57 protein-coding genes, 1 tRNA gene and 2 pseudogenes (2 of these 60 cut by a window edge) are annotated in these 55,455 nt (G+C 72.1%); 39 read left to right on the top strand and 21 right to left on the bottom strand.

Annotated features, from left to right (window positions below):
- Positions 1-622 carry the 5' portion of a LysR family transcriptional regulator gene (locus FIV43_RS14725; RefSeq protein WP_141014741.1) on the bottom strand. It extends 296 nt beyond the left edge of the window, so the window shows 622 of its 918 coding nt (coding positions 1-622); the start codon lies at positions 620-622; its stop codon lies beyond the left edge, outside the window.
- Between the two features lie 126 nt (positions 623-748).
- Between FIV43_RS14725 and FIV43_RS21075 the strand changes: the two genes are divergently transcribed.
- The 7 genes from FIV43_RS21075 (at position 749) to FIV43_RS14690 (ending at position 5,955) form a co-directional block, all read left to right on the top strand.
- A complete protein-coding gene (locus FIV43_RS21075; protein WP_181407507.1) occupies positions 749-925 on the top strand; it encodes a hypothetical protein in 177 nt (58 codons plus the stop codon).
- A 135-nt stretch (positions 926-1,060) separates the two neighbouring features.
- Positions 1,061-1,133, top strand: a tRNA-Thr gene (locus FIV43_RS14720).
- A 343-nt stretch (positions 1,134-1,476) separates the two neighbouring features.
- Positions 1,477-2,259, top strand: a complete 783-nt coding sequence (locus FIV43_RS14715; RefSeq protein ID WP_141014740.1) for a helix-turn-helix domain-containing protein — start codon at positions 1,477-1,479, stop codon at positions 2,257-2,259.
- Positions 2,260-2,296: 37 nt separating this feature from the next.
- Positions 2,297-3,007: a hypothetical protein gene (locus FIV43_RS14710; protein WP_141014739.1), complete on the top strand. Its 711-nt coding sequence runs from the start codon at positions 2,297-2,299 to the stop codon at positions 3,005-3,007.
- 375 nt (positions 3,008-3,382) lie between these two features.
- Positions 3,383-3,709 (top strand): hypothetical protein, encoded by a 327-nt coding sequence (locus tag FIV43_RS14705; RefSeq protein ID WP_141014738.1) that lies wholly within the window; start codon positions 3,383-3,385, stop codon positions 3,707-3,709.
- A 10-nt stretch (positions 3,710-3,719) separates the two neighbouring features.
- On the top strand, positions 3,720-4,154 hold the full coding sequence (locus tag FIV43_RS14700; RefSeq protein ID WP_141014737.1) for a hypothetical protein: 435 nt from the start codon (positions 3,720-3,722) through the stop codon (positions 4,152-4,154).
- Positions 4,155-5,397: 1,243 nt separating this feature from the next.
- Positions 5,398-5,955, top strand: a complete 558-nt coding sequence (locus FIV43_RS14690) for a hypothetical protein (RefSeq protein ID WP_141014735.1) — start codon at positions 5,398-5,400, stop codon at positions 5,953-5,955.
- Between the two features lie 156 nt (positions 5,956-6,111).
- Here FIV43_RS14690 and FIV43_RS14685 read toward each other — a convergent pair whose 3' ends face one another.
- Entirely contained in the window at positions 6,112-6,630 is a 519-nt protein-coding gene (locus FIV43_RS14685) for a TetR/AcrR family transcriptional regulator (protein WP_141014734.1), read from the bottom strand.
- Positions 6,631-6,662: 32 nt separating this feature from the next.
- On the opposite strand from FIV43_RS14685, the gene FIV43_RS21070 reads away from it, so the two are divergent.
- Complete coding sequence (locus tag FIV43_RS21070; RefSeq protein ID WP_181407506.1) at positions 6,663-7,580, top strand: hypothetical protein; 918 nt, start codon at positions 6,663-6,665, stop codon at positions 7,578-7,580.
- Positions 7,581-7,605: 25 nt separating this feature from the next.
- Here the strand turns inward: FIV43_RS21070 and FIV43_RS14675 are convergent, their stop codons facing one another.
- From FIV43_RS14675 to FIV43_RS14665, 3 genes are read right to left on the bottom strand one after another with little or no spacing between them, the layout of a single operon-like run.
- Positions 7,606-7,929, bottom strand: a complete 324-nt coding sequence (locus FIV43_RS14675) for a DMT family transporter (protein ID WP_141014733.1) — start codon at positions 7,927-7,929, stop codon at positions 7,606-7,608.
- Positions 7,926-8,264, bottom strand: a complete 339-nt coding sequence (locus tag FIV43_RS14670; protein WP_141014732.1) for a DMT family transporter — start codon at positions 8,262-8,264, stop codon at positions 7,926-7,928. The genes FIV43_RS14675 and FIV43_RS14670 overlap by 4 nt, the downstream gene beginning before the upstream one ends.
- Positions 8,261-9,055 (bottom strand): IclR family transcriptional regulator, encoded by a 795-nt coding sequence (locus FIV43_RS14665; protein ID WP_196780823.1) that lies wholly within the window; start codon positions 9,053-9,055, stop codon positions 8,261-8,263. The genes FIV43_RS14670 and FIV43_RS14665 overlap by 4 nt, the downstream gene beginning before the upstream one ends.
- A gap of 102 nt (positions 9,056-9,157) precedes the next feature.
- On the opposite strand from FIV43_RS14665, the gene FIV43_RS14660 reads away from it, so the two are divergent.
- The 3 genes from FIV43_RS14660 to FIV43_RS14650 all read left to right on the top strand — a co-directional run bounded on the left by FIV43_RS14660 (position 9,158) and on the right by FIV43_RS14650 (position 11,129).
- Positions 9,158-9,940 (top strand): CoA transferase subunit A, encoded by a 783-nt coding sequence (locus FIV43_RS14660; RefSeq protein ID WP_141014731.1) that lies wholly within the window; start codon positions 9,158-9,160, stop codon positions 9,938-9,940.
- Position 9,941: 1 nt separating this feature from the next.
- Entirely contained in the window at positions 9,942-10,583 is a 642-nt protein-coding gene (locus FIV43_RS14655; protein WP_141014730.1) for a 3-oxoacid CoA-transferase subunit B, read from the top strand.
- Positions 10,584-10,724: 141 nt separating this feature from the next.
- Positions 10,725-11,129, top strand: a complete 405-nt coding sequence (locus FIV43_RS14650) for a nuclear transport factor 2 family protein (RefSeq protein ID WP_141014729.1) — start codon at positions 10,725-10,727, stop codon at positions 11,127-11,129.
- Positions 11,130-11,173: 44 nt separating this feature from the next.
- On the opposite strand, the gene FIV43_RS14645 is transcribed toward FIV43_RS14650, so the two are convergent.
- Positions 11,174-12,052, bottom strand: coding sequence for an aldo/keto reductase (locus tag FIV43_RS14645; protein WP_141014728.1), 879 nt, complete (start codon positions 12,050-12,052; stop codon positions 11,174-11,176).
- Positions 12,053-12,099: 47 nt separating this feature from the next.
- Complete coding sequence (locus tag FIV43_RS14640; protein WP_231123414.1) at positions 12,100-13,071, bottom strand: zinc-binding dehydrogenase; 972 nt, start codon at positions 13,069-13,071, stop codon at positions 12,100-12,102.
- Between the two features lie 187 nt (positions 13,072-13,258).
- On the opposite strand from FIV43_RS14640, the gene FIV43_RS14635 reads away from it, so the two are divergent.
- Genes FIV43_RS14635 through FIV43_RS14625 form a run of 3 tightly spaced genes read left to right on the top strand, consistent with a single transcriptional unit; the run spans position 13,259 to position 15,701 of the window.
- On the top strand, positions 13,259-14,158 hold the full coding sequence (locus FIV43_RS14635; protein WP_141014727.1) for a helix-turn-helix transcriptional regulator: 900 nt from the start codon (positions 13,259-13,261) through the stop codon (positions 14,156-14,158).
- On the top strand, positions 14,155-15,159 hold the full coding sequence (locus tag FIV43_RS14630; protein WP_141014726.1) for an aldo/keto reductase: 1,005 nt from the start codon (positions 14,155-14,157) through the stop codon (positions 15,157-15,159). Before FIV43_RS14635 ends, FIV43_RS14630 begins: the two co-directional genes overlap by 4 nt.
- A 59-nt stretch (positions 15,160-15,218) precedes the next feature.
- Complete coding sequence (locus FIV43_RS14625) at positions 15,219-15,701, top strand: nuclear transport factor 2 family protein (RefSeq protein WP_141014725.1); 483 nt, start codon at positions 15,219-15,221, stop codon at positions 15,699-15,701.
- Here FIV43_RS14625 and FIV43_RS14620 read toward each other — a convergent pair.
- Positions 15,658-17,172, bottom strand: coding sequence for an MFS transporter (locus FIV43_RS14620; RefSeq protein ID WP_141014724.1), 1,515 nt, complete (start codon positions 17,170-17,172; stop codon positions 15,658-15,660). The two genes, FIV43_RS14625 and FIV43_RS14620, sit on opposite strands and share 44 nt — an antisense overlap.
- A gap of 119 nt (positions 17,173-17,291) precedes the next feature.
- Here FIV43_RS14620 and FIV43_RS14615 point away from each other — a divergent pair, with 119 nt between their 5' ends.
- From FIV43_RS14615 to FIV43_RS14605, 3 genes are read left to right on the top strand one after another with little or no spacing between them, the layout of a single operon-like run.
- Positions 17,292-18,764 (top strand): HNH endonuclease signature motif containing protein, encoded by a 1,473-nt coding sequence (locus FIV43_RS14615; protein WP_141014723.1) that lies wholly within the window; start codon positions 17,292-17,294, stop codon positions 18,762-18,764.
- A gap of 29 nt (positions 18,765-18,793) precedes the next feature.
- Positions 18,794-19,435 (top strand): ABC transporter ATP-binding protein, encoded by a 642-nt coding sequence (locus FIV43_RS14610; RefSeq protein WP_141014722.1) that lies wholly within the window; start codon positions 18,794-18,796, stop codon positions 19,433-19,435.
- Positions 19,425-20,921 (top strand): DUF6297 family protein, encoded by a 1,497-nt coding sequence (locus tag FIV43_RS14605; RefSeq protein ID WP_141014721.1) that lies wholly within the window; start codon positions 19,425-19,427, stop codon positions 20,919-20,921. Before FIV43_RS14610 ends, FIV43_RS14605 begins: the two co-directional genes overlap by 11 nt.
- On the opposite strand, the gene FIV43_RS14600 is transcribed toward FIV43_RS14605, so the two are convergent.
- Positions 20,909-21,757, bottom strand: coding sequence for an IclR family transcriptional regulator (locus tag FIV43_RS14600; protein ID WP_231123413.1), 849 nt, complete (start codon positions 21,755-21,757; stop codon positions 20,909-20,911). The two genes, FIV43_RS14605 and FIV43_RS14600, sit on opposite strands and share 13 nt — an antisense overlap.
- A 91-nt stretch (positions 21,758-21,848) precedes the next feature.
- On the opposite strand from FIV43_RS14600, the gene FIV43_RS14595 reads away from it, so the two are divergent.
- The 3 genes from FIV43_RS14595 to FIV43_RS14585 all read left to right on the top strand — a co-directional run bounded on the left by FIV43_RS14595 (position 21,849) and on the right by FIV43_RS14585 (position 25,110).
- Positions 21,849-22,826, top strand: coding sequence for an acetaldehyde dehydrogenase (acetylating) (locus FIV43_RS14595; protein ID WP_141014720.1), 978 nt, complete (start codon positions 21,849-21,851; stop codon positions 22,824-22,826).
- Positions 22,823-23,848, top strand: coding sequence for a 4-hydroxy-2-oxovalerate aldolase (gene dmpG / locus FIV43_RS14590; RefSeq protein ID WP_141014719.1), 1,026 nt, complete (start codon positions 22,823-22,825; stop codon positions 23,846-23,848). The genes FIV43_RS14595 and dmpG overlap by 4 nt, the downstream gene beginning before the upstream one ends.
- Positions 23,849-24,018: 170 nt before the next feature.
- Positions 24,019-25,110, top strand: a complete 1,092-nt coding sequence (locus FIV43_RS14585) for a S8 family serine peptidase (protein ID WP_231123412.1) — start codon at positions 24,019-24,021, stop codon at positions 25,108-25,110.
- A gap of 9 nt (positions 25,111-25,119) precedes the next feature.
- Here the strand turns inward: FIV43_RS14585 and FIV43_RS14580 are convergent, their stop codons facing one another.
- Both FIV43_RS14580 and FIV43_RS14575 read right to left on the bottom strand, forming a co-directional pair.
- Positions 25,120-26,022, bottom strand: coding sequence for a universal stress protein (locus FIV43_RS14580; RefSeq protein WP_141014718.1), 903 nt, complete (start codon positions 26,020-26,022; stop codon positions 25,120-25,122).
- A 121-nt stretch (positions 26,023-26,143) separates the two neighbouring features.
- Positions 26,144-27,040, bottom strand: a complete 897-nt coding sequence (locus FIV43_RS14575) for a LysR family transcriptional regulator (RefSeq protein ID WP_141014717.1) — start codon at positions 27,038-27,040, stop codon at positions 26,144-26,146.
- Positions 27,041-27,112: 72 nt separating this feature from the next.
- Here FIV43_RS14575 and FIV43_RS14570 point away from each other — a divergent pair, with 72 nt between their 5' ends.
- The 3 genes from FIV43_RS14570 to FIV43_RS14560 all read left to right on the top strand — a co-directional run bounded on the left by FIV43_RS14570 (position 27,113) and on the right by FIV43_RS14560 (position 29,818).
- Positions 27,113-28,324 carry a thiolase family protein gene (locus FIV43_RS14570; protein ID WP_141014716.1) on the top strand — a complete coding sequence of 404 codons (1,212 nt, stop codon included), beginning with the start codon at positions 27,113-27,115 and terminating at the stop codon, positions 28,322-28,324.
- 67 nt (positions 28,325-28,391) lie between these two features.
- Entirely contained in the window at positions 28,392-29,087 is a 696-nt protein-coding gene (locus tag FIV43_RS14565) for a 3-oxoacid CoA-transferase subunit A (RefSeq protein ID WP_141014715.1), read from the top strand.
- Positions 29,087-29,818: a CoA-transferase gene (locus FIV43_RS14560; protein ID WP_141014714.1), complete on the top strand. Its 732-nt coding sequence runs from the start codon at positions 29,087-29,089 to the stop codon at positions 29,816-29,818. Before FIV43_RS14565 ends, FIV43_RS14560 begins: the two co-directional genes overlap by 1 nt.
- Before the next feature lie 44 nt (positions 29,819-29,862).
- On the opposite strand, the gene FIV43_RS14555 is transcribed toward FIV43_RS14560, so the two are convergent.
- A complete protein-coding gene (locus FIV43_RS14555) occupies positions 29,863-30,918 on the bottom strand; it encodes an aromatic acid exporter family protein (RefSeq protein WP_141014713.1) in 1,056 nt (351 codons plus the stop codon).
- A gap of 112 nt (positions 30,919-31,030) precedes the next feature.
- Here FIV43_RS14555 and FIV43_RS14550 point away from each other — a divergent pair, with 112 nt between their 5' ends.
- Positions 31,031-32,176, top strand: a complete 1,146-nt coding sequence (locus FIV43_RS14550; RefSeq protein WP_231123411.1) for a glycosyltransferase — start codon at positions 31,031-31,033, stop codon at positions 32,174-32,176.
- A 13-nt stretch (positions 32,177-32,189) separates the two neighbouring features.
- Here the strand turns inward: FIV43_RS14550 and FIV43_RS14545 are convergent, their stop codons facing one another.
- Together FIV43_RS14545 and FIV43_RS14540 are read right to left on the bottom strand one after the other, a co-directional pair.
- Complete coding sequence (locus FIV43_RS14545) at positions 32,190-32,384, bottom strand: CDGSH iron-sulfur domain-containing protein (RefSeq protein ID WP_141014712.1); 195 nt, start codon at positions 32,382-32,384, stop codon at positions 32,190-32,192.
- The gene (locus FIV43_RS14540; RefSeq protein ID WP_141014711.1) at positions 32,381-33,385 is read right to left on the bottom strand and encodes an iron-containing redox enzyme family protein; all 1,005 of its coding nucleotides are present in this window, start codon (positions 33,383-33,385) and stop codon (positions 32,381-32,383) included. Before FIV43_RS14540 ends, FIV43_RS14545 begins: the two co-directional genes overlap by 4 nt.
- A gap of 103 nt (positions 33,386-33,488) precedes the next feature.
- Between FIV43_RS14540 and FIV43_RS14535 the strand changes: the two genes are divergently transcribed.
- Both FIV43_RS14535 and FIV43_RS14530 read left to right on the top strand, forming a co-directional pair.
- Positions 33,489-34,184: a methyltransferase gene (locus tag FIV43_RS14535; RefSeq protein ID WP_196780822.1), complete on the top strand. Its 696-nt coding sequence runs from the start codon at positions 33,489-33,491 to the stop codon at positions 34,182-34,184.
- A 103-nt stretch (positions 34,185-34,287) separates the two neighbouring features.
- The gene (locus FIV43_RS14530) at positions 34,288-35,091 is read left to right on the top strand and encodes a sigma-70 family RNA polymerase sigma factor (protein WP_141014709.1); all 804 of its coding nucleotides are present in this window, start codon (positions 34,288-34,290) and stop codon (positions 35,089-35,091) included.
- Positions 35,092-35,111: 20 nt separating this feature from the next.
- Here FIV43_RS14530 and FIV43_RS22615 read toward each other — a convergent pair whose 3' ends face one another.
- From FIV43_RS22615 to FIV43_RS14520, 3 genes are all read right to left on the bottom strand, one after another.
- A complete protein-coding gene (locus FIV43_RS22615; protein WP_141014708.1) occupies positions 35,112-35,756 on the bottom strand; it encodes a helix-turn-helix transcriptional regulator in 645 nt (214 codons plus the stop codon).
- Positions 35,757-35,820: 64 nt separating this feature from the next.
- Positions 35,821-36,015, bottom strand: a complete 195-nt coding sequence (locus tag FIV43_RS22610) for a response regulator transcription factor (RefSeq protein ID WP_231123410.1) — start codon at positions 36,013-36,015, stop codon at positions 35,821-35,823.
- Positions 36,016-36,035: 20 nt separating this feature from the next.
- The gene (locus FIV43_RS14520; RefSeq protein WP_231123409.1) at positions 36,036-36,467 is read right to left on the bottom strand and encodes a response regulator; all 432 of its coding nucleotides are present in this window, start codon (positions 36,465-36,467) and stop codon (positions 36,036-36,038) included.
- A 121-nt stretch (positions 36,468-36,588) separates the two neighbouring features.
- Between FIV43_RS14520 and FIV43_RS14515 the strand changes: the two genes are divergently transcribed.
- The 3 genes from FIV43_RS14515 to FIV43_RS14505 are packed head-to-tail and all read left to right on the top strand — an operon-like array spanning position 36,589 to position 40,544.
- Positions 36,589-38,646 (top strand): MDR family MFS transporter, encoded by a 2,058-nt coding sequence (locus FIV43_RS14515; protein ID WP_141014707.1) that lies wholly within the window; start codon positions 36,589-36,591, stop codon positions 38,644-38,646.
- A 39-nt stretch (positions 38,647-38,685) separates the two neighbouring features.
- Entirely contained in the window at positions 38,686-39,762 is a 1,077-nt protein-coding gene (locus tag FIV43_RS14510; RefSeq protein ID WP_141014706.1) for an LLM class F420-dependent oxidoreductase, read from the top strand.
- Positions 39,759-40,544, top strand: a complete 786-nt coding sequence (locus tag FIV43_RS14505) for an SDR family NAD(P)-dependent oxidoreductase (RefSeq protein ID WP_141014705.1) — start codon at positions 39,759-39,761, stop codon at positions 40,542-40,544. Before FIV43_RS14510 ends, FIV43_RS14505 begins: the two co-directional genes overlap by 4 nt.
- A 29-nt stretch (positions 40,545-40,573) precedes the next feature.
- On the opposite strand, the gene FIV43_RS14500 is transcribed toward FIV43_RS14505, so the two are convergent.
- Complete coding sequence (locus tag FIV43_RS14500; RefSeq protein ID WP_196780821.1) at positions 40,574-41,302, bottom strand: LLM class flavin-dependent oxidoreductase; 729 nt, start codon at positions 41,300-41,302, stop codon at positions 40,574-40,576.
- 165 nt (positions 41,303-41,467) lie between these two features.
- Here FIV43_RS14500 and FIV43_RS14495 point away from each other — a divergent pair, with 165 nt between their 5' ends.
- Both FIV43_RS14495 and FIV43_RS14490 read left to right on the top strand, forming a co-directional pair.
- The gene (locus FIV43_RS14495; protein ID WP_141014704.1) at positions 41,468-42,286 is read left to right on the top strand and encodes a hypothetical protein; all 819 of its coding nucleotides are present in this window, start codon (positions 41,468-41,470) and stop codon (positions 42,284-42,286) included.
- Positions 42,259-43,143: an SDR family NAD(P)-dependent oxidoreductase gene (locus tag FIV43_RS14490; protein ID WP_196780820.1), complete on the top strand. Its 885-nt coding sequence runs from the start codon at positions 42,259-42,261 to the stop codon at positions 43,141-43,143. The genes FIV43_RS14495 and FIV43_RS14490 overlap by 28 nt, the downstream gene beginning before the upstream one ends.
- A gap of 152 nt (positions 43,144-43,295) precedes the next feature.
- Here FIV43_RS14490 and FIV43_RS14485 read toward each other — a convergent pair whose 3' ends face one another.
- A complete protein-coding gene (locus FIV43_RS14485; RefSeq protein WP_141014703.1) occupies positions 43,296-43,823 on the bottom strand; it encodes a nuclear transport factor 2 family protein in 528 nt (175 codons plus the stop codon).
- Positions 43,824-43,980: 157 nt separating this feature from the next.
- On the opposite strand from FIV43_RS14485, the pseudogene FIV43_RS14480 reads away from it, so the two are divergent.
- The 6 genes and pseudogenes from FIV43_RS14480 (at position 43,981) to FIV43_RS14455 (ending at position 50,532) form a co-directional block, all read left to right on the top strand.
- A pseudogene (locus FIV43_RS14480) lies at positions 43,981-45,491 on the top strand (CoA-acylating methylmalonate-semialdehyde dehydrogenase).
- 9 nt (positions 45,492-45,500) lie between these two features.
- A complete protein-coding gene (locus tag FIV43_RS14475; RefSeq protein ID WP_141014702.1) occupies positions 45,501-46,643 on the top strand; it encodes an acyl-CoA dehydrogenase family protein in 1,143 nt (380 codons plus the stop codon).
- On the top strand, positions 46,640-47,743 hold the full coding sequence (locus FIV43_RS14470) for an enoyl-CoA hydratase/isomerase family protein (RefSeq protein ID WP_141014701.1): 1,104 nt from the start codon (positions 46,640-46,642) through the stop codon (positions 47,741-47,743). Before FIV43_RS14475 ends, FIV43_RS14470 begins: the two co-directional genes overlap by 4 nt.
- 3 nt (positions 47,744-47,746) lie before the next feature.
- Positions 47,747-48,627 (top strand): annotated as a pseudogene (gene mmsB, locus FIV43_RS14465) (3-hydroxyisobutyrate dehydrogenase).
- Positions 48,624-49,406 (top strand): enoyl-CoA hydratase, encoded by a 783-nt coding sequence (locus FIV43_RS14460; protein WP_141014700.1) that lies wholly within the window; start codon positions 48,624-48,626, stop codon positions 49,404-49,406. The pseudogene mmsB and the gene FIV43_RS14460 overlap by 4 nt, the downstream one beginning before the upstream one ends.
- Positions 49,407-49,530: 124 nt before the next feature.
- Positions 49,531-50,532 (top strand): IS481 family transposase, encoded by a 1,002-nt coding sequence (locus FIV43_RS14455; RefSeq protein ID WP_141014699.1) that lies wholly within the window; start codon positions 49,531-49,533, stop codon positions 50,530-50,532.
- A gap of 66 nt (positions 50,533-50,598) precedes the next feature.
- On the opposite strand, the gene FIV43_RS14450 is transcribed toward FIV43_RS14455, so the two are convergent.
- Positions 50,599-50,853, bottom strand: coding sequence for a GlsB/YeaQ/YmgE family stress response membrane protein (locus tag FIV43_RS14450; protein WP_141014698.1), 255 nt, complete (start codon positions 50,851-50,853; stop codon positions 50,599-50,601).
- Between the two features lie 133 nt (positions 50,854-50,986).
- A complete protein-coding gene (locus tag FIV43_RS14445) occupies positions 50,987-51,517 on the bottom strand; it encodes a MarR family winged helix-turn-helix transcriptional regulator (protein WP_141014697.1) in 531 nt (176 codons plus the stop codon).
- A gap of 27 nt (positions 51,518-51,544) precedes the next feature.
- Between FIV43_RS14445 and FIV43_RS14440 the strand changes: the two genes are divergently transcribed.
- Both FIV43_RS14440 and FIV43_RS14435 read left to right on the top strand, forming a co-directional pair.
- On the top strand, positions 51,545-54,184 hold the full coding sequence (locus tag FIV43_RS14440; protein ID WP_141014696.1) for a LuxR C-terminal-related transcriptional regulator: 2,640 nt from the start codon (positions 51,545-51,547) through the stop codon (positions 54,182-54,184).
- Between the two features lie 243 nt (positions 54,185-54,427).
- Positions 54,428-55,455 carry the beginning of a DUF5979 domain-containing protein gene (locus tag FIV43_RS14435; protein WP_141014695.1) on the top strand. The gene runs 6,064 nt beyond the window's last position, so 1,028 of the gene's 7,092 nt are visible here — the first part of the coding sequence; its start codon is at positions 54,428-54,430; the stop codon falls past the right edge of the window.

The raw sequence follows: 55,455 nt of genomic DNA, 5'->3' as shown, positions 1-55,455 counted from the left end.
GCACGATCCGGGTGGAGTCCGACTCGCGCCAGGTGGTCTCGGCCATCACCAGCGACGCCTGGGCGAGGCGGTGGGCGGTGATCGGGCCGGACAGGCGTTCGGGGTCGGAGGAGATGTAGACCAGCTCGTCGCGGGCGACCGGGGTGATGGTCATGCCCTCGCTGGAGAGGTTCGCGACGGCGATCATCGCCGCCTCCAGCCGGCCCCGGCGAAGGTCCTCCTGGACGTCGAGCGAGTTCTGCCCGACGAGCTCGACACGGACCCCCGGATGGCGTTCGAGGACGTCGGCGATCAGCGCGGCGCCGGCGTACAGGCGGGCGGTGCCGAACATGCCGAACCGGATGGTGCCGGTCTCCAGGGAGCGGGTGCTGGCCACGGCACGTTCGGTCTCCGCGACGGCCGCGAGCACCTTCTCCGCGTGGGGGCGCAGGGCGTCGGCCACCGTGGTCGGTACGACGCCGCGCCCGACCCGACGAAACAGCTGGACGTCCAGCGACCGCTCGAGGCTCCGGATCTGCTCGGAGACGCTGGGCTGCGCGTAGCCGAGGGCGTCGGCGGCGCGGGTCAGCGAGCCCTGCTCGTAGGTCGCCAGGAAGCAGGTGAGCTGGTGCAGCGACAACATCGGAGACCCCCGTCACATCCATAGGTGATCCCTAGGGATTCGTCTGGAAAGAGAGCCTACCCCTGGTAGTTGAAACCTCAGACAATGGAGGCGTCAGCATTGTCGGCCCCGTGAAGGAGGCAACCCATGTTCATCCACTCCTGCTCCTCGTGCGAGAAGCGCCAGCTCATCTTCCCGAGCCAGATCGAGGGGGTTGCCGGCTCCGACAGCACGCTGTCGTTCAGCTTCACCTGCTGGTGCGGCGCCCCGCAGACCCACCTCACCGGACGCGCCGACGTCCCCGAGGTCGCCGTCGCGGGCTGACCCGCCACTCGGCGCCGTCGACGTGGGGTTCCGGACCCTGTTCCCTGTCCCGGGCCCCACGTCATCGGTCGATTCGGACAACGAAGTGAGGCGCCGGTATGCTGCGCGAGGTCGTGCCGGCCCCGCCGGCACCCCGCCGCCTTAGCTCAGTCGGTAGAGCGATTCACTCGTAATGAATAGGTCGTCGGTTCGATTCCGACAGGCGGCTCCGAAAAAACAGCCTCTCACCTGCGCAGACGCGGAGTGAGGGGCTGTTTCGTCCTCCGTGTCAGCGGACCGATCTTGGTGCTGATCTCGGTGCATCGTCGTTCGACGAAGCGCGCTGCGGCACCGCAAAGGGCCGGACCCCGGGTGCGAGATCCGACCCTTCACGTGATGCCGCGCGAGCAGGTGAGGGGCTGCCCGCGCGGCCGTCTATCGGCTCAGCGCATCGCCTTCGCCCAGATCACGACGCGCTTCGACCACACCCACCTGGATTGCAGGAAACCTAGACACCCATCTAGGATTACGGAAAACCTGTTCAGTTATCTAGGAAAGCGAGAAACCAGGCGATGGTGGACGAGTACATCAGCGTGTCCGAAGCCGCCGACCTCCTCGGCGTCAACCGACAGCGGATCCATCAGCGCATCCTCGAAGGCTCCTTGCCCGCACGGAGGGTCGGCACGCAGTGGACCCTGCCTCTCTCCTCCGTACGGCGCCTCCAGCATCACGGCGCCCCAGGCCGCCCCCTGTCGCCCAAGTCGGCCTGGGACATGATCCTGGTCGCCGCCGGTGTCGACGAGGCCCGTGCCCTCCCACCATCGGCCAGATCTCGGGCACGCAGCCGCCTGGCCAGCCTGCTCAACGCACCGTCCGACACAAACGGAGACCTCGACGCCGGTGCGGCGCGTCTTCGCCACGCCCTGCACAACCGGGCCGAACGCGTCCTTTTCGCCGCATCGCCCCGCGACCTCGCGGACCTCGCCGACGATGACCGCGTCCTCCTCTCCGGTGTCTCGAACCCGGCTGCGAACATCTCCGCCGCCGACGTCGTCGAGGGCTACGTCGTCGCCGAGGACGTCGAAGCCCTCATCGACGACTACCTACTCTCCAGTGTCCCGAGCCCGGCTTCCGGCGGGGGCGCCAACGTCATCTTCCACGTCGTCCGGCCCGGCCCACATCGGCCCGAACCGGCGCTCCTCGAACGGCTGGTCTCCTCGGCGCTCCCGCTCGCAGCCGACCTGGCCGAGCACGACGGGGTCCGCGAGAAGAACGAGGCCCTGCACCGAGTGTCGGAACTCGGCGACCGCGTGCGGTTCCGTACGTTCGCCCGCGTGGAGAGCGACCGTGGCTGACCGACCCGACTCGAACGCACCGATCGCGCTACCTGCGATGACCGAGGCGCAACGCCAGGCGTGGCACGCGCTGATGGATCTCTACGAGCGCCTGGACACGAACTGGACCCTCATCGGCGGACAACTGGTTCACCTGCACTGCGCCGACCGCGGCGTCGCCCCGACGCGACCGACCGACGACATCGACACCGTGGTGAACATCCGGGCATCCGGTTCCGTGCTCGAAACGTTCACCGGCGCGCTGCGCGACATGGGCTTCACCGCGGACACCAGCGCCGACGGGGTTCAGCACCGGTGGCGCCGAGACCTGGCGCAGATCGACGTCCTCATCCCCGAAGGCGTCGGCGAGCGCGCCGCGGCTGCCGCTACCGGAATCGGCGGCGCCCCGACCGTTCAGGCGCCCGGCACGACGCAGGCACTGAACCGGACCGAACCGGTCACGGTGGTCGCAGAAGGCCGCACCGGCACCGTGCTGCGCCCGAACCTCGTCGGCGCACTCGTCGGCAAAGCGGCCGCTCGAACCGAGATCGCCTCCGACCGTGCCAGCACGCGGCACTGCACCGACTTCGTCGTCCTGGCCTCCCTCATCTCGGCCCGCGACTTCCGCGAGACCGAGATCGGCCCCAAGGACCGCAAGCGGCTGCGCAAGATGCTCACCTACTGCCGCAAGGACACCGCAGCGATGTCCGTCGACGGCGCCAGCGATGCTCTGGACCGACTGGAGCGCGCCGCCGGACTGAACGGTTGACCCGCGGGCGGCGGGAAACGAGCCAGCGTCCGGTCTCCCGCCCGTAGGCTGCGTCGCCATGCCCTACCAACACCTCCTGGTCGCTTCCCCGAAGGGGTATTCGGTCCACTTGGCGACCGCCCGCAGCCACACCGCCCTGTGCGGGGTTCCGGCCGACCGTCTCGAACTCCAGGTGCCGTTCGCGCTCAACGGCTGCCTCCGTTGCGCGCGGCACGCGATCCGAGAGGGCACAGATCGCGTGGTCGACGTCGATGGCGCCGTCGTCGACTTGGGGTCCTTCCGTCCGGCGTCGCACTACTGAAGCCTGAGCGACCCGTGGGGGAGTCCCATGTCGGTGCCGCGCACATGCAGGCCATGGGCAGGGACGAGGACGCGGTGACACTGGTCAGGACCGTGGTCGTGGCCTCCGCCATCGAGCCGGGCGACCGGATGCACCGCAACGGCAAGACCCGCTACGTGCTCAACGCCGTCCCTCGGCCCGGCCTGATCCTGTGGCGCACCCAAACCGTCGGCGCACGCTCCCCCAGCGTCGTCGCCTACGCCCCCGACGACCTCGTGATCGTGTGGCGCAAGCCAGCCGCCCCGGACCGGCAAGGACTGAGTGCCGTGACCCCACGGAACCGTGTCGCCGACACGAACCCTGCCGCGCGACACGTCCCGCCGGGATCCAAACGGACCACACGCACCCGCGACGGGCGTTAGGTTGCCGATCGTGGACTTCGAGAAGACCTCTGTTCCCGTCGGCGGGTACCTCGTCCCGGACGCTGCTGCCCGCGTCACCAGTCCGCCCGAGTTCTACGACCGTGTCCTGAACGAGAACCCACAGATCACCATCCACACCGTGCAGGCCGCCGCCGAAGCGATCGCCGGGCCGATCTGCACCCGGCACCGCATCGCCGGTGTCCGCTGGGACGAGGCCAAGGACAAGTTCGTCTTCTCCGCGCGCAGCGACGCGAAGGTCATCAAGGACCGCTGGGCCGGTGGTCTCCGGGCGGCCCTCAAGCGGCGCGAGAGCGATGTCCCCGAAGGCGTTGACCGACTGGCGGCTGTCGAGGCTGCGGTGAGGCTGGCGCACCGGCACGGCCATGACCGCGCCACCGTGCTCGAAGCCGTCGAACGAGGCCTGCGCACGACTCGGCCCCGGTGAGCGCCGGGCAGGACGCCACACACCTGGATGCCATGCCCGGCGATCTCCGCGGCGATTGGCCTCCCACACCCAGTGGTGACGCCGACTATGCCGATCGCGGGACGAGCCACAAGGGCCGTTGATCTAGTGGACGCCAGCCGCCGTGGGTGCCCGATCCACCTGCGGCGGCTCCCCTTCGCCCGCGGTGTCACCCCACAGCGCCGCGGGCGAAGGGCCAGGCGCGGCCTACATCGCCGGTCGCGAAAGTCGCCGTCCAGGATGCTGCGCCAGGTGCGGCTGGGCGCCGACGGCCCCCTCTATGCCGCGGGCGTTTGAACCGGCGGCGCAGGCATCTACGAAGAGCCTGCCTCCCGCCAGGCTGAGAGTGCGCCCTGTCCGCGAACAACGCGGCGGCGTTTGGCGACGGAGTACTTCGCCGTGGTCTGCGCGGACGAGTGCCCGAGCATCTCCTGCGCGACCTCGACCCCATGTGCCTCGGAGACCACGGTCGCGACTGTTGAGCGGAAGAGGGCGGGTGGAGGCCGACGACGTCCAGGGCGTGGCGTTCCACCGCGGTGCGCAGCATCCGCCGCACATTTCCTGGCCAAAGCCAGCCGCCTCGCCTGTTCGCGAAGATCGGGTCGGTCAAGCGCCGATACGGCGTCTGGTTCCGATGTGCGAGCAGAACGGCCACCGCTTGCGCAGAGAGTTCGACGTCACGGCCGGGCATCAGATCCGGACTCGCCTCGGCGAGAGCTTCGCCGAGCAGGCGTGCAGGGTCGACAATGTGAGCAGCGGTCATCGTGATGACTCCATTCGAGAGTGCTGTGAGAGGTTCACTCGAAGGATCACGCGATGGCCGCGTCTTCGTCCCGACGTACACGCCGGTGACGATCACGGCGACCGCGCTACACTACTATCGGGGACTGAACTCACGTTGCCTCTGGCCTGCTGGCATTCCCGGCAACAGCCGGTTCCCAGTCACACACCAGTGCAGCCGATCGCTCGCACCGATTCTCTCGGCCACCTGTGGCCCTGGCATCCGAAAGTGGCGTGCCGTCGGGAGTGGTCGCAGAGGCTGGTGAGGCCCCGCTGCATTTTCGCGTTTCATCCCCAACGGAACGAAGTAGTCAAGGCGGGTGGCACTACGATCGATCCTCAGCGACTCTCCAATGACTCATGGACGTGTGCAGCGAGCACACAGCAAGTGCTGATGGATGTGGACTGACTGGATGGGTAAGCCGAACTACTGCTGGGTGGCCTGGTGATCTCGACCGACCGTGGAACACCGAACGCGAGGATGCGTGCCGCACCGTGGTTCATCGGGGGACTGGCGGTTGGGGTGGCATACGTCCTCATCATGGGAATCTCGACCGTCCAGATCGCGGCAGCGCGGGGTGGGGTCGTGGTCGATCTTCGCAATGAGGTCGTCGAAGTCGGTTCCCCGAGCACACCGATACTCCAATGGTTCGTATCTGCCGTTCTCGGTGTGCTCACCTTCTACGCGATCGTCCTCCATCCGCGCAGGCGCGACGTCGTCGTGCGGGTGGCGGCTGCCGGCGGCTTCGTGGTCGCCGCGCTCGCGCTGAGCGCTTGGTCCCTGGCGATCGATGATGATGCCGCCTCTGAGGCGGTCAGCGCCGGTACCGCACTGGGGTGGAAGGGATGGATTCAGGAGGGCGGCACCAACGCCGCCGTGCACCTGATGATCGGCCTCGCGATTCTCGCGATCATGCGTGCGCTCGCCGACAGAAGCGAAGCCGTGAAGGCAGACCCCTGGGATTCGACCGAGCCCGGTTCTGCTCGCACGGGCCCGGCCTGATCATCGCGATCTGGGCTCTACGCCCGGTTCGACAGCGGTGTCGCAATCGCCGCTACCTCGCCGCGATGCCCGCCCGGCTGGGACAGCCGGGCGGGCAGGTGCCTGTGCCGGCACCGCTCAGCGCCGCACCCATGCCGGTCGCGGAACGGGCGCACCTCAGTCGTGACGTCCGGCCGACGGGGACACGGCGTCGTCGTCGGCGCCGACGAGCAGCGCGACCGCGGCGAGCGTGGCGCCCAGGTCCTGCGGGCCGAGTACCGCGGTGCGGACGATGTAGCCCTGGCAGAGGACGAGCATGGCTCGCGCGACCGCACCGGCGGTGGTCGGGTCGCCGCCGGTGGCGGTGAGCCAGCGCTCGGCGGATGACGCGAAGGCGCCCTCGATCGCGGCCATGCGGCGTTCGACGACGGCGCGGATGCCGGGGTCGGAGGCGGCCTCGCCCCAGATCTGCAGCGCGGCCCCGAAGGGCAGCCCGTCCTGCTCGACGCCGGAGAGCCACCAGCGCACGATCTCCAGCGGTGCGCGCGGCTCGGCTTCCTCGGAGCCGGCGGAGAGGAGGTCGGCCCGTTCGCCGATCACCCGGGAGGCGACCAGCTCGATGAGCTGTTCCTTGGTGTCGAAGTGCGAGTACAGCGAACCGGCGGAGAGGCCGGACTCCTCGATGACGTCGGCCATCGTCAGCGCACGCAGACCACGCCGGGCTGATCGTGGCCCTGGTCGCGCTGGCCTTCCTGTGGCCGGTGGCCACCTCCGAGGCCAGCGACCTCCCCGTCGGGGTGGTGGGCGGCGAGCTGCCCGACGCCGCCGAGCTCCCGATCGACGCGACGACGTACGACTCCCGGGCCGACGCCGTGGATGCGATCGAGGAGCGCGAGGTGTACGGCGCCCTCGTCCTCGGCGCCGACGGTCCCGAGGCCCTGGTCGCGGGTGCCGACGGCGCCGCCACGGTGTCGATCGTCGAGGGCATCGGCGCCCAGATCGCCTCCGCCCAGTGCGCGGAGCTGACCACGACCGACGTGGTGCCGCTGTCCGCCGACGACCCGACCGGCGCCGGCCTCGGCGCGATGGGGTTCCCGCTCGTCCTCGGCGGCATCGTCGGCGGTGTGGTCATCTCGCTGCTCGTCGCCGGGGTCGCGCGGCGGATGCTCGCGCTCGCGGTCTACGGCGTGGTGGGTGGCCTCCTGGTCGCCGTGGTGACCGGACCGGTGCTGGGGATCCTCGGCGGCAGCTTCTGGCACGAGGCCCTGGTGATCGGAGCCGGCATGCTCGGCACCGCCTCGACGGTGGTCGGGCTGAACGCGTTGCTGGGTGCGCCCGGCATCGGGATCGGCGCCGTGATCACCATGCTGGTCGCCAACCCGCTCTCGGGAGCCACGCAGCCCTACCAGCTCATCACCGGACCGTGGGGCGAGATCGGCCAGTACTTCGTGCCCGGTGCGGCCGCCAGCCTGGTGCGCGAGGTCAACTACTTCCCGGACGCCTCGACACTGCACGAGTGGGTCGTGCTGCTCGCTTGGATCCTGGGCGGCGTGCTGCTCTCCCTGGTCGGCCACTTCCGCAGCTCCACGCCGGTGCACCTGCCCGCCAGCGAGCTCGAGCAGCCGCCCGGCGCGCACCAGGCCTGATCTCGCCGGGGCGCGCCCTCGCGCGTCAGGCGTGGGCGCCGAGCTCGATCAGCAGCACGCCTGAGGCGATCAGGGCGATCCCGCCGCCCATCATCGGGGTCAGCGGCTCGCCGAACACGAGCCGGGACGCCACCGCGGTCAGTGCCACCCCGGTGGCGGTCCAGATCCCGTAGGCCACGCCCAACGGGAGGCCCGCGGCCAGGCTGAGCGAGAGCAGGGTCATCGAGGCCAGGTAGCCGGCGCCGGTCACCACGTACCAGGCACGCCGGCCGGTGACGGCAGCGCGCAGCGCGAGCGTGGCGCTGACCTCGGTGAGGATCGCGGCGGCCAGGAACAGGTAGCCGTTCACAGCACCTCCTGCGGGCCGTGCCGGGAACCGGCCTCGACCATGACCACGCCGACCATCACCAGGGCGATGCCGAGGGCCATCACCCAGGTCAGCGGCTCGTTCCAGATGAGGGCGGCGAGGGTCGCGGTGCCGGCGGCACCGGCCGCACCCCAGATCCCGTAGGCCACCCCGAGCCCCATCCCGGCCCGCAGGGTCAGCGCGAGCAGGCCGAACGCGACGACGTACCCGACGGCGACGACCAGGTAGAGCACCGGCAGGTCCAGCGCCGCCTTGAGCGCCAGGGTCGCCGTCACCTCCGAGGCGATCGCCGCGGTCAGCAGCCACCACCGCCTCATCGACGCCCGGCCCCTTCGACCGCGCCGGTGGAGGCGCCCGAGCGCAGGGTCCTGGTCAGCTGGTACGCCGCCCGCAGCAGCAGCGGCCCCAGCTCCTGACGCCGCTCGTCGCGGAAGCGCTGCTCGATCCCGGTCAGGCTCAACGCCCACCGGGGGCGCTCGTCGGCGTCGAAGACGGCGGCCCCCATGCCCCAGCTGCCCTCGACGATCAGGCCGGGGTTGAGGGCGTAGCCGTCCTCGCGGGTACGCCGGATCCGCTCGCGGATCGCGGCGGCGGCGTGCGGCTCGCCGTACTCGGTGGTGAGGTCGGTGCGGGCCAGGTAGTCGTCGACCTCGGCCGCGGGGAGGTAGGCCAGCACGACGAGGCCGGCGGTGGCCACCCCGAGCGGGAAGCGGATGCCCTCGTGGAGGACGTGGGAGCGGATCGGGAAGCTGCCGTCCTCGCGGAGCAGGCAGACGGTCTCCTCGCCGCGGCGTGCGGAGAAGAAGGCGCTCTCCCCGGTCTCCAGGGCCAGCCGTCGGACGACCGGCTGGGCCAGCGCGGTCACGTCGTAGCGGTGGGCGGCGGTGGTGCCGAGCAGGTAGAGCTCGGGTCCGAGCAGCCAGCGCCCGGAGCCGTCGCGGTCCAAGAACCCCTCGGTCTGCAACGAGGTGAGCAGTCGGTGCGCGGTGGGGCGGGCCAGGCCGGTCTGCCGCGCCACGTCGGAGGTGGTGGTGCCGGCGGGCTCGCTGACCGAGACCGCGCGCAGCACCGCGCCGGCACGCCCGACCACGTCCGCAGGGGTGTTCACTCAACGAACGCTATCAGTGGATGGCGATCACTCAACGATTGAAAAACGTCGGCTCACCGGGCGCCCATTGACCTGTCCGGCGAGGCCATCTTTCATCGGAGCATGGACAAAGTGGTGCGAACAGCAGCCGAGGCGGTGGCCGACGTACCGGACGGAGCGGTGCTCACCGTCGGCGGATTCGGGCTCTGCGGCATTCCGTCGGTGCTGATCCAGGCGCTCCTGGAAGCCGGGACCCGCGACCTGGAGGTCGTGTCGAACAACGCCGGTGTGGACGACTGGGGGCTCGGCCTCCTGCTCGGAGCCGGACGGCTGCGCCGGGTGGTGGCCTCCTACGTCGGGGAGAACAAGGAGTTCGCCCGGCAGTACCTCTCCGGTGAGCTCGAGGTCGAGCTGACCCCGCAGGGCACGCTGGCCGAGCGGATGCGCGCCGGCGGCTCCGGGATCGCCGCGTTCTACACCCGCACCGGCGTCGGCACCCAGGTCGCCGAGGGCGGCCTGCCCTGGCGGTACGACGCGGCCGGCAACGTGGTCAAGGAGTCGCCCGCCAAGCCGGTGATGACCTTCGAGACCCGCGACGGCGAGCAGGAGTTCGTCCTGGAGGAGGCGATCGTCTCCGACTTCGGGCTGATCCGGGCCTGGAAGGGCGACCGGCACGGCAACCTCCTGTTCCGGGACTCGGCGCGCAACTTCAACCCCCTCGCCGCGATGGCCGGCCGGGTCACCGTGGCCGAGGTCGAGGAGCTCGTCGAGCCCGGCGAGATCGACCCCAACGACGTGCACCTCCCCGGCGTCTACGTGCACCGGGTGCTGCCGCTCACCCCTGAGCAGGCGGTCGAGAAGCGGATCGAGAAGCGGACCGTGCGGTCCGCGGGCGAGGAGGCCTGAGATGGCGTGGGACCGGGAGCAGATGGCGACCCGCGCGGCGGCGGAGCTCGCCGACGGCGACTACGTGAACCTCGGGATCGGGCTGCCGACGCTGGTGCCCAACTACGTGCCCGACGACGTCGAGCTGGTGCTGCAGTCGGAGAACGGGATCCTGGGGGTCGGCGCCTACCCGACCGAGGACGCCGTCGACGCCGACCTGATCAACGCCGGCAAGGAGACCGTGACCGTCCGCACGGGAGCGAGCTTCTTCGACTCCGCCACCAGCTTCGGGATGATCCGCGGCGGCAAGATCGACAGCGCGATCCTCGGCGCCATGCAGGTCTCGGCGGCCGGCGACATCGCCAACTGGATGATCCCCGGCAAGATGGTCAAGGGGATGGGTGGCGCGATGGACCTGGTCCACGGCGCCAAGAAGGTGATCGTGCTGATGGAGCACGTCGCTCGGGACGGCTCCTACAAGATCGTCGAGGAGTGCTCGCTGCCGTACACCGGCCGCGGCGTGGTGCAGCGGATCATCACCGACCTCTGCGTCCTCGACGTCGTCCCCGCCTCCGAGGGCGGCGGCCTGCGGCTGGTCGAGCTCGCGCCCGGCGTCACCGAGGCCGAGGTCCGGGAGAAGACCGAGCCCGAGCTGCGCGTCTGACCGCCGCCGGTCTGACCGCCGCCGGTCTGACCGCCGCCGGTCGGGCCGGCGCCGACGGTGGCCGGGGCGCGGGTGGTCGCCCGCGGGGCGATCGGTTACCGTCGTACCTATTCAACAAGTTGACTAGATGGGTGCGCGTGGATGAACGCAGTGCGTGAGGCGATCGAGGCCAAGGACATGGACGCCGTCGAGGCGCTGCTGGCCGACGACGTGGTGTTCCGGAGCCCGGTCGCGTTCAAGCCCTATCCGGGCAAGGCGATCACCACCGCGATCCTCCGCTCGGTGGTGGAGGTGTTCGAGGACTTCCGCTACGTGCGGCAGATGGTCGACGGCCCCAACCAGGCGCTCGTCTTCGAGGCGAAGGTCGACGGCCTGGAGATCACCGGTTGCGACTTCCTGGTGCTCGACGACGAGGGCAAGGTCGTCGACTTCATGGTGATGGTCCGCCCGCTCAAGGCCGCGCAGGCTCTCTCGGAGCGGATGGCAGAGCGGTTCCCGGCGATCCAGGCGGCCGCGCAGGAGTGGATGGAGCGCAACGCGGGCTGACCTCGGGCGCCCCACGCCGAGGTCAGCCGCGCCGAGCGTGAGGGTCAGGCCTCCGGGATCTCGCGGCCGAAGTTCTCCAGGGTGACCGCCTCCGGCTCGGGCCCGCCCCGGCGACCGGTGTCGAGGGCGTCGATCGCGCCGAGCTCCTCGGGAGAGAGCGTGAAGTCGGTGACCGCGAGGTTCTCCACGATCCGGCTCGGCGTGACCGACTTGGGGATCACCTGACGACCCTGCTGCAGGTGCCAGCGCAGCATCACCTGCGCCGGGGTGCGGCCGTGACGCTCGGCCAGCTCAGTGATCACCGGATCCTCCAGGGTGCTGCGGTGCTCACCGTCCCGGTAGAAGGTGATGCCGCCGATCGGGGACCAGGCCTGGTTGAGGATGCCGTGCTCGGTGTCGAACGCCAACAGCCCGGGCTGGCGGAAGTAGGGATGCACCTCGATCTGGTTCACCGCCGGCACCACCTCGGACTCGCCCAGCAGCCGCTCGAGGTGGTCGGGCATGAAGTTGCTGACGCCGATCGCCCGCACCTTCTGCTCGGCCAGCAGGCTCTCCAGCGCCCGGTAGGCCTCCAGGGTCAGGTCGAACCGGCTCGGCAGGGCCTGGTGCAGGATGAAGAGGTCGATCTGGTCGACGCCGAGCTTGCCGGCGCTCTTGTCGAACGCATGACGGGTGGCGTCGTAGCCGAAGTCGCTGATCCAGACCTTGGTCTCGACGAAGACCTCGTCCCGGTCCAGCCCGGAGGCGGCGATGGCCTCGCCGACCTCACGTTCGTTGCCGTAGGCCGCGGCGGTGTCGATGTGGCGGTATCCGGCGTCGAGTGCGGTGCGGACCGCGGCGCGGGTCTCCTCCGGCGGGGTCTGGAAGACCCCGAAGCCCACGGCGGGGAGGGTGACGCCGTTGTTGAGAGTGATCATGTCCATCGTTGCTCGTCTCCTTGTTCTCGGTGGTCTCGGTGGTGGCGACTGCGTCAGGGCGTGACCATGACCTTGAGGGCGGTGCGGTCGTCCATGGCCGCGTAACCGGCCGGGACGTCCTCGATGTCGACGGTGCGGTCGAAGACCTTCCCCGGGTCGATCTCGCCGGCGAGCACCTGAGTGATCGCGTCCTCGAGATAGGCACGCACCGGCGCCGGGCCGCCCGCCAGCCGGGCGTTCTTCCCGAACAGCGAGCCGAACCCGATCGGCGCCTTCTCGTACTGGGGTACGCCGACCCGGCTGATCACGCCGCCGGGGCGGACCACGCCGTAGGACTGCTCGTAGGCGGGCATGTGCCCGACCGCCTCGAGCACCACCTGGGAGCCGAGGCCCCCGGTCAGCTCCATCACCTTCGCGACGCCCTCCTCGCCCCGCTCGGCGACCACGTCGGTGGCGCCGAACTCGCGGCCGAGGTCGGTCCGCGCCCGGTGGCGGCCCATCAGGATGATCTGCTCGGCGCCCATCTGGCGGGCCGCGAGCACCGCGCCGAGGCCGACCGCGCCGTCGCCGACCACGGTGACCGTCTGGCCCGGCCGGACGTCGGCCATGAAGGCGGCGTGGTAGCCGGTGAGGTAGACGTCGGAGAGGGTGAGCAGCGAGGCCAGCAGGGCCTCGTCCGCGCTGTCGGGGGAGACGTCGGGAACCTTGACCAGGCTGCCGGAGGCCTGCGGGATCCGGGCGAGCTGGGCCTGCAGGCCGCCGACCTCGGGACTGCCGTAGAAGCCACCGTGCGGGCAGGCGGTCTGGAAGCCGTCCCGGCAGATCGCGCAGGTGTTGTCGGAGAAGGCGAAGGGGACGACCACGAAGTCGCCTCGGCGCACGCCGGTCACCTCGGAGCCGATCTCCTCGACGACGCCGATCAGCTCGTGGCCCATCGGGTTGCCGGGCTCCCCGGACGAGGTGGCCGGCATCGAGTGGTAGGGGTGCAGGTCGGAGCCGCAGATGCAGGACCGCACGGTGCGCACGATGGCGTCGGTGGGGCTTGGATGGTCGGGTCGGGCAGGGTCTGCACGCGGACGTCACCCGCGCCGTACATGACGGTTGCTCGCATGGTCCCCAGTGAACCTCCCCGGGTGTCGTCGCGGGAGTGACGCTCTATCCGGGTAACGCCAGTGCCTGCCTGGATCGGGCACGCCGACCTACCGTGGAGACATGGATGACAGCGGGATGGACCTGCGGGCCGAGGTCAAGGAGTTCCTGGCCTCCCGGCGCGCCCGGATCACTCCGGAGCAGGCCGGCCTCCCGGCGTACGGCGGGAACCGCCGGGTCGAGGGACTGCGGCGGGAGGAGGTCGCGATGCTCGCCGGGGTCTCGGTCGACTACTACGTGCGGATGGAGCGCGGCAGCCTCGCCGGCGTCTCGGAGTCGGTGCTGGAGGCGCTGGCCTCCGCGCTGCAGCTGGACGAGGCCGAGCGTGAGCACCTGCTGGCACTGGCCCGGGCCTCCGGTCCGACGGGGCGGCGCCGCAGGACACCGGGGACGTCGGTGCGCCCGGCGGTGCAGCAGGTCCTCGACGCGATCGGGGACGCGCCCGCCTGGGTACGCAACGGACGCCACGACGTGGTCGCGATGAACGCGATGGCCCGTGCCCTGTATGCGCCGGTGCTGGAGGCCGACGACCGGCGCCCCGCCAACACCACTCGCTTCATCTACCTGCACGAGGAGGCGGCACGGGACTTCTTCGTCGACTACGACCAGGTCGCCCGGGACGCGGCCGCCATGCTGCGACTGGAGGCGGGCCGCAACCCGCACGACAAGGCCCTGATCGAGCTGGTCGGGGAGCTCTCCACCCGCAGCGAGGTCTTCCGGCGGCGCTGGGCGTCCCAGGACGTGCGCTACCACCGCAACGGCAGCAAGCGGCTGCGGCACCCTGCGGTGGGTCAGCTCGACCTGGACTACGAGACGCTCGAGCTGCCGTCCGAGCCGGGCCTCGCCCTGAACATCTACACCGCTGCCGCGGGCACGCCGGCGCACGACGGCCTCCGTCTCCTCGCCTCCTGGGCGGCCAGCCAGCACGACACCGTCACCGTGAACGAAGGAGAGGACGCATGACCACCCGACTGCTCGGCAGCACCGACCACGGCACCGCACTGGAGGTCTCCGCCCCCGGACTCGGATGCATGGGGATCAGCCAGAGCTTCGGCCAGACCCCGGAGCGGAGCACCGCGATCGCGTTCCTCCGCGAGGCGGTCGAGGCCGGCGTCACCTTCTTCGACACCGCCGAGGTCTACGGTCCCTTCGACAACGAGGAGATCGTCGGCGAGGCGCTCGCGCCGGTCCGTGACGACGTCGTGATCGCCACCAAGTTCGGCTTCGCGTACGACGAGGGCGGCCGCCAGACCGGCGTCAGCAGCCGGCCCGACGCCATCCGCCGGGCCGTGGACGGGTCGCTGCGGCGGCTCCGCACCGACGTCATCGACCTGCTCTACCAGCACCGGGTCGACCCCAACGTGCCGATCGAGGACGTCGCCGGCACTGTCCGCGAGCTGATCGGTGAGGGCAAGGTGCGGCACTTCGGGATGTCCGAGGCGGGCCCGACCACGATCCGCCGGGCCCACGCCGTACAGCCGGTGACCGCGCTGCAGAGCGAGTACTCGCTCTTCTGGCGCGAGCCCGAGGACTCCGTGCTGCCCACCCTCGCCGAGCTCGGCATCGGGTTCGTGCCGTTCAGCCCGCTGGGCCGGGGGCTGCTGACCGGTCAGGTCACCCGGGAGACCACGTTCGGCGAGGGCGACATCCGGGCGAACCTGCCCCGCTTCACCGCGGAGGCGCTGGACGCGAACCTCGAGCTGGTCGACCGCGTGCGGTCGGTGGCCGACCGTCGCGACGCGAGCGTCGGGCAGGTCGCGTTGGCGTGGCTGCTCGCCCAGGAGCCCTGGATCGTGCCGATCCCCGGCACGCGCCGGATGGGGCGACTGCGGGAGAACCTCGGCGCCGCCGAGCTGGCGCTGAGCGCCGAGGACCTCGCCGAGCTGAGCGCCGCGTCCGACGCGGTGACGGTGGTGGGAGACCGCTACCCGGAGGCGATGCAGGCGATGATCGACCGGAGCTGACCTCCCGTTCACCGGTCAGCGCACTAGAACAGGTTCTGGTTCTCTGGCAGTCTCCGGGCATGGACCTCGAAGCGATCGAGTCGATCAAGCGCCTCAAGTACCGCTACTTCCGCACCCTGGACCTCAAGCTCTGGGACGAGTTCGGCGACTGTCTGGCCGAGGACGTCCGGGCGCGGTACGGCACGAAGGCGATGGGCGAGCCGCTGCACTTCGACAGCCGCGACGCGGTGGTCGCCTCGATGCGGGAGAACCTGAGCAACGGGACCGTCACCGTGCACATCGCGCAGCACCCCGAGATCGACGTCGACGGCGACCGCGCCACCGCCTCCTGGGCGTTCGAGGACACCGTCATCGTGCCGGACTTCGAGGTCACCGTCCGCGGCGCCGGCTACTACAACGACGAGTACCGGCGCGACGCCGACGGGCGCTGGCGGATCGCGGCGACCTCCTACGAGCGGATCTACGAGGCGGTGACCTCCCACAAGGACACGCCCAGCTTCAAGCTGATCGCGAACCGCTGGGACCCGGACCTGGCGCACTGACGTCGCCCTCGCCCGTCCCGTCGCCCTCCGCGGCGTCGTCGACGGTCAGCGGCTGCGCGATGCTCTCCAGCGAGCGGCCCTCGGCACGGACGCCGAGCAGGATCTCCACCACGCCCGCGGCGATCATCAGCGCGGCCCCGATGAAGTAGCCGACCGCGATGCCGGTGATGTCGCCGCTCGCCGACGCGCGGTCGATCAGCCAGCCGAACAGCAGCGGGCCGCTGATCCCGCCCGCGGCGGTGCCGATCGCGTAGAAGAACGCGATGCACAGCGCCCGGGTCTCCATCGGGAAGATCTCGCTGGCGGTCAGGTACGCCGCGCTCGCCCCGGCCGAGGCGAAGAAGAAGGTCGCGGCGCCCAGCGCGGTGAGGCTGGTCGCGGTCAGCGATCCCAGCAGCACCCCGGCCAGGGTGAGCAGCAGCCCGGAGAGGATGTAGGTGAAGCTGATCATCTGCACCCGCCCGATCCGGTCGAAGAGCGGGCTGAGCAGCAGCGCTCCGGCGAAGTTGCTCAGCGCGAAGACCGCCAGGTACCACCCGGTCTGGTCCACGCCGAGGAATGTGCTCAGGGTGTCGCCGTAGGTGAAGAAGAACGCGTTGTAGAGGAACGCCTGGCCCACGAAGAGGGAGAAGCAAAGGATGGTGCGCCGCGGGTAGAGGGTGAAGACGGTGCGGGCGATCATCCGGAACGGGATGGTGCGCCGTTGGCGCAGCGTGATCGTCTCCTCCGCCGCGGGCAGTTCGGCGCCGGTCTCCTCCTCGATCGTGCGCTCGATGCGCTGCACGATCCGCTCGGCATCCTCCTCGCGGCCGTGGATGAAGAGCCACCGCGGGCTCTCCGGCACGTTGCGTCGCACCACCAGGATGCCGACCGCGAGGACCGCGCCGAGGCCGAACGCCAGGCGCCAGCCCCACTCCGCGGGGATCAGTGTCGGGTCCAGCAGCGGGATGGTCAGCAGCGCACCACCGGCCGCCCCGAGCCAGTAGGAGCCGTTGATCACCACGTCCACCCGGCCGCGGTGGGAGGCCGGGATCAGCTCGTCGATCGCGGAGTTGATCGCGGCGTACTCACCGCCGATGCCGAAACCGGTCAGGAACCGGGCGCCGAAGTACCACCAGGCGGCGGGAGCGAACGCGGTGAGCACCGTGGCCACGGTGTAGACGACCAGCGTCACCAGGAAGAGTCGCTTGCGGCCGAACCGGTCGGTCAGCTGGCCGAAGAAGAGCGCACCGAGGCAGGCGCCGGCGACGTAGATCGCGCCGGCGAGGCCGACGTCGGAGCTGCTGAGACCCAGGCCGGTGTCCGGGTCCTTCAACGCCGCGGAGAGCGACCCGACGATGGTCACCTCGAGGCCGTCGAGGATCCAGACGGTGCCGAGTCCGACGACGATCAGCCAGTGCCACCGGGCCCACGGCAGCCGGTCCAGCCGCGCGGGGATGTCGGTGGTGATCCGTCCGGTCTCTGCTCCCATGCAGATCCAATACCCGACTGCGATCCTGTGATGCGGTCGCGTCGTGCGTCCCGTCGTGCGTCGGCAGAGGGTGTGGATCAGCCCTTGATCGTTCGAACACGTGTTCGATATCATGGGGCATGGGCACACTCACCGAGGCACTGCGGACGGTCTCCGCGGCCGTCGATGCCCTCGCCTCGGCCGAACAGGCCCAGCCGGTGGCATCGGCCGAGCTCGTTGAGGTGCTGGCCCTGGCCGCGTGCACGCGGGCCGTGCTGGACGGGGTGATGGTGGGTCTGGCCGAGGCGCTGGAGGAACACGACGTGGCCCACGAGCTGGGGTGGGCCTCGACCAAGGAGCTGCTCACCCATGCCACCGGCGGCCGCAAGGGCTCAGGCACCGCGTGGGTGCGGGTCGCGCAACAGACCCAGGACCTGCCCGCGGTCCGTGACGCACTGACCCAGGGACGGATCTCCTTCGCGCAGGCCGGTGTGATCGCGCGCCGCGTCGCCACCCTGCCCCACGTGCCCGAGCTACGCGAGGACGCCGCCGCACTGATGCTGGACCGGGTCGCCCAGGCCGGGGTCGATGCCACCGACCTCGACCACGCCTTCGGTGAGGTGGTCCGCGAGCTCGACCCCGACGGCGAGCTGCTCCGCGCCGACCTCGACAAACCCCGCGCCGAACGCGGCGCCCACCACGCCCGGTTCCTCTCCTTCGCCCCCGACCACCTCGGCGGGGTCCGGATCAAGGGCTACGCCACCATCGAGGAGACCGAGCTCGTCAAGACCATCCTGATGCCACTCGCGGCACCGGCCACCACCGAGCCCGGCGCCTGCGGCGGCACCCCGCTGCCCGACGACGGACCCCTCCTGCACGACCCCAACACCCCCAGCACCCGCCGCCGCTGCCCCGAGGCCGGCTGCCGCCACGACGGCCGCGACCCCCGCGAAGCCGGCGTGCGGATGTGGGACGCCCTGGTCGAGCTCGCCACCCGCTACCAAGCCACCGACCAGCTCCCCCGCGCCCACGGCACCACCGCCCGGATCACCATCACCATGAACCTGGCCGACCTGACCGAGAAGGCCGCCGGCGCCGACCCCGCCGGATTCCGCGGCATCCACCACACCACCGGCCTGCCCGACCCCACCAGCCACACCGGCCACCTACCCACCGGCACCCTCACCGGCGGCCACACCCTCTCCGCCCTCGCCATCCGACGCCTGGCCTGCGACGCCGAGATCATCCCCGCCATCCTCGGCACCCACAACGAGATCCTCGACCTGGGCCGCAGCACCCGCACCGTGACCCCCGGACTCTGGAACGCGCTCGTGCTACGCGACCAACACTGCGCCTTCCCCGGCTGCACCCGCCTCCCCCTGGCCTGCGACGCCCACCACATCCAACACTGGGCCGACGCAGGCCCCACCAGCCTCGACAACCTCATCCTCCTCTGCCGACGCCACCACACCACCGCCCACCACACCCCCTGGACCATCACCATCAACCCCGACACCGGCCAACCCCACTGGCAACCACCACCACCCACCCCCACCCACCAACGCGTCCGGATCGCCTACACACCCGGACGACCACCACCCCACGCCGCCTGACCCACCCGACGGCTAGAGTCGTCGGCCTGATGCCTGCCCTGCTCTCGGTCCGCGGCCTTCGGCGCGCCTTCGGGGATCACGTAGTGCTGGACTCGGTCGACCTCACGATCGATGCCGGGGAGGCCGTCGCGGTGGTCGGTCCGAACGGCAGTGGCAAGTCGACCCTGCTGCGCTGCGTGATGGGTGCGATGGCGCGGGACGCCGGGGACGTGCTGCTCGACGGGGAGGGTCTCGACGAGCGGTCCCCACGGTTCCGGCGGGACCTCGCGGTGGTGATGGACGACATCGACTTCTTCCCGGACCTGAGCCTCGTCGAGCACCTCGACCTCCTCGCGCGCGCCCACGGCGTCGACGACGCGGAGGCGGTCGTCGACGACGTACTGGAGGAGCTGCATCTCGTCGAGGTGTCGGGGCATCTGCCGTCCGCGCTCTCCTCCGGTCAACGGCGTCGGCTCGCGCTCGCCAGCGCCCTGGTCCGTCCGCGACGACTGCTCGTCCTCGACGAGCCCGAGCAACGCCTCGACGCCGAGGGCGTGGACTGGCTCAAGGACCGCCTCGTGCGGGAGAAGCAGGCGGGCTGTGCGGTCCTGCTCGTCAGCCACCGCGCCGACCTCGTGGAGGCGACCTGCGACCGGGTGCTCCGACTCGGTGAGCACACGGGTGAGGACTGACGCCGCCGAGCTGCGGGCCGAGATCCGGGCCTGGCGGCGGGGGCGCTCGGAGCTGAGGATCTGGCGGCTGTTCGAGGACGCCTACGTCGCACTCATCTCGGTGGCGATCATCGGATCGATGGTCGGCAACGTCCTGTGGGGGCTGCGCGCCGCCACCGACTCCGCCTGCACCGCGGCCTGTGCCGACGCCCGCTCGCTGGTGCCGCTGGTGGCAGCGCTGACCGCGGTGCTGATCGCGATGGTGCTGGCCCGCCTCCTCGGGCCGGTCTTCGTCTCGCCCGCGACCTCGGCATGGCTGCTCACCACGCCGGTCGACCGGCGCGACCTGCTGCGTCCACCGTTGTGGCGGATGGTCGCGATCGGCGGACTCACCGCCGTGCTGATCGCCACGGTCCCGGTGGTGCTGGCCGGGCGCGGCGCGACCGAGTCCGCGTCGTACCTGGTGTCGGCCGCCGGTGGCGGTGCCGCCGCGACGGCGTACGCCGCGTGGTCCCAGATCGGGGAGAGACGTGGCGCGGCACGCCTCACCTGGCTCCTGGCCGCAGTGCTGTGGTTGCTGCTGCTCGCCAGCGCGACGGGGCTGGTGGCGCTCCCCGCCGCGGATGGTGTCGCGGATGACCCGGTGGGCTGGTGGACCGCCGCGCTGGTCGTGGTGGCGATCGGCCTGACCGTCGCCGCGGCGGCGCTGGGGACCCGCGCCGACCACGCGCTGCCGGCGGTACGACGTCGCACGCTCGCCGAGACGGAGGCCGTCTGGCCGAGCCTGTCCGGCGCGCTCGCGTCGTTCGACCTCGGACTGATGTACGACGTCCTGCTGGCCCGCCGTTGGAGCGCTGCCGCGACGGTCCGGTCCCGCCGTGGCGGGCCGTCCGGGTGGTGGGCGATGGTCGACCGGGACCTGCGCCGAGCGGTCCGATCCCCGCAGCCCTGGGCGGTGCTGGTGCTCCTGCTCGCGGTGCCCTACGCGCTCGCCGCCGCGGAGGCGGGCCGGGGGGTGATGCTGGGCACCAGCCTGGCGGCACTGCTGGTGGGGCCCAGCCTCTGCTCCGGGCTCCGGGTGATCACCCGCACCGACAGCCTCGCGGCGATGCTGCCGTTCGACCGCCGCGCGGTCGTCGTCGCCCACCTCGTCGTGCCCGGCGTGGGGCTGATGGCGTTCGCAGCGGCAGCCGCGCCCGCGCTGCTGGCCGCGACCGGGCCGCCGGCGGCACTGGGACTCTCCCTGGCGACCGGGCTGGTCGGGGTCGCCGCCACGGTCCGCTGGGTCTGTGCACGTCCGCCGGACTTCGCCGCTCCGCTCGTCTCGACGCCGGCCGGCGGCGTACCGCCCGGACTGCTCGCCAACCTGGCCCGAGGCGTGGATGTCTGGCTGCTCGCCGGCCTGCCGCTGCTGATCGCGGGGTGGGGCGTGTGGCTGTCGCTGACGGTCAGCCTGCTCACCCTCGGGTGGCTGACCCGGCCGACGGCGACGAGTCAGCCGCGGTAGCGGCGCCGCGCCAGCACCGAGCCGAGCGCGGTCGCGGCCGCGCGCAGCGCGCTCTCGTGCGCCTCGGGGCGGAACCGGCCCACCGGTCCGGTGATGCTGATCGCCGCCAGCGCCGCACGACCGTCGGCGTCCAGCACCGGGGCGGCGACGCAGAGCAGGCCCTCGGTGGACTCCTCGCGCTCGTAGGCGAGTCCCGTCTCCAGCACCCGGTCGAGCTGCTGGTTCAGCAGTCCCGGGGCGACCACCGTCCGCGGTGTGCGCCGGGGGAGCTCGCCGCCCAGCACCTCGGCGCGCACCGCCGGCTCGGCGTGCGCCAGCAGCGCCTTCCCGATCGCGGTGCAGTGCATCGGCATCCGGCCGCCGGTCCGGGACGGGGTCCGGGCCTGCCGGTGGCCGCCGATCTTGGCCACGTAGACGACCTCGGTGCCCTCCCGCACCCCCAGGTGCACCGTCTCGTGGGTGCGCTCGTAGAGGTCCTGCAGATACGGCATCGCCACCTCCAGCAGGGTGCGCTCGGCGGCGGCACGCATCCCGAGCTCGAACAGGCCGCCGGCCAACCGGTAGCCGTACGGCGTCTTCTCCAGCAGGCGGTGACCGACCAGGTCCGCGCAGACGCGGTGTGCCGTCGGCTTGGGCAGCCCGGTTCGTCGTACCAGCTCGGCGAGGGGGAGCGCGCGGTCCTCGGGGCCGAACGCGCGAAGCAGTGCGACCGCCTTGCCGAGCACCGTGTCGAGGGCCGCGTCGGACCCCGTGTCGGACCCCGTGTTGTGGGACCGGGGGGCCGCGGCGTCCGGCTCCCCGGCCGGTCGGGCGCGCCGCACTGCCTCCTGCTCCACCCGATCAGCGTATCGGTGAGTGGAACGCCGCGCTCCGTGGCGGCACCGTCTGGGGCGAGCATGGGCACGTCGTACCAACCAGGGAGACCAGATGACAGAGAAGAAGACCAAGGTCGCCATCATCGGCTCGGGCAACATCGGCACCGACCTGATGATCAAGGTGCTCACCACCGCCCAGCAGGTCGAGATGGGCGCGATGGTCGGCATCGACCCCGCCTCGGACGGCCTCGCCCGCGCCCGGGACCTCGGCGTCCCGACCACCCACGAGGGCGTCGACGGACTGATCGCGATGGACGGGTTCGACGAGATCGACATCGTCTTCGACGCCACGTCCGCCAAGGCGCACAAGTCGAACGCCGCCAAGCTGGAGCCGCTCGGCAAGCGCCTGATCGACCTCACTCCGGCCGCGATCGGCCCCTACGTCGTCCCTGCGGTGAACCTCGACGAGCACCTCGAGGCGACCAACGTCAACATGGTCACCTGTGGCGGCCAGGCCACCATCCCGATCGTCGCCGCGGTCTCCCGCGTCGTCCCGGTGCCCTACGCCGAGATCGTCGCCTCGATCTCCTCGAAGTCGGCCGGGCCCGGCACCCGCGCGAACATCGACGAGTTCACCGAGACCACCTCCGGTGCGATCGTCGGCGTCGGTGGCGCCCAGCGCGGCAAGGCCGTCATCATCCTCAACCCCGCCGAGCCGCCGCTGATGATGCGCGACACCGTCTTCTGCCTGGTCAACGCCCCCGACCCGGGCGTGCACGACGAGATCAGGGCGAGCGTGGAGAAGATGGTCGCCGACGTGGCGGCCTACGTCCCCGGCTACAAGCTGGTGCAGAAGGTGCAGATCAGCGAGATCCCGGACGACCAGCCGGTGCACACGCTGCTGGTCGACGGCGCGGAGCGGCCCACCCATCAGGTCTCGGTCTTCCTCCAGGTGACCGGCGCCGGCCACTACCTGCCCGCCTACGCCGGCAACCTCGACATCATGACCGCCGCGGGCCTGGCCGTCGCCGAGCGCATCGCTCTGGCCGGCAAGAGCGCCGCCCAGCACGAGAGCGAGACCGCCCGATGAGCACCCCGATCTACGTCCAGGACGTCACCCTGCGCGATGGCATGCACGCCGTCCGCCACCGGATCACCCCGGACGACGTCAAGCGCATCGTCGCCGCGCTCGACGACGCCGGCGTGGACGCCATCGAGGTCGCCCACGGCGACGGCCTCGCCGGCGGCTCGGTCAACTACGGCCCCGGCTCCCACACCGACTGGGAGTGGATCGAGGCCGCCGCCTCGGTGTTGAAGAACGCCCGGCTGACCACCCTGCTGCTGCCCGGCGTCGGCACCATCGACGAGCTCGAGCGCGCCTACGAGCTGGGCGTGCGCTCGGTCCGGATCGCGACGCACTGCACCGAGGCGGACGTCTCCGCGCAGCACATCGCCGCCGCCCGCGAGCTGGGCATGGACGTCTCCGGGTTCCTGATGCTCTCCCACATGGCGGAGCCCGCGAAGCTGGCCGAGCAGGCCAAGCTGATGGAGTCCTACGGCGCGCACTGCGTCTACGTCACCGACTCCGGCGGCCGGCTGACCATGGACGGGGTGGCGGCCCGGATCCAGGCCTACCGCGACGTGCTCGACCCCTCCACCGAGATCGGCATCCACGCCCACGAGAACCTGTCGCTGTCGGTGGCCAACTCGGTGGTCGCCGTGCAGAACGGGGTCTACCGGGTCGACGCCTCGCTCGCCGGGCACGGCGCGGGGGCCGGCAACTGCCCGATCGAGGCGTTCATCGCGGTCGCCGACCACTCCGACTTCAAGCACCGCTGCGACCTCTTCAAGCTGCAGGACGCCGCCGACGACATCGTCCGTCCGCTCCAGGACCGGCCGGTCCGGGTGGACCGCGAGACCCTCACCCTCGGGTACGCCGGCGTCTACTCCTCGTTCCTGCGCCACGCCGAGCGGGCGGCCGAGCAGCACGGCGTCGACGTGCGCCAGATCCTGATGGAGTGCGGCCAGCGCGGGCTGGTCGGTGGTCAGGAGGACATGATCATCGACATCGCGCTCAACCTGAAGGCCGAGCGCGAGGGCGCCGACGCCTGACCCGCCACCCGAGGCACGCCGAGCCCCGGCCGCACCGTCCACGGACGGTGCGCCCGGGGCTCGTGGCGTGAGCGGGATCGTGTGACCTGCGTTACCCATCGGTACGTCGGCCGTTGAACCCTCGACCATCGCGGAGCGTCATGGGGCGCGCCGGTCGGAAAGGGAGACGTATGAAGCTCATCGGCAAGCGGTCCATGGCACGCGGCGGGGTCGTCGCCGCAGCGGCCACCCTCGCGCTCGGCGCGCTCAGCGGCGTGGCGCACGCGGAGACCGACGACGCGTTCAGCGACCAGCTGTGGAACCTGCAGCAGATCAGGGCGGAGCAGGCCTGGCCCACCGCCACCGGTGAGGGCGTGGTGGTCGCGGTGGTGGACAGCGGCGTCGACCTGGGCCACCCCGACCTGGCCGGGCAGTTGGTCCCCGGCGTCACCACCATCGGCTGCGGCGAGGCCGCCACCTGCGGTGACGGCGACTGGGTCGGCACCGACGGCGAGGCGCAGGACCCCGACCGCCACGGCACCCACGTCTCCGGCACCATCGCCGCGGTCCGCGACAACGGGACCGGGGTCGCCGGCGTCGCACCGGACGCGAAGATCATGCCGGTCAAGGCGCTCGACAACGGGAGCGGCAGCACCGAGGAGATCGCCACCGGCGTGCGCTGGGCGGTCGACCACGGCGCCGACGTGATCAACATGAGCCTGGGCGGCGCCCCGGGCACCGACCTGCTCACCGTGCTCGGGCTCGACTCCGCATGGACCGACGCGGTCGAGTACGCCGTGGACAACGGCGTCGTCGTGGTCGCCGCCGCCGGCAACAGCACCTACCCGTTCTGCTCCTCGCCGGCCAACGTGCAGGGCGTGCTCTGCGTGACCTCCACCGACCGCAACCGGCTCCCGGCCTACTACTCCAACCTGGGCCTGCGCCTGGACCTGACCGGCGACACCGTCGCCGCCCCCGGCGGCCAGGCGCTCGGCGGCTGTGCCGAGGACGTGCTCTCCACGGTGCCGGTCGGCACCGGCACCGGTGAGTGCGGGGACGCCGACCACGACGCGATGGCCGGCACCTCGATGGCCTCGCCGGCCGTCGCCGGCGTGGCCGCGCTCCTGGTCAGCCAGTGCCGCGACCGGGACGGGGTGGTGGCCGCGCTGAAGCAGACGGCTGGGGTGCCGTTGATCGGGAAGGGACTCCTCGCCACTCCCTGGTACGGCGAGGGCATCGTCAACGCCGAGGCGGCCGTCGCCTCGCCCGGCGCCGGCTGCTGATCGGCGACCTCAGCCGGCGGGAGGCACCACGGCCACCGGCCCCTGGGCGTGCTCGACCACCGACGTGGTGATCGCGAACGCGCCGGGGTGGTGGTCGTGGGCGCCGACCACGAGCAGGTCGGCGCCCTTGCCGTGGGTGTGCAGCACCTGCTCGGGGTGACCGCCGACGACCTCCGTGGTCACCGCGACGTCCGGGTGGCTCTCCCGCAGGCCACTGGTGATCTCGGCGACCATCCGGCGGTGCTCCTCGAGCTGCTCGGGCGTCGGCGGCAGCTCCACGTAGGTGGCGCCGGTGGCCATGCCGTGCTGGGGGACCGCGTGGACCACGGTGACGCCGACCCCGCGGGCGTCGGCCTGGGCGAAGCCGAACCGCAGCGCAGCGGGCACGGCGGGTCCGGCGGTCACGCCGATCACCACCCCGCGACCGTCAGGCTCCTGGGTGCGGGGCCGCAGCACGACCAGCGGGCAGTGCGCGTGCCGGACCAGCGCGACACCGGTCGAGCCGAGCAGCAGGCGACGTACCGGTCCGCGGCCGCGGGAGCCGACCACCACGAGAGCGGCGTGTTCGGAGAGGTCGAGCAGGGTGACCCGGGGGTCCACCGCGGTGACCAGGCCGAGCACCTGCACGGTGTCGTCGGCGACGATCTCGTCGGCGGTGCGGGTGACCAGCTCTGCCCCGTTCGCCGCGACCACGTCGGCGAAGCGCTTCTCCTGGTCCGTCGGGCTGAGTCCCCAGGCGCGCAGCCAGTCCACCTCGGGCGCCGGCGTGCTGTGCACGAGGACCAGCGGTCGTCGCTGGCGGGCCGCCTCCGCCGCGGCCCAGCGGACTGCTTCCTCCGCGTGCGGTGACCCGTCGGTGCCGACGACCACCGCACCGTGCGGCACCTCGTCGACCTTCGTGACCAGCTCCATGATGTGCTCCCTTCGTCCGGGCTCACCTCGATGCTGCTGCAGATCCGGCCACAGTGCCAGGGTGGGTGGTCCAGGATCATGGGACCAAGGTCCCCAGGCCTGGGCGGTGCCGCCACGGGCCTCATCCGGCGGAGCGGGCCAGCGCCTCCACCACCGCCACGGTGCGCTCCAGGTGCGGCTCGGTCCGCTCCGACCGGTGCGCCAGGGCAAGTCCGATCGTCCGCACCGGTCGCACCAGCGGCAGGTAGGCGACGCCGTCGATGGCGAGCGCGGAGACCGGTTCCGGCACCACGGCGACCCCGAGCCCGCCCGCCACCAGCGTCACCAGCGTCGAGGTCTCGCCGACCTCGTGCCGGATCCGCGGGGTGACCCCGGCGTCGGCGAGCAGGCCGCGGACCACGTCGTACATGGTGGAGCGGCGGGCGGCGGAGTGCACGATGAGGTCGACGCCGGCGAGGTCGTCCACCCGCACCTGGCGACGTCCCGCCAACGGATGGTCGGAGGGTACGGCGAGCATCAACCGCTCCTCGCGCAGGTCCCGGACCTCCAGGGTGCCGTCCAGCACCGGCGGGCGCAGCAGCGCCAGGTCGATGGTGCCGTCGTGGAGCGCCGCGACCTGGTCGGCGACCAGCATCTCGCCGCGGAAGGAGAACTCCACGCCGGGCAGCTCGGTGGCGAGCCGCCGGGAGAGGCGGGGGAGCAGGCTGTAGGTGGCCGATCCGACGCAGCCGATCCGCAGGTGGCCGGTCACGCCGGCCGCGACCCGCCGGGCCTCGTCGCCGGCCTCGTCCACCGAGCCCAGGATGCTCCGGGCGCGGACCAGGTAGGCCTCGCCGGCGGGGGTGAGGTCGACCCGGCGGGTGGTGCGGGCGAACAGCTCGACCCCGAGCTCGCCCTCCAGCCGGCGGATCTGCTGGGAGAGCGGTGGCTGCGCCATCTGCAGCCGGGCGGCGGCCCGGCCGAAGTGCCGCTCCTCGGCGACGGCGATAAACGCGTCGAGATGCCGCAGGAGATCCATATGATGAGCCATCTCAATCGAGTCAGATATTGATACTTCAAGATATCAGCGTCGTCGCCTACCGTCGGAACGGTGACCTCCTCCTACGTGTACGACGCGGTCCGCACGCCGTTCGGCAGGTTCAACGGTGCCCTGGCCGGCGTCCGACCCGACGACCTGGCCGCCGGCGTCGTCTCCGCGATCCTCGGCCGCCATCCCGGCCTCGACCCCGCCGCGATCGGGGACGTGGTCTGGGGCAACGCCAACGGCGCGGGTGAGGACAACCGCAACGTCGGCCGGATGGCCGTGCTGCTGGCCGGCCTGCCCACCAGCGTCCCGGCCACCACCGTGAACCGGCTCTGCGGCTCCAGCCTGGACGCGGTGATGATCGGCTCCCGCGCCATCGAGACCGGTGACGCCGACGTCGTGCTCACCGGCGGCGTGGAGTCGATGACCCGGGCGCCGTGGGTGCTGCCCAAGTCGAACCGGCCGTTCCCGGCCGGCGACGTCACCGCGGTCTCCACGACACTGGGCTGGCGCCTGGTCAACAAGGCGATGCCCGCGGAGTGGACGGTCTCCCTCGGTGAGGCCAACGAGCAGCTGCAGGAGCGGTTCTCAATCAGCCGCGAGCGCCAGGACGAGTTCGCCGCCCGCTCCCACCGGCTCGCCCACCAGGCCTGGGAGGACGGCTTCTACGACGCCCTGGTGGTGCCGGTCGACGGCGCCGACCTGACCCGCGACGAGAGCATCCGGCCCGGCAGCACCGCGGAGGGCCTGGCCGGACTCAAGCCCGCCTTCCGGTCCCCGGAGCAGGGCGGCACGATCACCGCCGGCAACGCCTCACCGCTCAGCGACGGCGCGTCCGCGGTCCTGCTGGGCAACGCCGGCGCGGCCGACGCCGTCGGCGCCGAGCCGCTGGCCCGGATCGCCGGTCGCGCGGCGTTCGCGCTCGACCCGCAGGACTTCGGCTACGCCCCGGTCGAGGCCGCCAACACCGCGCTCGCCCGAGCCGGCATCGGCTGGTCCGAGGTCGGCGCGGTCGACGTCAACGAGGCCTTCGCGGTGCAGTCGCTGGCCTGCGTCGACGCCTGGCTCGCGGCCGGTCTCGCGGACCCCGAGCTGGTGAACACCCGCGGTGGTGCGATCGCCCTCGGCCACCCGCTCGGTGCCTCCGGTGGCCGGGTGCTGGGCACCCTCGCGCACGTGCTGCGCGAGCGCGGCGCACGGTGGGGCGTCGCGGCGATCTGCATCGGGGTCGGGCAGGGCCTGGCGGTCGTGCTGGAGAACGAGGGGGGCCGCGCATGAACACCCCACCACGTTCTTCGCTTCCTCCGCTGCGCTCCTCCAGCGAACAACGCGTCGGGGGCCCCGCATGAGCCGCACCGAGATCGTGGAGACCACGGACGCAGCCGTCGCGGGCATCGAGGACGGCTCGACCGTCCTGGTCGGTGGATTCGGCCTGGCCGGGATGCCGTTCGACCTGATCGACGCGCTGATCCGCCAGGGCGCCGGTGACCTCACCGTGGTGGCCAACAACGCCGGCAACGCCGAGGTGGGCCTGGCCGCGCTGCTCAAGGCGGGCCGGGTGCGGAAGGTGATCTGCTCCTTCCCCCGCCAGGTGGACTCCTACGTCTTCGACGAGCTCTACCGGTCCGGCCGGATCGAGCTCGAGGTGGTGCCGCAGGGCAACCTCGCCGAGCGGATGCGCGCGGCCGGCGCGGGGATCGGCGCGTTCTACTCGCCGACCGCGGTGGGCACCCCCCTCGCCGAGGGCAAGGAGGTGCGCACCATCGACGGTCGCGACTACCTGCTGGAGTATCCGATCAAGGGCGACTACGCGCTGATCTCCGCGCACCGCGCCGACCGCTTCGGCAACCTGGTCTACCGCAAGACCGCGCGCAACTTCGGGCCGGTGATGGCGACCGCCGCGACCACCACCATCGTCCAGGTCTCCGAGGTCGTCGAGACCGGCACGCTGGACCCCGAGGCCGTCGTCACCCCGGCGATCTACGTCGACCGCGTGGTCGCCGTGGAGGCGCGCCACTACACCGTCGAGGGAGCCCGCTGATGAGCACCGACAAACCCGCCCCGACCGGCTCGGGCGGCTCCGTCCGGCCGCCGGTGTCCGGCGAGCACCCGGACCGCGCCCCGCTCAGCACCGACGAACTGGCCGCGCTGATCGCGCACGACATCGCACCCGGCTCCTTCGTCAACCTCGGCATCGGACAGCCCACCCGGATCGCCGACCACCTGCCGGCCGACTCCGGCACCGTGCTGCACACCGAGAACGGGATGCTGGCGATGGGGCCAGCGGCCGGCGACGACGAGATCGACCCCGACCTGACCAACGCCGGCAAGGTCCCGGTCACCGAGCTGCCGGGGGCCTCCTACTTCCACCACGCCGACTCGTTCGCGATGATGCGCGGCGGCCACCTCGACGTCTGCGTGCTCGGCGCCTACCAGGTCGCCGGCAACGGAGACCTCGCCAACTGGACCACCGGCAAGCCCGACGCCATCCCGGCCGTCGGAGGGGCGATGGATCTCGCGATCGGGGCCAAGGACGTCTACGTGATGATGACGCTGTTCGGCAAGGACGGCTCGTCCAAGCTGGTGCCGACCTGCAGCTATCCGCTGACCGGGGTCGGCTGCGTCGCCCGGGTCTACACCGACCACGGCGTCTTCGAGGTCGGTCCGCGCGGGGGTGGCGACACCGGCGCGGTCGGCGTGCGGGCGACGTACGGCGTGACGCTGGCCGAGCTGCAGGAGCGGCTCGAGGTGCCGCTGACCCTGCTCGGCTGAGCGTGGAGCCAGGCGGAGCTCCGCGGAGCCGTCGCGGTCGGCGCTCAGGACCAGGCCTCGACGGCCCCGTCGAGGTCGAGCGCGATCGCCGCGGCGGCGAGGTGCGGCAGGCTGCTGCGCTGCTGGGTCCGGACCACCTGGGCCCGCAGTCCCTCCACGGCGTCGCGGGCGCGGTCGATCGTCTCCGGTGAGGAGACCTCCTCCTCGCCGTTCTCCCGGATCAGGGTGGCCACCGCCCGCAGCGCGGCGGCCACGCTCCCGCGCAGCTCCGCGCTGTCGGGGTCGTCGCGGCGGATGTCGGTGCGCTGGTCGGAGATCAGCGCGATCACCTCGTCCACGCAGCCGGAGAGTCGCTGCAGGGCGCGGGCGCGATCGTCGCTCCGGTCGGCCGCCGCGGACCAACGCGACGCCTGCCAGTTCGCCCGACGCGCCTCGCGGGCGTGCACGATCAGGTCCTCCGCCTCGCGGGCGCGGCGCGCCAGCGCGGACCGCAGCGCGGCCCAGTCCTCGTCGTCGACGATCTCCCGGTCGATGCTGGTCGCCAGCCGGTCCAGCTCGTCGGCCAGCTCGGCGCGCAGCCGGTGCTGGACCTGGTCCACCGGTGTCAGCGGGAGCTGGGGGAGGAGGGCGGTGACCGCCACGCCGACCAGGCCGCCGAGAGCGGTGAGCCCCGCGTAGGCGGCGGTGTACCCGAACGGGTCGCCGGCGCCGGCGATCAGCACGAAGAGCGCGGCGAACGGCACCCAGCTGCCCATCGCGCCGAGCCGCGGCCAGCCGGCGACGAGGACGCCGACCGTGATCGCGACGCCGAGCCCGAGCGGACCCGGGGCCGGTGACACCCGGATCAGCAGCGCCAGCGCGGCGCCGATGCCGATCGCGAGCACGGCCTGCGCCGCCGTCCGCGCGGAGCTGACCACGGAGGTCGTCATCGCCGCCAGCGCGCCCAGCGGGGCGTAGTAGGAGTAGTGCGCGCCGAGGTCGCCCAGGGGTTGGGCGACCAACCACGCGAGGGTGGCGGCGGCACCGGTCTTCACTGCCAGGAACCACCGGGGGCGGCTCCAGGCGATGCGGCGCAGCCGCCGCGTCGAGGCATCGTTCACCGGATCCTCGCTACCCGGTCGGCGCGCTCGCTGTCGACCTGAGGAGGCCTCCTGGCCACGAATTCGCCCGGAAGGGTGGCATCCGGAGCCGGCGCTCGGGTACGGACGAGAGGTGGCCATCCTCGAACCGCACCCGGACCCCGTCGCCGGCTCCGCCGCAGCCTCCGCGCGCTACGGCGCGGCGCGGCGGCCGGTGGTGGCGGCGGTGCCGGTGGGTCACGCCTACGTCCAGCACATCGTCCCCGAGGACCGGTCCGGTCCGGTGCTGCTGCCGGACCCGGACCCGGGCATGCCGTGCGAGCTGGACGGCTCACCCTGCCGGCGCCCGGTGATGCTCGAGCCGGGGTGGGCCCGCAGCGCCGACTTCGATCTCTTCCACCTGCACTTCGGGTTCGACAGCTGTTCGCCCGCCGAGCTCGGGGAGCTGCTCGACGTCCTCGACCAGCGGGGTGTTCCGTTCGTCTTCACGGTGCACCACCTGCGGGACCCGCACCGGGAGAGCGACGAGCACCTGCGCCGCCAGCTCGACGTACTGATCCCGCGCGCCGACGCCCTGATCACCCTGACCGAGGGCGCCGCCGCCGAGATCGAGCGACGCTGGGGTCGCCGGCCCCAGGTGCTGCCGCACCCGCACGTGGTGCGGCTGGCGACCATGGCGGTGATGGCGCGGGCGCGCGCCCGCCGCCCGGCGGAGCGACCGTTCCGGGTGGGTCTGCACGTGCAGAGCCTGCGTCCCGACATGGACCCGATGCGGATCCTGCCGACGCTGGTCCAGGTCGTCGCCGACCTGCCCGACGCGGTGCTCCAGGTCGACGTGCAGCGCCAGCTCCTGCACCGCGACGAGTGCCCTCGCGCCGCCGAGCTCGCGGAGTTCCTCCGCGCCCGGGCTGCCGAGGGCGCCCTCGAGCTCGCGGTGTACGACGACCTCTCCGCGCGCACCCTGGTGCGGCACATCGACGCGCTGGACGTCTCGGTGCTGCCCTACCGCTTCGGCACCCACTCGGGGTGGCTGGAGGCCTGCCGCGACCTGGACACCACCGTGATCGCGCCGACCTGCGGCTACTTCACCGAGCAGGGCCCGGTGCTCAGCTACACCCACGACGAGACCGGGTTCGACCCGGCGTCGCTGGCCCAGGCCGTCCGCGCCGCCCACCGGGCCCGGCCGAGCTATGCCGCCAGCGTCGAGGAGCGACGCCGGCAGCGCCGGGAGGTCGTCGGGGCCCACGCGCAGCTCTACGGCGCGCTGCTCGACCGGTGAAACCGGCCGCGGATCAGCTCCGCGGTCGGTCGGCGAGGACCTTGTGGGTGCTGTCGCACCAGGGGTAGGCCGCCGAGCGCCCGCACACGCACAATGCCACCACCGGACGCTCGACCCGGTGCACGACGCCGTCGGTCCCGGCCAGCATCGTCGCGCCCCGCACCACCACGGGACGGACCCGGTCGCCCCCGTCGTCGGCCCGGCTCACGACGCCTCCGCCGCTCCAGCCGCGTCGTCCCACCGGGCGTGGAACGCGTCGGCGACCAGCTCGTCGACGGCCAGGCACGCGGCCGCGCCGAAGACGACGTCGGCGGCCAGCAGCGGGTCGGCCGCCACCAGCGCCCCGCAGATGTCGTCGATCGCCACCTGCTCGTGGACCGCGTCCGCCTCGACGTGCTCCTCGAAGTAGGCGGCGACCTCGGGCGGCAGGTCGAGCCGGTGCGCCCCGGCGGCGACGAGGCGGCACGGCAGCGAGCTGGTCGCCTCGAACGCCGCGAGGTGCCCCATCGCGGCGCCCCGCAACCGGCGGTGCAGGGCGAAGAACGCCATCGTGTTCACCGTGGTCAGCACGGTCGCCTCGACCTCGGGCAGGTAGGCGAGCACATCGGTGGGCAGGCCGAGCTCCTGCAGCGCCCGGGCGTAGAGGTGCGAGTGCAGCCGCTCGGGGCGCCCCGCGCCGTACTCGTCGTACTGCAGCTCGGCCAGTGCGGTCTTCGCCGCACCGCCCACCCGGGGCAGTGCGAAGCTCTGCGGGTCGGACTCGCGCAGGTGGTAGACGGCGCGCTGGGTCAGGTAGTCCACGAACTCCTCCCGCGTCGCCTCCCGGCCCAGGCGCAGGGCGAGGGGTGAGGGGCGGCCGACGGCCGTCATCTCCCGCAGCCGGGCGACAGCGCCCTGCTCGCGCAGGTCGCCGGTGAGGTTGCCGGTGACGTCGCTGGTGAGGTCTCGCAGCGCCCGCTCGAAGCGCTCCTCCAGCGCGGCGCGCACGGTCAGCAGGGCAGGGTCCCACTCCGGGTCGCGGTCCAGGCCCGGCAGATCGCCGAAGTGCGGCTCGTAGGCCAGCCAGAGGCCGAGCTGGAAGTCGCGGTCCACCAGCGGGTCGGCGACCGACTCCACGATGCCGGCCCAGCCGGCCGGCGGGGCGTCTCCGCACAGGGTGCCCAGGACGTGGGTGCTGATCGGACCGCAGGGCGCGATCGATGGGTTCACGGCATGCACCTCCTCCGGGGTCGCGGTACCCGCACCACGCCCGGCCATGCGAGCGGTCCGGCCCGGCGGGGCTCGCCCGGCGCGGAACGGGTACCGGTCCGGGATGTCGACCGACGAGATCATCCCGGCCAGCGACGCTCCCGGCCCCGACGACGAGCCCGCCCCGATCGACTTCGAGGGGCTGCGCATCGCCTGGGACGGTCGTGTGCTGCGCCCGCGGCCGTGGACGGCCGAGCAGTCGCGCTGGATCGCGGAGCTCGCCCAGGAGGCGCCGGAGGGTCCGATCCTCGAGCTCTGCTGTGGGGCCGGGCAGATCGGTCTGCTGGCCGCCCGGTTGACCGGGCGGCCGCTGGTCCAGGTGGATCGGGACCCGGTCGCCGTCGCCTACGCCCGCCGCAACGCGGCGCAGGCGGGCCTGGCCGCGGACGTGCGGGAGGCGGAGGCGGTCGCCGCGCTCGAGATGTCCGAGCGCTTCCCGCTGGTGCTGGTGGATCCGCCGTGGCTGGCCACCGCCGAGCTCGACCGGTTCCCCGAGGACCCGGTCGGGGCGGTCGACGGCGGCGTCGACGGGCTCGCCGCGGTGCGCGAGTGCCTCCGGGTGGCGCTGGACCACGCCCAGGACGGCGGCCACGTGGTGCTCCAGGTCGGCTCCTCGGAGCAGGCGGGTGCGGTGGCCGACCTGCTGCGCTGGAACGCGCTGGACGGCGCACGCGGCTGGGAGATCCGCGGCATCCGGGCCTGCCTGCCCGGCGGGGTGCTGGTGCACGTCGGCACGTCGGGAGGTACGCCGAGCGGCTGATCGCTTTCCACCCTTCGGGGTGGTGTGGACCTCCCGTCGGGATCGGCAGGGTGGAGGTGCGTGGTGATACCGCCGCGCCCACTCTTGGAGGAGGCGACCAACCGTGACCGTTCACCACGACGGCGACGACGTGGCACGGAACCGTACGGAGCGCGACGAGAGGACCGACGCGCTCTTCGCGCTACGTCGAACGGCCTCGGACGCGCACGCGATCGACGAGGAGATCATCCGGCTGAACATGCCGGTGGCGCGCTCCATCGCGCGGCGCTTCGAGCACCGTGGCCTGGCTGTCGACGACCTGACCCAGGTCGCCTACCTCGGCCTGGTCAAGGCGGTGCAGAACTTCGATCCCGACCGCGGCGGCAGCTTCCTGGGCTACGCGGTCCCCACCGTCCGCGGCGAGGTGCGGCGCTGGTTCCGCGACGCCGGATGGATGGTGCGGCCGCCGCGCTCGGTGCAGGAGCTGCAGCCCCGGATCGTGCATGCCCAGGAAGAGCTCACGCACGTGCTCGGACGCGAGCCCGAGCTCGCCGAGCTCGCCGCCGAGCTCGGGGAGCCGGAGAGCGAGGTCCGCCGGGCGATGTCCGCGAACGGGTGCTTCCAGCCCAGCTCGCTCGACGCACCGGACCCGCACGGGGACGACGACGCGCCGGGACTGGTCGGCCTGATCGGCGAGCCCGACCCCGGCTACCGCTCCGCGGAGGCCCGCGTGGTGCTGGGGCCGGTGCTACGCACGCTCGACGACCGGGAGCGGATGATCCTCGAGCTCTGGCTCCACCACGGGGTCACCCAGGCGGAGATCGGACGCCGGATCGGGGTCACCCAGACCCAGGTGTCCCGGCTCATCACGGCCCTGCTCCGGCGGATGCGCGGTCAGCTCGTCGGCGAGACACCGGCCGCCGCGTGAGGCCCGTTCGTTCCCCCCGGTCAGCCGGTGGGCTCGTCGACCTCGATCTCGAGGCCGTGCTCGAGCACCCAGGCCACCGCCTGGGTGCGGCGGTCGGCACCGATCTTGCGATAGCCGGTGCGCAGGTAGGTCTTCACCGAGTTCACGCTGAGGAAGAGCCGGGCACAGATCTCCTGGTTGGACAGCCCCGCCGCGACCAGGCGGAGCACCTCGAACTCGCGCGCCGAGAGGTCGTAGGCCACCTGGACCTGGTCCTCCAGCGTCATCGGCGAGTCCCCGCCCCGGAGCTCGGCCTCGACCCGGGCCCGTCGGTGCGCGGTGCCCAGTTGCACCAGCACCTCGACCAGCTCGGGCGGCGCCAGACGCTTGGAGAGGCGGATCGGCGGCGCCGCGTCGCTGCGGCCGATGACCGCACGCCAGGAGTACACGGTGGCCGGCACCCGGTGCCGCTCGGCCAGTGTCCGCACCTGCTCCTGCTGGTCGGCCCGGAGCCCGATCGGCTCGTAGAGGACCACGTCCAACGGCTGTCCGGCGGGCTGCTCGTCGGCCGTGCTCGGCACCAGCCGGACCCGCTCCTCGAACGGGGCCAAGGCGGCGGACAGTCCGAGGCGCGCGATGGCGTAGGCGTCGACGATGGCCACGTGGACCGGGGGCGGTGAGGACACCACCGAAAACTAGTGCTCGGGGTGACTCCCGGCTGCCCCTGACGGCTCCCCCATTGGGGTGAAGTCAGGCTCCGTTGAGGGTGTGTCGGGTGTGATCGGGCTGGAAGCCGTGCTCGACCCCCCAGAGCACCGCCTGCGCCCGGTTGGTCACGCCGACCTTGCGGTAGAGCGTCCGCACGTAGGTCTTCACGGTGTTGACCCCGATGAACGCGCGTTCGCCGATCTCCTGGTTGGTCAGACCCTGACAGATCAGCGCCATCACCTCGGCCTCGCGGGGGCTCAGCCCGATGTCCTCTCCCGGCCAGCGTCCGAACCGGTCGTCGGCGAACTCCGGCTCCGGCGAGACGAGCTGACCGGCGTGCACCCTCTCGATCGCGTCGACGAGACCGTCGGCCGAGATCCCTTCGGGACATAGCCGCACGCGCCGAGGTCGAGCGCGCGTCGTACCAGGTCCTCGTCGACGTTCCAGCTGAAGATCAGCAGCTTGGCCGAGTCGCGGACGAGCGCGGTCACGTCGAGGGCGTCCCCCTGGGCCTGGCCGAAGGTGTCGTAGAGGATCACGTCGACGTCGCTGGCGACCGGCATCCCGCTGTCCAGCTCGACTACGTCGATCCGGTCCGGATACCGCGCCAGCACCGCGGCGACGCCGGCCACCACGATCTCGTAGTCGTTGACGACGGCGACACGCACCGGGGGTACCTGCGAGGACATGGCCCAAGATTAGTATCCGGCGGCCCCGGCGCGGGAACTGCAGGAATCTGGGGCGGGCAAGACCTTCCCAGGACCCGCGCGGGCGAAGAGACTGCGAGCAACCGATCTCGCTGGAGGTGCGATGTCCACCACGCTCGCCGAGCCCGCCGGAGCACCGGCCCCTCCGCCGCCGGAGGTCGGGCGCACGTTGTCGGGTCGGGCACGCACCATCGCGTTCTCCACGATCGCGCTCGGGATGCTGCTCGCCGCGCTCGACGGGACCATCGTCGCGACGGCGCTGCCGACGATCGTGGGCGACCTCGGCGGCGGCAACCACATGGCGTGGGTGGTCACCGCCTACCTGCTGGCCCAGACGGCGGTGACCGCGGTGGTCGGCAAGCTGGGCGACCAGTTCGGCCGGAAGACGATGTTCCAGGTCAGCGTGGTCGTCTTCATCGTCGGGTCCGCGCTGTGCGGCGCGGCGCCGGGGATGGCGTGGCTGATCGTCTCCCGGGCGATCCAGGGCCTGGGGGCGGGTGGCCTGACGGTGACCGCGATGGCGCTGATCGCCGACATCATCCCGCTGCGCGAGCGCGGCAAGTTCCAGGGTGCGCTCGGTGCGGTCTTCGGGGTGGCCACGGTGATCGGGCCGTTCCTCGGCGGCCTCTTCACCGACAACCTGAGCTGGCGGTGGTGCTTCTACATCAACGTCCCGCTGGCGATCCTGGTGATCATCGTGGCCGGGCGCACGATCCCGCACAGCACCCCCGTCCGCCGGCCGCGGATCGACTTCCCCGGCATGCTCGCGGTCTCCGTCGGGGCGGGGGCCCTGGTGCTGGCGACCAGCTGGGGCGGCACCGAGTATCCGTGGGGCTCCTGGCAGATCATCGGGCTCTTCGTGCTCGGCGTCGTGGTCCTCACCGGCTTCGTGCTGATCGAGCTGCGGGCGGTCGAGCCGATCCTGCCGATGCGTCTGTTCGGCTCGAAGGTCTTCGCCTACTGCAGCGCGCTGAGCTTCGTCGTGGGCTTCACGATGATGGGCGCGATGACGTTCCTGCCGACGTTCTTCCAGTACGTGCTCGGTGAGAGCGCCACCGTGTCGGGCCTCTCGATGCTGCCGATGGTGGTCGGGCTGATGACCACCTCGATCACCGCCGGCAACGTCGTCGGCCGGACCGGCCGCTACAAGATCTTCCCGGTGGTCGGCACCCTGGTGATGGCGGTCGGCCTGGTGCTGCTCTCCACCATGGACCCGGACACCTCGAAGTGGGTGACCGACGCCTACCTGTTCGTCCTCGGGCTCGGCATCGGGCTCAGCATGCAGGTGCTCACCATCATCGTGCAGGGCTCCGTGCCCTACGCCGACCTCGGTGTCGCGACCTCCGGGGTCACCTTCTTCCGGACCATGGGCGGCGCCTTCGGCACCGCGATCTTCGGCACCCTCTACACCAACTTCCTGACCGACCGGATGCCCGCGGCCCTGCGGGAGGCCGGCGTCCCTCCCGACCAGGTCAGCACCCCCGCCGCGCTGCACGCCCTCGGCGACCAGGTGATCCGCCCCATCGTCGAGGCGTACGCCGAGGCGCTCGGCGCGGTCTTCCTCTACGCCGCCCCGGTGGCGCTGATCGCCTTCGTCCTCGCCCTCCTGCTGCCGCAGGTGAAGCTCGCCGACAGCCTCGCCCCCGAGGCCAACGACATGGGTCAGGCCTTCGCCGCACCGGAGGCGCAGCCGAGCGCGGACCTGCTCGCGCGCCAGGTGACCACGGTCCTCTACGGACGCGGGAAGGACCGGATGATCGAGGTGCTGGAGTCGGACCGGGTCCCGGTGCCGGCGGGCTGGGCGTGGGGGCTGGCCCAGGTCTACGGGCTCACCGAGGCCGGCCGTCCGGCCGACCTCGCGATCATCGCCCACTCGCGGCGGATGCCGGCCGGTGCCCTCTCGCCGCTCTTCGAGCGACTCCTCGATGAGGGCTACCTGGACGGGAGGATGGACGACCTGGTGCTGACCGAGACCGGACGGGCGACCATCGAACGGGTCCGCGACGCGCTCGTCGAGTGGATCATGGAGCGGCTGGACACCCCGCCCGACGATGTCGCCGAGGTGGGGTCCGCGGTCGCCGCCGTGGCCCGCCGGGTGGTGGTGGAGCGGATCGACAACCCGATCGATCTGCCGCTGCTCCCACGTTCCGCGGTCTCCTAGGGTGTCCGGGACGGGTCAGTGACGGGGAAGGTGGGACGCATGCGACTGGGCATGATCATCAACTACGCCGGGGAGTTCGGCGAGACGGTCGAGCTGGTGCAGGACTACGAGCGCGCCGGGCTGGAGCTGGTCGGGATGCCGGAGGCCTACTCCTTCGACGCGGTCAGCGCGCTGGGCTACCTGGCGGCCCGCACCGAGCGGGCAGCGCTGATGAGCACGATCCTGCAGATCTACTCGCGCACCCCCACGCTGACCGCGATGACGGCGGCCGGCCTGGACTACGTCTCCGGCGGCCGGTTCGTGCTGGGCCTCGGTGCCTCCGGCCCGCAGGTGGTGGAGGGCTTCCACGGCGTCCCGTACGACGCCCCGCTCGGTCGCACCCGCGAGGTGGTCGAGATCTGCCGCCAGGTGTGGCGACGCGAGCCGGTCGTGCACGAGGGCAAGCACTACAAGGTGCCGCTGACCAAGGAGGACGGCGGCTCGGGGCTGGGCAAGCCACTGAAGCTGATCAACCACCCGGTCCGCGCCGACATCCCGGTCTCGATCGCGGCGCTGGGGGAGAAGAACGTGGCCATGGTCGCCGAGATCGCGAACGGCTGGCAGCCGATCTTCTTCCACCCGCAGAAGTTCCGCGCCGCCTGGGGGGAGTCGCTGGAGGCCGGCTTCGCCCGCCGCGACCCCGCGCTCGGAGAGCTGGACATCCAGCTGCAGACCAGCTTCCTGCTCGGGGAGGCGACCCCGGAGGCGGTCGGCGCGGTCCGCAACCAGCTCGCGCTCTACATCGGCGGGATGGGCGCGCGTGGCAAGAACTTCTACAACGCACTGGCCTGCCGCTACGGCTACCAGACGGAAGCGAAGGAGATCCAGGACCTCTACCTGGACGGCCGGAAGGCCGAGGCTGCCGCGGCGGTCCCCGACGACCTGGTCGACTCGGTGGCCCTGATCGGCTCCGAGGACGTGATCCGCCGCAAGCTGGCCGAGCTGGACGAGGCCGGGGTGCGCACCCTGCTGATCAACCCGGTCGCCGCCGACCCGGCGGACCGGATCGCCCAGGTGCGCCGGCTCTCCGAGCTGATCGCCGAGCGCGCCGCCACGTCCGCGGGGGCGTCGGCGTGAGCGCCGGGGACACCTACCCCACCCCGCACGCCTCGCTGGACCTGAGCGGTCAGGTGGCACTGGTCACCGGGGCGAGCTCGGGGCTCGGCGACCGGTTCGCCCGCACCCTGGCGGCGGCCGGGGCGAAGGTCGCGGTCTGTGCCCGCCGCGCCGACCGGCTCGACCGGCTCGTCGCCGACATCGAGGCGGCCGGTGGGGTCGCTGTCGCCGTACCGCTGGACGTGACGGACGCCGCGGCGATCACCGACGCGGTCGACGCGGCCGAGGAGGCGCTGGGGCTGGTGACCATCCTGGTCAACAACGCCGGGATGCCCGACGCACAGCTCGCGCACAAGATGAGCGTGGAGTTCGTCGACACCGTGATCGGGACCAACCTGCGCGGCCCGTGGCTGCTCGCCACCGAGGTCGCCCGGCGGCTGCTCGCTGCGAAGAGCCCGGGGCGGATCGTGAACATCTCCTCGATGGCCGGCTTCCACACCATCGGCAGCGGTGCCGCGCTCTACGCCACCACCAAGGCAGCGGTGAACCGGATGACCGAGGCCCTCGCGGTGGAGTGGGCGGGCCGCCACATCAACGTGAACGCGATCGCCCCGGGCACGTTCCGCTCGGAGATGATGGACGGGATGGTCGAGCGGATGGGCGACTTCTCCGGGGCCCTGCCGCGGCAGCGGTTCGGCGAGCCGTCCCAGCTGGACAGCACGCTGCTCTACCTGGTCTCGCCGGCCTCCGAGGCGGTCACCGGCACCGTGGTGAAGGTCGACGACGGGCAGCTGCCACGCTGAGGCCGTGACCGGTGGTGGGCGCGGCTACCTCAGCTGAGCGCGCCCGCGAGCACCGCGACCTGTCGCGGGTCGTCGCTGGTGGGGATCAGCTGCACCTCGTCCGCGCCGATCTCGGCGAAGCCGGCCAGCACCTCGCGCAACTCGTCGACGCTGCCCGCGAACCCGGACGCCGGCGCCATCGCGTCGACGAACTCGGGCGGGATCCAGTTCATGTAGTGGCGCAGGTGGCGGTGGATCTGGCCGCGTGGGTCGTCACTGGTCTCCGCGAGCGCGAACCAGAACGACGTGGTCAGTCGCGGCGCCGGCCGCCGCGCGGCCGACCAGGCCTCGCGGGCGACGTCGAACAGCTCGGCGGTGGCCGCGAGGTCCAGGTCGAGGCTCATCCCGGCGAGCCCGTCGGCCCAGCCCGCCGCGCTCGCCGCGGTTCGGCGGCCGTGGCTCCCGATCAGCAGCGACGGTCCCCCGGGTCGGTGCGGCGGGGGACCGACGGGCAGGGTCGCCCCGGTCAGGTTCTCGCCGGCCCAGACCCGCTGCATCGTCCGGACCCGGTGCTCGAGGTCGGCGATCCTGCGCGTGGACCAGTCCGCGCCCACCGCCGCATAGTCCTCCTCGCGACCGCCGACACCGAGCCCGACCGTCAGTCGCCCGTCGCAGAGCCGGTCGGCGGTGGCCAGTGCCTTCGCCAGCAGCACCGGGTCGTGCAGCTGCGGCACCACGACGGTGGTGGTGATCGGGACCCGGGTGGTCCAGGCGGACACCGCCCCAGCAGGGTGAGCAGGTCCGGGTTGTCGAAGGCGATCCGCTCCCCGAAGGCCAGCGAGGCGAACGGGCCGGCATCGATCTGCTCGGCCCACGTCCGCAGCGTCGCCGGGGCGATCGCGGGCTCCATCACGGGCAGGGTCAGTCCGATGTCGGGCAGGCGCATGCGGCTCACTGTGACAGCCGTCTCGCTGACCGGCACCGGCGCCACGCCCCGGGACGCCCGGCCCGGCACGATGGGGCCGGTGAGCCACCCGACCGCGCCGGACCCCGACCGGACGCTGCGCGGACTGGCCGACGTGCGACGGGTCTTCCTCTCCTTCCCGGAGGTGACCGACCCGTCGCGGCACGCCGACTACAACGCCTGGCACCAGTACGACCACCTGCCACAGAACCGGGCGCTGCCCGGCGTCCGGCACGGCGAGAGGTGGGTGCGCTCGCCGCGGTGCCGGGTCTCCGGGGTCTCCGAGACGAGCGAGGGCGACCCGCTGGCCGCGGACCTCGATGCCGCGCACTACCTGGCGATGTACTGGTTCGCCCGTCCCTCCCGGCCCGCGATCGAGGAGTGGCTCGAGCTCGGCTCCCGCACCGCCGAAGTGGGTCGGCGGCCTGAGCTGGAGTGGACGCGGCGGCGGTTCACCGGCTTCTTCGAGCCGGTCGCCGGCGCGGTCGCGGACGGGGTCCGGGTCGGCGCGGGCGCCGTACCGCTGCTGCCGCACGCGGGCATCGTCCTCGACGTACGACGCAGTCCGGCCGTGGAGCCGGCGGCGGTGCGGGAGTGGGCCGGTGTGCCCGGTGTGCACGGCGCCTGGGCGTTCGTCGGGGTGGGCCGGGCGGACGGACTGGTGGTGACGATGGCGTGGTGCGCGGCGGACCCGGTGACCGTCGCGCAGGCGTGCCCGAGCCCGCCCGGCGGCCTCCTGCGCACGCCGCTGGCCGTGATCGAGCCCGAAGCGTGGGACTGGTTCGACGCCTCCCGCTGACCGGGAGCGGACAGGGGCTCCAGGGCCCCGCGGCCGCGAAGGTGGTCCGGCACGACGCCGGCGCACCGGCGAGCGACGACGCGGCGCTGCCGCCTGGACTGGAGGATCCGATGACCCGACTGCAGGACCGCGTGGCGGTGGTGACCGGTGGAGCCGGCGGGATCGGGCGCGCCCTGGTCGACGCGTTCCTGGCCGAGGGGGCGAAGGTCGTGCTGGTCGACCGGGCGGTCGAGCAGGGCGAGCGGGTGGCGGCCGAGCTCGGCGATGACGCCGCGTTCGTCGGCGGCGACGTGGGCGACCGTGCGATCGCGGAGAAGGCGATCGGCGTCGCGGTCGAGCGGTTCGGCCCGGTCTCGATCCTGGTCACCTGCGCCCAGGGATCGGTGCAGAGGCCTTTCGTCGAGCAGAGCCGGGACGACCTCGACGTCGCGATGCGCAGCGGACTGCTGCAGACCTGGAACTTCCTGCAGGTGGCCCACCCGCACCTGAAGGAGACCCGCGGGTCGGTGATCACGTTCGCCTCCGGTGCCGGTCTGGACGGGATGCCGACGCAGTCGTCGTACGCGGCCGCGAAGGAGGCGATCCGGGGGCTGAGCCGCACCGTCGCCTCGGAGTGGGCGCGAGACGGCATCCGGGTCAACACGATCTGCCCGGTGGCGGCCACGGAGGGTGTCCGCGCCTGGGCCGAGGCGTTCCCGAAGGACTACGAGCGCACGGTGGCGAAGAACCCGATGGGCCGTTGGGGCGACCCGCGTGAGGACATCGCCCCGATCGCGGTCTTCCTGGCCAGCGACGACAGTCGCTACATGACCGGCCAGACCCTGATGGCCGACGGCGGCACCCAGAAGCTGCGCTGAGCGCGGGCCGTCACGCCGGCGGGGACGGTCGTCGGGGGTGGCCGGTCGGTGGTGGCCGGTCGGTGGGGTGAACCTGTCGTCGGGGTGAACCTGTCGGCCGAAACCCGCACGACACGCCGAGGCGCCCCGGCGTGTCGTGCGGGTTTCGCCGGTCAGCCGGTGAAACCCGCACCGTGCTCCGCCGGCAGCCCCACTCCCGTCACCCCCGCCGCGAGCAACACCCGCGACTCCTCCCGCCCGTCGAGCACCCGGGTGGTGCGGTGGCGGATCCGCCATCCGTCGGCACCCTCACCGGTGCGGACCAACGAGAACAGGTGGGCGCCGGCGCGGGCCAGGAAGAACTTCTCCTTGTGGTGCACGACGAGCACGGAGTGGCACACGGCGCGGGCGGTGTCCCCGTCGACGGTCACGTGCGCCGGCCCGAGGAAGTGGGCTGCGCCGCGGGCGATCAGGCCCTGGTGCGCCTCGCCGGCGACCATCGCCCGGACGGCCTCCTGGTCGCCCATGTACATCTCGTCAACGTCGTAGACGCCGTCGGTGGTCCACAGCGCGGCGACCTCGTCGGGCACGCCCGCGTCGACGAGCGGGCCGTAGGCGGCGACGAGCCGGCTGATCGCCTGCTCGTCCTCGAGCCGGGCCAGTCGTGTCTCCAGCGCCTCCAGGCGCGCCTCGATGCTCATGGGGTCGATTGAAACCGCCCGTCCTGCCGGGTCGGGTCCCGGCTCCCGGTGACCGAGAGGGTCGGACCGGGGGCGGCGTACCCCTTCCCTGTTCCGGCCTCCCGTGCAATAGTTGGAAGTCCAAGCAGTTACTAGGGTGTCAAACGAAGGGTTTCCCATGGTCAACCGGATCGGTCACTACATCGGCGGCAAGCGCGTGGCGGGCACGTCGTCGCGCACCTCGGACGTCTTCGACCCCAACACCGGCACCGTGCAGGCGCAGGTGGACCTCGCCGGCACCGACGAGGTGCAGCACGCGATCGCGGTGGCCGAGGCCGCGCAGCGCGGGTGGGCCGCGACCAACCCGCAGCGCCGCGCCCGGGTGCTGGCGAAGTTCATCGCGCTGGTCAACGACGAGATGGAGGACCTGGCCCGGCTGCTCTCCGCCGAGCACGGCAAGACCGTCCCGGACGCCAAGGGGACATCCAGCGCGGGCTCGAGGTGATCGAGTTCGCCACCGGGGCCCCGCACCTGCTCAAGGGTGAGTACAGCACCGCCGCCGGCACCGGCATCGACGTCTACTCGATGCGTCAGCCGCTCGGCGTGGTCGCGGGCATCACCCCGTTCAACTTCCCCGCGATGATCCCGCTCTGGAAGGCCGGTCCGGCGCTGGCCGCCGGCAACGCCTTCGTGCTGAAGCCCTCCGAGCGCGACCCGTCCGTCCCGCTGCGGCTCGCCGAGCTGTTCACCGAGGCCGGCCTGCCCGACGGCGTCTTCAACGTGGTCAACGGCGACAAGGAGGCGGTCGACGCCCTGCTCCACGACGAGCGGATCCAGGCCGTCGGGTTCGTCGGCTCCACCCCGATCGCGGAGTACATCTACTCCACCGCGACCGCCAACGGGAAGCGCGCGCAGTGCTTCGGCGGTGCCAAGAACCACATGATCGTGATGCCCGACGCCGACCTGGACAAGGCCGCCGACGACCTGATCGGCGCGGGCTTCGGCTCCGCGGGCGAGCGCTGCATGGCGATCTCCGTCGCGGTCCCGGTCGGCGAGGAGACCGCCGACGCCCTGGTCGCCAAGCTCAAGGAGCGGATCGGCGGGCTCCGGGTCGGCCACTGCCACGCCGACGACAGCGACTACGGCCCGCTGGTCACCGCCGAGGCCAAGCAGCGCGTCGTGGACTACATCGGCATCGGTGAGAAGGAGGGCGCCGAGCTCGTCACCGACGGCCGCGACCTGGTGGTCGACGGCTACGAGGACGGCTGGTTCGTCGGCCCCACCCTCTTCGACAAGGTCACCGAGGACATGCAGATCTACCGCGAGGAGATCTTCGGGCCGGTCCTCTCCATCGTCCGCGCCGCCGACTACGAGGAGGGACTGCGCCTGGCCAACGAGCACGAGTACGGCAACGGCGTGGCCATCTTCACCCGCTCCGGCGCCAGCGCCCGCGACTTCGCGGCCCGGGTCAACACCGGCATGGTCGGCGTGAACGTGCCGATCCCGGTGCCGATCGCCTACCACACCTTCGGCGGCTGGAAGCGCTCCGGCTTCGGCGACCTCAACCAGCACGGCCCCGACTCGTTCAAGTTCTACACGAAGACGAAGACGGTCACGCAGACCTGGCCCAAGGACGAGGCCGGCGACAGCGTCGCCGGGTCCAGCTTCGTCATCCCGACGATGGACTGAGCGGCAGTGATGCTCGAGGACAACGAGGAGACCCGGGCGGTCGTCCAGGCCGTCCGCAAGTTCGCCGAGAGCGAGCTCGCCCCGCACGCGATCGCCTGGGACCGGGACAAGCACTTCCCGGTCGACGTGATCAAGCGCGCCGGCGAGCTGGGCCTCGGCGGGATCTGGATCGCCGAGGACGTGGGCGGCTCCGGACTCACCCGGCTCGACGGGGTGCGGATCTTCGAGGAGCTCGCCCACGGTGACCCGTCGATCGCGGCGTACCTCTCGATCCACAACATGGTCACCTCGATGATCGACAGGTTCGGCAGCCCCGAGCAGCGTCAGCGCTGGGTGCCCGCCCTCGCCGGGCTGGACCATCTGGGCAGCTACTGCCTCACCGAGCCCGACGCCGGGTCGGACGCCGCGGCGCTGCGCACCACCGCCCGCCGGGTCGAGGGGGGCTACGTCCTCGACGGCGTCAAGCAGTTCATCTCCGGCGCCGGCACCTCGGACGTGTACATCGTGATGGCGCGCACCTCCGACGACGGCGCCCGCGGCGTCAGCGCCTTCATCGTGGAGAAGAACGCCGAGGGGCTGAGCTTCGGCGCCAACGAGGACAAGATGGGGTGGAACGCCCAGCCCACCCGCCAGGTGGTCTTCGAGGGGGTCTTCGTCCCCGACGACCAGCGGCTCGGTGAGGAGGGTCGCGGCTTCACGGTCGCGATGTCCGGTCTCGACGGCGGCCGGATCAACATCGCCGCCTGCTCCCTGGGCGGCGCCCGGTTCGCGTTCACCGCCGCCCTGGACCACCTGCGCACCCGGGAGGCGTTCGGCACCGCGCTGATCGAGCAGCCCACCCTGCAGTTCCGGCTCGCCGACATGGAGACCGGGCTGCAGGCCTCCCGCGGGCTGCTGCACAACGCCGCCGCCGCGCTCGACGCCGGCCGCCCCGACGCCACCAAGCTGTGCGCGATGGCCAAGCGGTTCGTCACCGACACCTGCTTCGACGTCGCCAACGACGCGCTGCAGCTGCACGGCGGCTACGGGTACCTTCGCGAGTACGGCCTGGAGAAGGTGGTCCGCGACCTGCGGGTGCACCAGATCCTCGAAGGCACGAACGAGATCATGCGGCTCGTGGTGGGCCGCGCCCTGGTACGGGAGGTTGCATGAGTTCACCCCACGGCGACGTCGACAGCGTGGAGCCGCCGGTGCTGATCCGTCGGGAGGGGCATGCGGCGTACGTCGTACTGAACCGGCCGAAGGCGATCAACGCGCTGACCCACGAGATGGTCGGCATCATCCGGTCCGCGCTCGAGGAGTGGGCGGACGACGACGAGGTCCGCACGGTCGTCCTCACCGGTGCCGGTGAGCGGGGACTGTGCGCCGGCGGCGACATCGTCGCGCTCTGGCGCGACGCCAAGGCCGGCGGCACCGAGGCCGCGGAGTTCTGGGCCGACGAGTACCGGCTGAACAACCTGGTCAAGCACTACCCGAAGCCGTACGTCGCGGTGATGGACGGGATCGTGCTCGGCGGCGGCATCGGACTCTCCGCGCACGGCAGCATCCGGGTGGTCACCGAGCGCTCGTCCATCGGCATGCCCGAGACCGGGATCGGGTTCCTGCCCGACGTCGGCGGCACCTGGCTGCTCTCCCGAGCACCGGGCGAGACCGGCACCCACCTCGCGCTCACCGCAGGGTCGGTGAAGGCCGGCGACGCGCTCGCGATCGGGATGGCGGACCACTTCGTGCCCAGCGAGCGGTTGCCCGCACTCCTGGACGCATTGGCGACCAAGGACGCCCGGGAGGCGGTGGTCGCGGTCTCCGACCCGGCTCCGCCCTCGTCGCTGGTCGCCGCCCGCACCTGGATCGACGCCGCCTACGCCGGCGACGACGTCGCCGTGATCCTGGACCGGCTGCGTGCGCGGCCGGAGGAGGACGCACAGAAGGCCGCCGGGAAGGTCGCCGCCAAGTCGCCGACGTCGCTGGCGGTCACCCTGCACGCCCTGCGCGAGGGTGCCCGCTACAAGGACCTCGCCGAAGCGTTGGACACCGAGTACCGCCTCGCGCTGCGGTTCCACGCCCACCCCGACTTCGTGGAGGGGATCCGGGCCCAGGTGGTCGAGAAGGACCGCAACCCCCAGTGGCACCCGACATCGGTCGGCGAGGTGGGCCCCGACGACGTCGCGGCGTTCTTCGCCCCGCTCGGTGACGCCGAGCTCGGCCTCGCCGCGTCGCTCACCGGCACCACCGCAAGCACGGACAAGGAGTAACGGATGAAGATCGGATTCCTCGGACTCGGCAACATGGGTGGCCCGATGGCCGCCAACCTGGTCGGGGCGGCCACGCCGTCCTCGGCTACGACCCCGTCGAGGCCGCCCAGGCCGCCGCCCGGGATCACGGCGTGGAGGTGGTCGACACCCCGACCGCAGCGGTCGCCGACGCCGATGTCGTGATCACCATGCTGCCCAACGGCGCCCTGGTCCTCGCCACGTACGACGAGGTGCTGCCCGCCGCCCGCCCCGACACGCTCTTCATCGACTCCTCCACGATCGCCGTCGACGACGCCCGCGAGGCCTCCGCCCGGACCGCCAAGGCCGGCCACCGGTTCCTGGACGCCCCGGTCTCCGGCGGCGTGGTGGGTGCCGAGGCCGGGTCGCTGACCTTCATGGTCGGCGGCGCCGAGGAGCACCTGGAGGCGGCGCGTCCGGTGCTGGACCCGATGGCGGGGCGGATCGTGCACTGCGGCGACACCGGCAACGGCCAGGTCGCCAAGCTCTGCAACAACCTGATCCTGGCGATCTCGATGGTCGGGGTCAGCGAGGCGGCGGTGATGGGCGAGCGACTCGGCCTGAGCCACCAGGCGTTCTACGACGTCATCTCCACCTCGGCCGGTCAGTGCTGGGCGCTCAACGTGAACTGCCCGGTGCCCGGCCCGGTGCCGACCAGCCCGGCCAACCGGGAGTTCACGCCCGGCTTCGCCACCGCCCTGATGAACAAGGACCTCGGGCTGGCGATGGCGGCGTTGGAGTCCACCGGCACCGACGCCCCTGTCGGCACGCTGGTCGCCGACCTCTATCGTGCGTTCGCCGAGGGCGGTGCGGGAGGACTCGACTTCTCCGCCATCATCAACCGAGTCCGCCAGGAGACCGCGTGAGCGAGCAGACCCACCAGACCATCATCGTCGAGACCGACGGCCGCGTCGGGACGATCACCCTCAACCGGCCGAAGGCGCTCAACGCGCTCAACCAGGAGCTGATGCACGAGGTAGTCGCCGCGGCCGAGGCGTTCGACCGGGACCCCGGGATCGGCGCCATCCTGCTCACCGGCTCCGAGCGCGCCTTCGCCGCCGGCGCGGACATCAAGGAGATGTCGGCGCAGGGCTATCAGGACGTCTACCTGAACGACTTCTTCTCGCTGTGGGACCGCTTCGCCGCGGTCCGCACGCCCGTGGTCGCCGCGGTCTCCGGCTATGCGCTGGGCGGCGGCTGCGAGCTGGCGATGATGTGCGACATCCTGCTCGCCGCGGACTCGGCCAAGTTCGGCCAGCCCGAGATCACCCTCGGCACCATCCCCGGGATCGGCGGCTCCCAGCGGCTGACCCGTGCGGTCGGTAAGGCCAAGGCGATGGACATGATCCTCACCGGCCGCCAGATGGACGCCGAGGAGGCCGAGCGCGCCGGCCTGGTCGCCCGGATCATCCCGGCCGCCGACCTGCTCGCCGAGGCCCAGGGGGTCGCGGCGAAGATCGCGTCGATGTCGCTGCCGGCCGCCTATGCGGCCAAGGAGGCGGTGCAGGTCGCCTTGGAGACGACGCTGGCCGAGGGTGTCCGCTTTGAGCGCCGCACCTTCCACGCCACCTTCGCCTTCGACGACCGCACCGAGGGCATGAGCGCGTTCGCCGAGAAGCGCAAGCCCACCTGGACGCACCGCTAGTTGTGATGCCCAGGCACGTTGGTCGCGATCCTGCGACGACACGGTCTGACCTGTAGGTGGACGAAGGCCTCCCCGGTGTGAAGTGGAGCTGTCTAGGAACCGCTCCCCACCGCAGGAGGCCTTCGTGTCACACGCTACCCACGCCAACGCTGCCCTGACCCCTCGCGCCCGGCTCAAGCTTGCACGTCTGGTCGTCGATCACGGTTGGCCGCCAGCTCGCGCAGCTGAGCGCTACGACGTCTCGTGGCGCACCGCGAAGAAGTGGGCCGACCGGTACCGCGACGAGGGTCCGGCCGGGATGCTGGACCGGCCCTCGGCACCGCACCATCAACCGAACCGGACGCCGGCACCGGTTGTGCGAAAGATCGTGCACCTGCGCTGGAAGCAGCGACTCGGCCCGGTCGAGATCGCCGACCGGCTCGGGATGGCGTCCTCGACCGTGCACGCGGTTCTGGTCCGCTGCCGGATCAACCGGCTCTCCCACATCGACCGCGCCACCGGGGAGCCGATCCGTCGCTACGAGCACGAGAAGCCAGGCGACCTGATCCACGTCGACGTCAAGAAGCTCGGCCGGGTCCCTGACGGTGGAGGCTGGCGCTACGTCGGCCGTCAGCAAGGCGAGAAGAACCGGGCCGCGACACCCGACAAGCCCCGAAACAAGTGGCGCAACCCGCTTATCGGGACCTGCTACCTGCACACCGTCATCGACGACCACTCCCGCGTCGCCTACGTCGAGGCCCGCGACGACGAGACCAAGGAGACCGCGACCGATGTCCTCAAGAACGCGGTCGCCTGGTTCGCCGACCGTGGTGTGAGCGTGCAGCGAGTGCTCAGCGACAACGGCAGCTGCTACAAGTCGAACCTCTGGAAACAGACCTGTGCCGACCTGGGCATCACGCCGAAGAAGACCCGGCCCTACCGTCCGCAGACGAACGGGAAGATCGAGCGCTTCCACCGGACCCTGGCCGAAGGCTGGGCCTTCAAGAAGTTCTACAAGTCCGAGTCAGCCCGGCTCGCAGCTCTGCCAGCATGGGTCCACGAGTACAACCATCACCGGCCCCACTCGGCAATCGGGAAGGCGGCGCCCATCACCAGGTTGGACAACCTGGCTGGGCATCACAGCTAGTCCGCCAGCCGTCCCGGGGTCGGCGCCGCTGGCGTCGGCCCCTCAGGCGCGCTTGCGCTGGGCCCTCTACGCGCGCTTGCGCAGTGCCCCCCACGCGAGGCTGACGATCAGCGCACCCACCACCGAGCCGATCAGGCCGGTGGCGTGGAGGTCGAGGCCGTGACCCGTGATCAGGCTGATCAGCAGTCCGCCGACGAACGAGCCGAGCAGGCCGCTGACCAGCGCCTCGGTCCAGTTGATGTCGGCCATGTGCCGGCCGAGGATGAGCTGGGCGAGACCACCGATGAGGATGCCGAAGCACAGCAGCGCGAGGATGAGCATGGCGCAACGTTAGTGCGCCGGAGCGCCGGGGATGCAAGTGAGGCTCGACGAGCCGGTCCGGCGGGCCCGCACGGTCCACCCGCGTCGCCCTGACCCGCGGCCCGAACGGCCCCGGCACACGGCTCCGAAATGCTCAGAACGGCTCGGGCGGCGCCTTCGGGTCGCGGAAGTCACCCGCCCGACGCCGGAACCCGGCCAGCAACCGGCTCAGCGTCTGCAGCTCGTCGGCGTCGAAGTCCACGTCGGCGAAGACCTGCTCGTTGAGGGCGTCGGTCGCGGTGGCCAGCAGGTCGCGTCCGGCAGGGGTGATCTCGACGAGGAACGAGCGCCCGTCGCGGGGGTTGGGGGTGCGTCGTACCAGACCGTCGGTCTCGAGCCGGTCGACGGTGTTGGTGACGCTGGTCGGGTGCACCTGCAGCAGGTCGCGGGCACGGCCCATCGGCATGCGTCCGGCGTGGGTGAACCCGAGCAGACGGAGCATCTCGAACCGGGCGAAGGAGAGTCCGAGCGGCTTCAGCGCGGCCTCGATCTGCGCCAGCAGGATCTGGTTGACCCGGAACACCGAGGTGACCACCGCCATCCCGTCGGCAGCGTCGACCCACCCGTGGGCGCGCCAGTTCTGGCGGGCCTGGGCGATCGGGTCGGAGGGCAGCGGCTGGTGCATCCGCGCGATCGTACCGACCACGCGGACATGATCCGCGCCGGCTCGATCCGTGGCACGCTGTGCGGCATGGACTGGCCCGTGCTCCGCCGGCCGCGGATCGGGGTGCCGGTCGAGCAGAGCCTTGCCGCGCGGCCGTTCGGCGCCGCGATGCTGACCGGGCCGTCGGGGATGGGCAAGTCGACGATCGCGCGTCAGGTCGCCGACGGGTGGCGCGAGGCAGGCGGCGAGGTGCTCACCGTGGTCGGCCTCGCCGAGCTCGGCGAGGTGCCGCTCGCCGCCTTCGCGCCGCACGCCGCGCGGCTCGGCGCCGACCCGGACACCTGGACCGCCCAGTCGCTGATGACCGCCATCGGCTCGCTGACCCCGGCACCGCTGCTCCTGGTCGACGACGCGCCCCTGCTCGACCCGACCTCGGCCGCCGTCGTCTACCAGCTGATCCGGGCCTACGGCGTCCGCGCGGTGCTCACCGGCCGCACCGAACACCTCACCGGCGGTCCGGTGGAACGGCTGCTGCACGAGCGGGTGGCCGCGCAGATCGAGGTGGGCGGCCTGGACTTCTACGAGGTCCGCCTGCTGCTGCGCCGCCGGTACGACGCCGCCCCACGCCCCGACGACGTGGCCCGCCTGCTGCGCCAGACCCAGGGCAACGCGATGCTGCTGCGCGAGGTGGTGCTGCGCACCGAGCGCCGCGGGCTGGTCACCACCGTCGACTCCGGCGTCGAGCTGGGTCCGGTCGAGGTTCCCACCGACGTACGTCGCTCGATGCGTGACCGGGTGGCCGACCTCTCCGCCGACGACCGCGACCTGATCGCGCTGGCGACGGTGGCCGACGGCGCACCGGTCGCCGAGCTGCTGACCCCGGGGGAGCAGCGGCGCGCCGAGCACCTGGTCGACCAGGCGCTGCTGGTGTGGAGCTCGTCGGGTGCGGTCCGGCCGGCGCACCCGCTGATCGGCGAGGCGACGCTGGCCACCCTCGCCGAGGAGGATCGTGACCGGATCTCGGAGCGCGTCGCCGACGGGCTGGAGCACAGCGGCGGCGACGCGGCCCGGTTCGTCTCCGTGCTCTTGCGGTGCCACCTGGGGAACGCGACCGACGCGGCGGTCGAGTGGGCGATCGGCCACGCCTACGCCCGCGGCGAGTACCTGCTGGCGGTGCAGCTGCACGCGTTGCAGACCGACCACGACCCGCAGTGGCGGCCCGCCGTCGCCGCCGACCTGCACCGGGCGAGCAGCCTCTCCTGGCTCGGGCGGACCGCCGAGGCCGAGCAGGTCTTCTCCGCGGTCGACGCCCGGGTCGAGCTGCCCGAGGAGCGGGCGCTGCTGGTGTCCCGCTACGGCGCGCACCTGGTCTACCGGTGCTTCGACGTCGCCGGCGCCCTGCGGCTCGCCGCCGCCCACGATCCGCACCTCGGCGCGGGCGAGCGTGCCGCGCTGGCTCCCGAGATCCGCTCCTGGCAGGCGCTCGCCGGTGAGGCCTCGAGCCTCGAGCGCGAGCGGGCGACCGGCACCGGGGCACCGGCCGAGCCACCGTCCCTCGAGCTGGCACCGGGCACCGCCCCGGCTGTCGCGGTGCGTGCGGCCATCGCCGCGATCATGGTGGATGCGATGGGTGGCCGCGGCACCGGCGGCGAGGCCGCCCTGCTCACCGAGATCGCACGGGAGCACGGCGTGCTGGAGCCCCACGCCACCGACATGGTGCACCTGCAGCGGTACTTCATGCTGCTCGCCCACGGGCGCGGCGCCGAGGCCGAGCAGCTCGTGGTGGAGCGGCGGACGCGCTGTGCCCCGGACGCCGCCGGGATCTGGAGCTACACGCTGGCCAGCCACCTGACGCTGCGGGGGCGACTCGCCCGCGCGAGCACGCTGGCGGACTTCGCCGAAGAGCTGCTCACCTGGCGCGACCCGGTCGGGTTCCTCGGCATGGCGCGGGTGCTGCCGGCGCTGATCGCCGCCATCGCCGGGGAGAGCGAGACCGCCGAGAAGCTGCTGGGCGAGGTGCCGCCCGAGCACTCCAGCGACCCCAAGGTCGTCGTGCTGGTCGCCTCCGCACGGGGCCTGGTGCTCGCCGATCGCGGCGAGCGGGACGAGGCCGCGCGGGCGATCGTCGAGGCGGCGACCTACGCGCTGGAGGCGGACCACGGCCTGCTCGCCGCCCTCGCCCTCGGCCAGTGCCTCCGGGTCGGTCGGTTCGAGGAGGCCGCCGCCCTGCTCGGACGACTGCGCGCCGACACCCCCGACCTCGGCCTCTACGTCGCCCTGCACGAGACCGCCGAGGCGCTGCGCGGCAAGGACCCGGCCGGCGTCCTCACCGGAGCCGGTCGGCTGCTCGAGGCCGGCCTGGACATCGTGGCAGTCGACGCCCTGGTGTGGGCCGACGCGATGGCGCCGACCGGGGAGCTGCGACGCAAGATCCACCGGATGCGCAGCGAGTGCGAGCAGCAGAGCGAGGCCCGGCTGATCGCAGAAGGTCGGGCGGCACGTCCCGACGACCTCACCGACCGCGAGCAGGAGATCGTCGACCTGGTCTGCGCCCGGTTGACCAACCGTGAGGTCGCCGAGCAGCTGGGCATCTCCGCCAGCACCGTCGACAACCACCTGACCAGCGCCTACCGCAAGCTCGGCGTCTCCGGGCGCACGCAGCTGCGCCGCCTGCTGGCCGACTCCTAGCCGACCACCAGTCGACCGGCTGCTGGTCGTCCTGGCCGGGGACGCGCGCACCTCCTGGGAGGGTGGTGTGCCCGCCTAGGAGGTTTCTCCCCATATCCACCTCCGGCCCGGGGTGGTGGACTCCGAACGCTGTCGGTGGGACTGCCGCGCCGCCTCTTGCTCCCAAGAGGGTGGCGCGGGGGACCGGTCCCGCCTTGTTGGGCCGCGCGGCACTCGCGGTGCGGATGAGTGGGGAGTTCGTACATGTTCATGGGGAAACGGTTCGGCCTTTTTTCGGGCGCCTCCGGCGCGTCGTACAGGACCGGGGACGCGACGCGTCGGAGCGTCCGGAGCTGGCTGACCGGGACGCTGGCGGTGCTGCTCGCGGTGCTCGGCGCACCGTTGCTCACCCCGGGCACCGCCACCGCGGCGCCCGAGTCGCTGGCGATCGACAAGAGCGTCGACAACGCGACCCCGGCGCCGGGTGAGGCGTTCACCTACACGATCCAGGTGCGGTGCTCGGAGGAGGACTGCCTCGACGCGCAGATCACCGACGCCCTGCCGCCCGAGCTGGACGGCTTCCGGATCGTCAACGTCGCCTTCACCCCGAACGCGATCCCGCGCACCGTGACCTGGGGACCTGGCGGCACCGAGACGCCCCCGGCGACGGTGGGACCGAACACCACGCTGACCGTCGACATCGCCGAGCCGACCACGACGCCGTCGGGCACCGGGCTGGCCGCCGGGCGCAGCTACACGGTGCAGATCTCGCTGCAGGTCCCCGACGACTACCCGCCGGGCACCAGCGCCGACATCGTGAACACCGCCAAGGTCACCGCGAGCAACGCCAACCCCCAGCAGGCCTCGGCGACCGTCCGGATCGAGGCGCCGGTGACGGTGGGCGTCGCGGTCGACAAGGCATGGAGCGACAACCGGCAGACCTACGCGCCGGGCGGTGCGTCCACCATCGGCCTGGACGCCCGCAACACCTCGAACGTCGCCGTCGACCAGGTGGTCCTCCAGGAGCCGAAGGCGGCGCCCGCGGGCGCGACCACCCTGGACGCGACCAACCCGTTCCGGATCACCGACTTCACCGGCTTCGGGGCGGTCTCCCTCCCGGACGGCTGCACCAGCGTCCGTGTCGACGCCTACGTCCGGACCGGCAGTACCTGGGACTGGGTCACCGGCACCGCGACCGCCACCCCGACCTCCCTGGCCCTGCCGGCCGGCGTCACCGCGGCGCAGGTCGGCGGCATCCGGGTCACCTGCGACGGTGACGTCGCCCGCGGTAC

It is taken from the genome of Nocardioides sambongensis (assembly GCF_006494815.1).
GTDB lineage: Bacteria > Actinomycetota > Actinomycetes > Propionibacteriales > Nocardioidaceae > Nocardioides > Nocardioides sambongensis.
Note: the sequence above shows the minus strand (reverse complement) of the source record. Positions and strands in the feature narration are given on the sequence as shown.

Coding starts and splice junctions, on each gene's coding strand:
- dmpG (WP_141014719.1), top strand. CDS start 22,823: ATGAGCACCCCGATCTACGTCCAGGACGTCACCCTGCGCGATGGCATG.
- FIV43_RS22610 (WP_231123410.1), bottom strand. CDS start 36,015: ATGGCGCTGATCTGTCAGGGTCTGACCAACCAGGAGATCGGCGAACGC.
- FIV43_RS14520 (WP_231123409.1), bottom strand. CDS start 36,467: ATGTCCTCGCAGGTACCCCCGGTGCGTGTCGCCGTCGTCAACGACTAC.
- FIV43_RS14495 (WP_141014704.1), top strand. CDS start 41,468: ATGCGGCTCACTGTGACAGCCGTCTCGCTGACCGGCACCGGCGCCACG.
- FIV43_RS14575 (WP_141014717.1), bottom strand. CDS start 27,040: ATGGATCTCCTGCGGCATCTCGACGCGTTTATCGCCGTCGCCGAGGAG.
- FIV43_RS14475 (WP_141014702.1), top strand. CDS start 45,501: ATGCTCGAGGACAACGAGGAGACCCGGGCGGTCGTCCAGGCCGTCCGC.
- FIV43_RS14450 (WP_141014698.1), bottom strand. CDS start 50,853: ATGCTCATCCTCGCGCTGCTGTGCTTCGGCATCCTCATCGGTGGTCTC.
- FIV43_RS14470 (WP_141014701.1), top strand. CDS start 46,640: ATGAGTTCACCCCACGGCGACGTCGACAGCGTGGAGCCGCCGGTGCTG.
- FIV43_RS14440 (WP_141014696.1), top strand. CDS start 51,545: ATGATCCGCGCCGGCTCGATCCGTGGCACGCTGTGCGGCATGGACTGG.
- FIV43_RS14565 (WP_141014715.1), top strand. CDS start 28,392: ATGAGCCGCACCGAGATCGTGGAGACCACGGACGCAGCCGTCGCGGGC.
- FIV43_RS14685 (WP_141014734.1), bottom strand. CDS start 6,630: ATGGCCGACGTCATCGAGGAGTCCGGCCTCTCCGCCGGTTCGCTGTAC.
- FIV43_RS14585 (WP_231123412.1), top strand. CDS start 24,019: ATGAAGCTCATCGGCAAGCGGTCCATGGCACGCGGCGGGGTCGTCGCC.
- FIV43_RS14510 (WP_141014706.1), top strand. CDS start 38,686: ATGCGACTGGGCATGATCATCAACTACGCCGGGGAGTTCGGCGAGACG.
- FIV43_RS14670 (WP_141014732.1), bottom strand. CDS start 8,264: ATGAGGCGGTGGTGGCTGCTGACCGCGGCGATCGCCTCGGAGGTGACG.
- FIV43_RS14560 (WP_141014714.1), top strand. CDS start 29,087: ATGAGCACCGACAAACCCGCCCCGACCGGCTCGGGCGGCTCCGTCCGG.
- FIV43_RS14580 (WP_141014718.1), bottom strand. CDS start 26,022: ATGGAGCTGGTCACGAAGGTCGACGAGGTGCCGCACGGTGCGGTGGTC.
- FIV43_RS14595 (WP_141014720.1), top strand. CDS start 21,849: ATGACAGAGAAGAAGACCAAGGTCGCCATCATCGGCTCGGGCAACATC.
- FIV43_RS14635 (WP_141014727.1), top strand. CDS start 13,259: ATGGATGACAGCGGGATGGACCTGCGGGCCGAGGTCAAGGAGTTCCTG.
- FIV43_RS14615 (WP_141014723.1), top strand. CDS start 17,292: ATGGGCACACTCACCGAGGCACTGCGGACGGTCTCCGCGGCCGTCGAT.
- FIV43_RS14610 (WP_141014722.1), top strand. CDS start 18,794: ATGCCTGCCCTGCTCTCGGTCCGCGGCCTTCGGCGCGCCTTCGGGGAT.
- FIV43_RS14630 (WP_141014726.1), top strand. CDS start 14,155: ATGACCACCCGACTGCTCGGCAGCACCGACCACGGCACCGCACTGGAG.
- FIV43_RS14660 (WP_141014731.1), top strand. CDS start 9,158: ATGGACAAAGTGGTGCGAACAGCAGCCGAGGCGGTGGCCGACGTACCG.
- FIV43_RS14650 (WP_141014729.1), top strand. CDS start 10,725: ATGAACGCAGTGCGTGAGGCGATCGAGGCCAAGGACATGGACGCCGTC.
- FIV43_RS14535 (WP_196780822.1), top strand. CDS start 33,489: ATGTCGACCGACGAGATCATCCCGGCCAGCGACGCTCCCGGCCCCGAC.
- FIV43_RS14645 (WP_141014728.1), bottom strand. CDS start 12,052: ATGGACATGATCACTCTCAACAACGGCGTCACCCTCCCCGCCGTGGGC.
- FIV43_RS14655 (WP_141014730.1), top strand. CDS start 9,942: ATGGCGTGGGACCGGGAGCAGATGGCGACCCGCGCGGCGGCGGAGCTC.
- FIV43_RS14485 (WP_141014703.1), bottom strand. CDS start 43,823: ATGAGCATCGAGGCGCGCCTGGAGGCGCTGGAGACACGACTGGCCCGG.
- FIV43_RS14715 (WP_141014740.1), top strand. CDS start 1,477: ATGGTGGACGAGTACATCAGCGTGTCCGAAGCCGCCGACCTCCTCGGC.
- FIV43_RS14625 (WP_141014725.1), top strand. CDS start 15,219: ATGGACCTCGAAGCGATCGAGTCGATCAAGCGCCTCAAGTACCGCTAC.
- FIV43_RS14620 (WP_141014724.1), bottom strand. CDS start 17,172: ATGGGAGCAGAGACCGGACGGATCACCACCGACATCCCCGCGCGGCTG.
- FIV43_RS21075 (WP_181407507.1), top strand. CDS start 749: ATGTTCATCCACTCCTGCTCCTCGTGCGAGAAGCGCCAGCTCATCTTC.
- FIV43_RS14710 (WP_141014739.1), top strand. CDS start 2,297: ATGACCGAGGCGCAACGCCAGGCGTGGCACGCGCTGATGGATCTCTAC.
- FIV43_RS14445 (WP_141014697.1), bottom strand. CDS start 51,517: ATGCACCAGCCGCTGCCCTCCGACCCGATCGCCCAGGCCCGCCAGAAC.
- FIV43_RS14515 (WP_141014707.1), top strand. CDS start 36,589: ATGTCCACCACGCTCGCCGAGCCCGCCGGAGCACCGGCCCCTCCGCCG.